At 44.1% G+C, this 48,454-nt stretch carries 43 protein-coding genes and 1 riboswitch; of the genes, 21 read left to right on the top strand and 22 right to left on the bottom strand.

The genetic code is table 11. The annotated features are described in order from the left end of the window. The first annotated feature begins 104 nt into the window (after positions 1-104). A complete protein-coding gene (locus FOR85_RS10105) occupies positions 105-953 on the top strand; it encodes an aldo/keto reductase (protein ID WP_144297832.1) in 849 nt (282 codons plus the stop codon). Between the two features lie 94 nt (positions 954-1,047). Here FOR85_RS10105 and ccmE read toward each other — a convergent pair whose 3' ends face one another. The 5 genes from ccmE to ccmA form a co-directional block, all read right to left on the bottom strand. Beyond that, positions 1,048-1,548, bottom strand: a complete 501-nt coding sequence (ccmE, locus tag FOR85_RS10100; protein WP_144297831.1) for a cytochrome c maturation protein CcmE — start codon at positions 1,546-1,548, stop codon at positions 1,048-1,050. 255 nt (positions 1,549-1,803) lie between these two features. Continuing rightward, positions 1,804-2,025, bottom strand: coding sequence for a heme exporter protein CcmD (gene ccmD, locus FOR85_RS10095; protein ID WP_144297830.1), 222 nt, complete (start codon positions 2,023-2,025; stop codon positions 1,804-1,806). A 48-nt stretch (positions 2,026-2,073) separates the two neighbouring features. Then, on the bottom strand, positions 2,074-2,862 hold the full coding sequence (gene ccmC / locus FOR85_RS10090) for a heme ABC transporter permease CcmC (protein WP_144297829.1): 789 nt from the start codon (positions 2,860-2,862) through the stop codon (positions 2,074-2,076). Between the two features lie 352 nt (positions 2,863-3,214). Beyond that, positions 3,215-3,871: a heme exporter protein CcmB gene (locus FOR85_RS10085; protein WP_190295544.1), complete on the bottom strand. Its 657-nt coding sequence runs from the start codon at positions 3,869-3,871 to the stop codon at positions 3,215-3,217. 184 nt (positions 3,872-4,055) lie between these two features. Next, positions 4,056-4,685, bottom strand: a complete 630-nt coding sequence (gene ccmA / locus FOR85_RS10080; RefSeq protein WP_144297827.1) for a heme ABC exporter ATP-binding protein CcmA — start codon at positions 4,683-4,685, stop codon at positions 4,056-4,058. A gap of 77 nt (positions 4,686-4,762) precedes the next feature. On the opposite strand from ccmA, the gene FOR85_RS10075 reads away from it, so the two are divergent. The 4 genes from FOR85_RS10075 to FOR85_RS10060 all read left to right on the top strand — a co-directional run bounded on the left by FOR85_RS10075 (position 4,763) and on the right by FOR85_RS10060 (position 8,267). After that, positions 4,763-5,872, top strand: a complete 1,110-nt coding sequence (locus tag FOR85_RS10075; RefSeq protein WP_223808603.1) for a hypothetical protein — start codon at positions 4,763-4,765, stop codon at positions 5,870-5,872. A gap of 68 nt (positions 5,873-5,940) precedes the next feature. Beyond that, positions 5,941-6,951, top strand: coding sequence for a YbjN domain-containing protein (locus FOR85_RS10070; RefSeq protein WP_144297826.1), 1,011 nt, complete (start codon positions 5,941-5,943; stop codon positions 6,949-6,951). 131 nt (positions 6,952-7,082) lie between these two features. Further along, a complete protein-coding gene (locus FOR85_RS10065; RefSeq protein ID WP_144297825.1) occupies positions 7,083-8,000 on the top strand; it encodes a histone deacetylase in 918 nt (305 codons plus the stop codon). A 72-nt stretch (positions 8,001-8,072) separates the two neighbouring features. Next, entirely contained in the window at positions 8,073-8,267 is a 195-nt protein-coding gene (locus FOR85_RS10060) for a DUF2905 domain-containing protein (RefSeq protein ID WP_144297824.1), read from the top strand. A gap of 2 nt (positions 8,268-8,269) precedes the next feature. Here FOR85_RS10060 and FOR85_RS10055 read toward each other — a convergent pair whose 3' ends face one another. Together FOR85_RS10055 and coaBC are read right to left on the bottom strand one after the other, a co-directional pair. Beyond that, positions 8,270-9,052 (bottom strand): sulfite exporter TauE/SafE family protein, encoded by a 783-nt coding sequence (locus tag FOR85_RS10055; RefSeq protein ID WP_144297833.1) that lies wholly within the window; start codon positions 9,050-9,052, stop codon positions 8,270-8,272. Positions 9,053-9,158: 106 nt separating this feature from the next. Next, positions 9,159-10,529, bottom strand: coding sequence for a bifunctional phosphopantothenoylcysteine decarboxylase/phosphopantothenate--cysteine ligase CoaBC (gene coaBC / locus FOR85_RS10050; protein WP_144297823.1), 1,371 nt, complete (start codon positions 10,527-10,529; stop codon positions 9,159-9,161). A 130-nt stretch (positions 10,530-10,659) separates the two neighbouring features. On the opposite strand from coaBC, the gene radC reads away from it, so the two are divergent. The 3 genes from radC (at position 10,660) to FOR85_RS10035 (ending at position 16,386) form a co-directional block, all read left to right on the top strand. Next, positions 10,660-11,343, top strand: coding sequence for a DNA repair protein RadC (gene radC / locus FOR85_RS10045; protein WP_144297822.1), 684 nt, complete (start codon positions 10,660-10,662; stop codon positions 11,341-11,343). Positions 11,344-11,684: 341 nt separating this feature from the next. Then, entirely contained in the window at positions 11,685-14,594 is a 2,910-nt protein-coding gene (locus FOR85_RS10040; protein ID WP_144297821.1) for an acyl-CoA dehydrogenase, read from the top strand. Positions 14,595-15,012: 418 nt separating this feature from the next. Continuing rightward, positions 15,013-16,386 carry a dicarboxylate/amino acid:cation symporter gene (locus FOR85_RS10035; RefSeq protein ID WP_144297820.1) on the top strand — a complete coding sequence of 458 codons (1,374 nt, stop codon included), beginning with the start codon at positions 15,013-15,015 and terminating at the stop codon, positions 16,384-16,386. A 208-nt stretch (positions 16,387-16,594) separates the two neighbouring features. Here the strand turns inward: FOR85_RS10035 and FOR85_RS10030 are convergent, their stop codons facing one another. Next, positions 16,595-17,350, bottom strand: a complete 756-nt coding sequence (locus tag FOR85_RS10030) for a TSUP family transporter (RefSeq protein ID WP_144297819.1) — start codon at positions 17,348-17,350, stop codon at positions 16,595-16,597. 415 nt (positions 17,351-17,765) lie between these two features. Here FOR85_RS10030 and nhaA point away from each other — a divergent pair, with 415 nt between their 5' ends. After that, on the top strand, positions 17,766-18,968 hold the full coding sequence (gene nhaA, locus FOR85_RS10025; RefSeq protein ID WP_144297818.1) for a Na+/H+ antiporter NhaA: 1,203 nt from the start codon (positions 17,766-17,768) through the stop codon (positions 18,966-18,968). Positions 18,969-19,071: 103 nt separating this feature from the next. Further along, the gene (locus tag FOR85_RS10020; RefSeq protein ID WP_144297817.1) at positions 19,072-20,493 is read left to right on the top strand and encodes an oxygenase MpaB family protein; all 1,422 of its coding nucleotides are present in this window, start codon (positions 19,072-19,074) and stop codon (positions 20,491-20,493) included. A 257-nt stretch (positions 20,494-20,750) separates the two neighbouring features. Here FOR85_RS10020 and FOR85_RS10015 read toward each other — a convergent pair whose 3' ends face one another. Then, a complete protein-coding gene (locus FOR85_RS10015; protein ID WP_144297816.1) occupies positions 20,751-21,488 on the bottom strand; it encodes a CoA pyrophosphatase in 738 nt (245 codons plus the stop codon). A 116-nt stretch (positions 21,489-21,604) separates the two neighbouring features. On the opposite strand from FOR85_RS10015, the gene FOR85_RS10010 reads away from it, so the two are divergent. Then, positions 21,605-22,126, top strand: a complete 522-nt coding sequence (locus FOR85_RS10010) for an HPP family protein (protein ID WP_102077729.1) — start codon at positions 21,605-21,607, stop codon at positions 22,124-22,126. Positions 22,127-22,478: 352 nt separating this feature from the next. Then, entirely contained in the window at positions 22,479-23,042 is a 564-nt protein-coding gene (locus FOR85_RS10005) for an NUDIX hydrolase (RefSeq protein WP_144297815.1), read from the top strand. 120 nt (positions 23,043-23,162) lie between these two features. On the opposite strand, the gene FOR85_RS10000 is transcribed toward FOR85_RS10005, so the two are convergent. Then, a complete protein-coding gene (locus FOR85_RS10000) occupies positions 23,163-26,228 on the bottom strand; it encodes an insulinase family protein (RefSeq protein WP_144297814.1) in 3,066 nt (1,021 codons plus the stop codon). 392 nt (positions 26,229-26,620) lie between these two features. Here FOR85_RS10000 and FOR85_RS09995 point away from each other — a divergent pair, with 392 nt between their 5' ends. Further along, on the top strand, positions 26,621-27,082 hold the full coding sequence (locus FOR85_RS09995) for a universal stress protein (RefSeq protein ID WP_068403584.1): 462 nt from the start codon (positions 26,621-26,623) through the stop codon (positions 27,080-27,082). Positions 27,083-27,221: 139 nt separating this feature from the next. Here FOR85_RS09995 and FOR85_RS09990 read toward each other — a convergent pair whose 3' ends face one another. After that, positions 27,222-28,154, bottom strand: a complete 933-nt coding sequence (locus FOR85_RS09990) for a LysR substrate-binding domain-containing protein (RefSeq protein ID WP_144297813.1) — start codon at positions 28,152-28,154, stop codon at positions 27,222-27,224. 201 nt (positions 28,155-28,355) lie between these two features. On the opposite strand from FOR85_RS09990, the gene FOR85_RS09985 reads away from it, so the two are divergent. Beyond that, positions 28,356-29,438: a YeiH family protein gene (locus tag FOR85_RS09985; protein WP_144297812.1), complete on the top strand. Its 1,083-nt coding sequence runs from the start codon at positions 28,356-28,358 to the stop codon at positions 29,436-29,438. Between the two features lie 184 nt (positions 29,439-29,622). Here FOR85_RS09985 and FOR85_RS09980 read toward each other — a convergent pair whose 3' ends face one another. Together FOR85_RS09980 and FOR85_RS09975 are read right to left on the bottom strand one after the other, a co-directional pair. Then, positions 29,623-29,832: a cold-shock protein gene (locus tag FOR85_RS09980; protein WP_068403593.1), complete on the bottom strand. Its 210-nt coding sequence runs from the start codon at positions 29,830-29,832 to the stop codon at positions 29,623-29,625. Between the two features lie 287 nt (positions 29,833-30,119). Beyond that, positions 30,120-30,539: a YbaN family protein gene (locus FOR85_RS09975; protein ID WP_144297811.1), complete on the bottom strand. Its 420-nt coding sequence runs from the start codon at positions 30,537-30,539 to the stop codon at positions 30,120-30,122. A 449-nt stretch (positions 30,540-30,988) separates the two neighbouring features. Beyond that, positions 30,989-31,106: riboswitch (TPP riboswitch) on the top strand. Positions 31,107-31,257: 151 nt separating this feature from the next. On the opposite strand from FOR85_RS09975, the gene FOR85_RS09970 reads away from it, so the two are divergent. Both FOR85_RS09970 and FOR85_RS09965 read left to right on the top strand, forming a co-directional pair. Continuing rightward, positions 31,258-31,659 carry an ABC transporter substrate-binding protein gene (locus tag FOR85_RS09970; RefSeq protein WP_144297810.1) on the top strand — a complete coding sequence of 134 codons (402 nt, stop codon included), beginning with the start codon at positions 31,258-31,260 and terminating at the stop codon, positions 31,657-31,659. Beyond that, positions 31,619-32,155 carry an ABC transporter substrate-binding protein gene (locus FOR85_RS09965; RefSeq protein ID WP_190295543.1) on the top strand — a complete coding sequence of 179 codons (537 nt, stop codon included), beginning with the start codon at positions 31,619-31,621 and terminating at the stop codon, positions 32,153-32,155. The genes FOR85_RS09970 and FOR85_RS09965 overlap by 41 nt, the downstream gene beginning before the upstream one ends. A gap of 415 nt (positions 32,156-32,570) precedes the next feature. On the opposite strand, the gene FOR85_RS09960 is transcribed toward FOR85_RS09965, so the two are convergent. From FOR85_RS09960 to FOR85_RS09950, 3 genes are all read right to left on the bottom strand, one after another. Beyond that, the gene (locus FOR85_RS09960) at positions 32,571-33,218 is read right to left on the bottom strand and encodes a hypothetical protein (protein ID WP_144297808.1); all 648 of its coding nucleotides are present in this window, start codon (positions 33,216-33,218) and stop codon (positions 32,571-32,573) included. Between the two features lie 4 nt (positions 33,219-33,222). Further along, a complete protein-coding gene (locus tag FOR85_RS09955) occupies positions 33,223-33,924 on the bottom strand; it encodes a caspase family protein (RefSeq protein ID WP_144297807.1) in 702 nt (233 codons plus the stop codon). A 243-nt stretch (positions 33,925-34,167) separates the two neighbouring features. Beyond that, positions 34,168-37,137, bottom strand: coding sequence for a valine--tRNA ligase (locus FOR85_RS09950; protein ID WP_144297806.1), 2,970 nt, complete (start codon positions 37,135-37,137; stop codon positions 34,168-34,170). A 320-nt stretch (positions 37,138-37,457) separates the two neighbouring features. On the opposite strand from FOR85_RS09950, the gene FOR85_RS09945 reads away from it, so the two are divergent. Then, positions 37,458-38,564: a formate/nitrite transporter family protein gene (locus tag FOR85_RS09945; protein ID WP_144297805.1), complete on the top strand. Its 1,107-nt coding sequence runs from the start codon at positions 37,458-37,460 to the stop codon at positions 38,562-38,564. Between the two features lie 266 nt (positions 38,565-38,830). On the opposite strand, the gene FOR85_RS09940 is transcribed toward FOR85_RS09945, so the two are convergent. The 6 genes from FOR85_RS09940 to FOR85_RS09915 all read right to left on the bottom strand — a co-directional run bounded on the left by FOR85_RS09940 (position 38,831) and on the right by FOR85_RS09915 (position 43,991). Next, positions 38,831-39,754, bottom strand: coding sequence for a bile acid:sodium symporter family protein (locus FOR85_RS09940; protein ID WP_144297804.1), 924 nt, complete (start codon positions 39,752-39,754; stop codon positions 38,831-38,833). A gap of 376 nt (positions 39,755-40,130) precedes the next feature. Next, the gene (locus FOR85_RS09935) at positions 40,131-40,619 is read right to left on the bottom strand and encodes a YbjQ family protein (RefSeq protein ID WP_102077720.1); all 489 of its coding nucleotides are present in this window, start codon (positions 40,617-40,619) and stop codon (positions 40,131-40,133) included. A gap of 48 nt (positions 40,620-40,667) precedes the next feature. After that, a complete protein-coding gene (locus tag FOR85_RS09930; RefSeq protein WP_144297803.1) occupies positions 40,668-41,138 on the bottom strand; it encodes a YbjQ family protein in 471 nt (156 codons plus the stop codon). 91 nt (positions 41,139-41,229) lie between these two features. Beyond that, positions 41,230-41,787: a UPF0149 family protein gene (locus FOR85_RS09925; protein ID WP_068403615.1), complete on the bottom strand. Its 558-nt coding sequence runs from the start codon at positions 41,785-41,787 to the stop codon at positions 41,230-41,232. Positions 41,788-42,038: 251 nt separating this feature from the next. After that, positions 42,039-42,275, bottom strand: coding sequence for a PA3496 family putative envelope integrity protein (locus FOR85_RS09920; protein WP_068403618.1), 237 nt, complete (start codon positions 42,273-42,275; stop codon positions 42,039-42,041). A gap of 189 nt (positions 42,276-42,464) precedes the next feature. Beyond that, complete coding sequence (locus FOR85_RS09915) at positions 42,465-43,991, bottom strand: hypothetical protein (RefSeq protein ID WP_144297802.1); 1,527 nt, start codon at positions 43,989-43,991, stop codon at positions 42,465-42,467. 511 nt (positions 43,992-44,502) lie between these two features. Here FOR85_RS09915 and serB point away from each other — a divergent pair. The 4 genes from serB to FOR85_RS09895 all read left to right on the top strand — a co-directional run bounded on the left by serB (position 44,503) and on the right by FOR85_RS09895 (position 48,186). Next, positions 44,503-45,690 (top strand): phosphoserine phosphatase SerB, encoded by a 1,188-nt coding sequence (gene serB, locus FOR85_RS09910; RefSeq protein ID WP_144297801.1) that lies wholly within the window; start codon positions 44,503-44,505, stop codon positions 45,688-45,690. 138 nt (positions 45,691-45,828) lie between these two features. Then, positions 45,829-46,839: a DUF368 domain-containing protein gene (locus FOR85_RS09905; protein WP_144297800.1), complete on the top strand. Its 1,011-nt coding sequence runs from the start codon at positions 45,829-45,831 to the stop codon at positions 46,837-46,839. 239 nt (positions 46,840-47,078) lie between these two features. Further along, positions 47,079-47,468, top strand: a complete 390-nt coding sequence (aciT, locus tag FOR85_RS09900; RefSeq protein WP_144297799.1) for an AciT family ciprofloxacin tolerance protein — start codon at positions 47,079-47,081, stop codon at positions 47,466-47,468. Positions 47,469-47,679: 211 nt separating this feature from the next. Continuing rightward, positions 47,680-48,186: an SCP2 sterol-binding domain-containing protein gene (locus tag FOR85_RS09895; RefSeq protein WP_068403625.1), complete on the top strand. Its 507-nt coding sequence runs from the start codon at positions 47,680-47,682 to the stop codon at positions 48,184-48,186. The last annotated feature ends 268 nt before the right edge of the window (positions 48,187-48,454 follow it).

Raw genomic sequence — 48,454 nt, 5'->3', positions numbered from 1 at the left:
GCAGAGTTATGAAAATACAGTCGCTCTTGCTTGTGCTTATATCTGGCTCAAATTATGAATGTTCAACACGCCCTAATAAATCACAAAAAAACAAGGATAATAATATGCGTGCTAAAACTTATAATATTCGCACCGCTGGACAAGCGAACATTCCGGTACTCGGACTGGGTACATGGCAATCAACGGGACAAGACTGTATCGATGTGGTCAGCCAGGGGCTACAAATGGGCTATGAGCATATTGATACTGCCCAAGCTTATGATAATGAAGTCGAGGTGGGAAAAGGCATTAAGCAATCAGGCGTCGCGCGTGATAAGTTCTTTTTAACGACGAAAATATTTCCTGATGACATGAAGTTTGAACCAGAAAAACTTATCGCTGCGGCCAAGCGCTCGCTAGAAAACTTAGATACTGATTATGTTGATTTACTGCTGCTGCATTGGCCTGATGATCGGGTGCCTTTGTCTGAAACGATGCCAACGCTTTGCGAGCTACAAAAACAAGGGCTGACTCGTAATATTGGGGTATCTAACTTTAATATCGCCAATATTATCGAGGCTAAAAAATATGCTGATGTGCCGATTGCGGTTAATCAGGTTGAGTTTCATCCCTTTATTAAGCAAAACACCCTGCAGACTTTTTTAAACAATCACCATATTTTATTAGAAGCTTACTCGCCGCTTGCTCGTGGTGATGTGTTTGATAATGAAATCATTAAAGACATTGCTGATAAGCACGGGATTACGCCAGCGCAAGTTTCACTAGCGTGGATTTTATCTGATAAGCAGCGTATTGCGATTCCAAAAACGTCCAATCCTGAACACTTACAAGGCAACTTAGATACTGTCAAGGTGACGCTCAGTGCGGATGAACTCGAGAAAATTGGTAGCTTAGCGCGTAGCGATGGCCGTAAAATCAAGCATCCAGATTATTCACCAGAATGGGATGATTAGTAAGCCATAGTAAAGTAAAAATGAGAGTAAGCACAAAAAAGCCAGTGATAAAGGTCACTGGCTTTCTTATATTGAATACTTTTTATAATAACCATTACTGCTGCAAAGTATCGGTCTTATGGATTTTTTCTGCAGGATTATATTGCTCAGAAGAAGGCACTGCGCCATTGCGATTGTTTTCTTTCATCGATTTAGCAACTTCTGGCGGCATATAGTTTTCATCATGCTTAGCCAATACTTCGGCTGCAACAAAGGTGTCGCCTTGCATTTTACCCGTTGCCACCACGCCTGAGTTTTCAGCGAACAAATCTGGCAATATACCTTGATAAGTCACCGGCACGGTTGATTCAAAGTCGGTGATCGCAAACTCCACGCTTAACGGGTCATCTGGCGCACGTTGGACACTACCGGCAACAACCATACCACCAGCGCGGATACGCTTATCCTGCGGCGCTTCACCTTGCGCAATGGCGGTGGCGTCAAAGTAGTAATCGGTCTGTTGCCCAATGGCGTAAATCACCAATACCACGGCAATCGCCGCCCCTGCAAGCGTAAACATAACCCACATCAGTTTTTTGCGACGAACTGCGTTCATACCACTACCTCATTGATGAGTCGCTGTTTTACAAACTACGCATTTGCAAAACAAAAAATATTAAAGAAATGCTTATTGGACTGACTTAATAATACGCCCGTCCAACCGTACTTTTCTAATACCTATATGGTAGCATTTTTTGCCCAAATCAATAAGCCCCCTAGCAACCGATGCGGTCATATATTTACCAGTAAGGCATTATTATTTGATAGGCTAAAAATTTGATATTAAAAAGAATTTTTTAAGGAGAATTGTTTAGGATGGTTGTTTGGTTTTAGGATTAGGGGTCTTGGCAGCGCGCTGTGCTTGACGCGCTTGCTGAATGGATAGCTGCTTGATAAGCGCTTGGCGTTGACGGCGACTATAAATAATAAAAATCAGTATCACGCCGACCGTAATTGCCCAGCATGACCAGACAAACACACCATGCTCACCCATGGCAATAAACTCAGAGACGCTATAAAAGTAAGGCTGCATTTTATTTCCCTAGCCGTTATTTGCTTGGTTTATGGTTGTATTTTAGGATTATTTATTTTGGCTACGAACGTATTCTTTGACCCATGCTTTGCCTTGGTCGCGATATAAAATCAGGGTATTGGTCCGATAAATGGCCAATGAGGCGACCAGTAAATAACTACCAATAATCATCAGTAGTAAAGGCAGCCACATATCTGCCGACATTTTTGGTGCCGCCGTCAGGGTAAAGGTTGAACCTTGGTGCAAAGTATTCCACCACTGCACCGAGTACTTAATAATAGGCAAGTTTACCGCGCCAACGATAGACAAAATAGCGGCCGCTTTACCGCGATTGGCGGTATGTTCAAAGGCGGCAAACAACGCCATGACGCCCGCATATAAAAACGCCAAAATGAGCATAGATGTCAAGCGTGCATCCCAAACCCAATACGTCCCCCACGTCGGTTTTGCCCAAATAGAACCGGTCAATAAACTAATCACACAAAGCAAAAACCCCATCGGAGCCAGTGCCTGAGCTACAAGGCTTGCGGTCTTAATTTTCCATACCAGATAAATAACACCCAGTACCGCTAAGGCAAAATAAATAGAGATAGCGAGACTAGCAGCGGGTACATGGATAAAAATAATGCGATAGCTATTACCTTGCAGATAATCCGGCGGCGCAAATGCCAAGCCCCAAACGCTACCGATGAGCAGACAGAGACCGGCTAATATCGCGAGCCACTTAACCCAAGGCGCAAAGATACGAAAAAACTGCTTGGTACCCACAGTGGTCAAAAAGACCTGCCAAATGCGTTGCCACAGGCTAGGAGATGAGACATTATTCAGGTTGGGCATGGGAATAAACCTATTGCGCAGCTGGTGATTATCGAGTAAAACGCATGATTCATACGCCTACCCGCTAACTTGCTGACGTTAAACGCTGGATAGAATCTACACGTGATTATTTATTGAATAGCCTATTATAGCAAAGTTGCCAGTTTTCATCATGCTGTTAAGATAAAGGGCTTTCATCAGAAAAGGTATATAGTCGATACTAAATGAAATGGATAGGCAATACTATGCCGCGTGACTGGTGCAAATTTTTCTTGCTTGCTGTGCCTACGCCGACAGAGGCGACGAAAAATTTATCCCAGCCCCGCTGCCTCTTTTTAATATTGACCTGAATATAACATGCCAGCATTGATTGTTAATTTAACCATGCCATTTTTAAGGTCAGGGCAATCACCCATGGCATCACCAGTACCGAAATAATGCTACCTGCTAATAATAACGCTAAAATCGGCAAGCCGTTGAGACCTGTGGCAAATAAATCAACCGCACCAGTCGCAAAAATCAATACCGGTAGTTGCATCGGTAAGGCAATCAAAGGTACCAGCACCGCGCCGTTTTTTAGTGATAACGTCAAACTACTGGCGACTGCTGACAACATAAGCAGCATCGGACTGCCAGTGATAATAGATGCCATCAATATCCACGCCTCAAACCAGCTCAACTGAAATAAAGGCACAGCAAGCAAACTTAATGCTGCCACGATACCGCTACTAAAAATCCAATGGATGACCAAGCGAATCAGCACCCATAACGGCAGCGACGCTTTGGCGACGACCAATTGTGCCAGCGTACCATTATCAAAGGCAGGCTTAAATAAACCATCGACACCCATTACCAATGACAATAGAGCGGCAATCCAAACTGCGGACACCCCAAGGCGCAGCAGTAAAGCAGGTTCGCTGCCAACCGCTAACGGAAACAAGGTGATAATCACTAAAAACAATACCAGAGGATATAACCACTGCACCGCGCCTTGCTGCTTCACCTGCCATTCGCGGCGCCAAAGCTGCATAAAACTGATACCGCGTGCAGCAGCTGTATTAGCATTTGAAGTGTTAGCATTCGAGCTTGTATTCACGGTTTTTACTGCACTGTCTGTGTCTATCATTTATTGGCTCTTCCACTCATGCTTGTCGCACTTATATTGACGTTTGTCGCAGTTAGATTGATGTTTATGGCAGTTATATTGATAGCATTTACACCATATAATCGGACAAATCGAGCACTTGATTGGCAACGCCGACGGCTTGGTGACTAGTCATTAGTATCGCACCGCCAGCCGTAGCAAATTCGCGCAACCTATCTTCCATGCGTGCTACCATATCGACGTCAAGCGCGGTAAATGGCTCATCGAGTAGCCATAAAGGCGTGACCTCAGGTGTTAATAAGTAAAGCCGTGCAAGGGTAATGCGCCGTGTTTGCCCCGCAGACAAATGGCTTGAGCTGATGGTCTCAAACCCTTGTAACCCTACCCACGTAAGGGCGTCATCGATATCAGCTGTACTTGGGCTAATGCCATATAAATTAAGCAAAAAAGTGAGGTTTTGGGCGACCGTCAAGTTTGGATGAATACCCAACTGGTGCGACACGTATAAAGGGTGCTCGGGCAAACTTATTGCTCCTTGATAAATAACTTCACCGCTCAGCACGGGCAATAATCCAGCCAATTGCATCAGTAGCGTCGTTTTGCCAGTACCATTAGCACCGACTAAATGACAAATGCTGCCCGTAGCAAGATTGAGCGTCACGCCTTCACATAAAGGGATCTCACCGCGCTGAACCGTTAGCTTATCAAGCGCAAGTAAAGCTGTATTCAGAGCCGTCATCCACACCTCTCATTTATTTATTAAGCAGCAGGCAATATTCATCACAAACACCGCTGACGTTCGTGGCATAATACCTTATGCTTACTTTAACCCCACAGTATAACAAATTGTCGATTACTATGACCTCAAAACCTACGCAGACTTCAAAAGATAGCCAAAATTTAGACACTCAAAGTGCTACGAGCACCAACCTAACGCTCGACAGCTTAATCGAGGCGCAAGTTGCCTTTATGCAGCAATGGCTGCATGCGCAAGCCCAGCCATTAACAACACAGGCTTGGCAGTGGTTTGGCGAGCAGCCATTAAGCAAATATATCAGCAGCGATGATTTACAACACCTTATTAATGGTTGGTTTCTTAAGCAGCCGCTAAGCGAGGTAGTACGACGCGATATTCGTGATATTTTGCATACTATTATTTATCATCCTGTTAATGATAATGTACCTTTATCAGAATTGGTTGATGACAGCCAAGTTGAGATTTTAGCCAGCTATGTCGGCAGTCATGAAGAGCAGCGTAATATCTTGGTACATACGTTGGTTGGCAATGAAACCTTTGCTGATTTATTGACGCAAACGCTGTATCACGCTATCAACGACTTTATGGAAACCACGCTAGATAAAGCGGGCCCTGCTGGTAAACTGATGAAACTTGGGCGCAGCTCGTTTGAAAAAGCGACCAATCGCAATCTTGATGAAAAATTGCAGTCCTACCTGCATCGCAATATTAAAGACTTAACACGCCGAGCAGAAGCCAACGCTCAAGCGCATTTATCCAACGAAGAGGTTGCGCGCTTATTGGTCTCCGGTTGGGGGCGCATCAAAGAAAAACCAATCAGCGAAATCCAAACTTATCTACGCGATGAGCCTAACGATAGCAGTATCGCCCATATTGAAAACAGCATCCAACAAAGCTATAACCGGCTGCGCCTATCGCCTTACTTGCACAGCCTTGTGGCAGCAAGCGTCGATACTTGGTATACCAACCATCAGGATGATAGTATCGCCACTATTGCGGCAAGTTTACACGTCGATGAGCAGGCAATAACGCAATTGAGTACTGCCCTGCTCCCTGTCATCACGGACGCTCTTGAAAGCTCATGGTTTACGGCGCATATAACAGAGATGCTGCAAGCGTTTTACGCCCAGCCGAGTATCAAAGCAGGACTGGTATTTGGCAGCAATTAATCTGATGTTGTAGCGTACGGTTTTCTTTAAACTTTTATTATTCACCTTTTATTAGTCAGCTATTATCTATGAGCCAATCTTCTAAACTCAGCTTATGGCAAAGAATCAAGCAGTTGCTTAGTATGGCAACTGAACAGGCTACTATTCACGACACGAAGATTGATAACGACTTGGACTTGAGTTCAGATTCAAGTCTGACAAAACAGGATAAAAACAACGCTTATCTTTTAGAAAATGAAGGTGATAGTAATAAAGATAATGGTATAGAAAGCTGTCTTAAAGACGCTAAAGGTAATAAAAACGATGATACGGATATTAGCGGCTCTAGCCCTGACTTAAACCATAATGTGAACCGTAGCGCAAACCACAGCGTTGATAACCACGTTGATAATCACTTCGATGAGGTTATTTATAGCAGCCTTAGTAGCAATCTTGATAGTCGCTTAGATAGCAGCACTGATACTGATACTGATACTGACGCTTATTTTGATTTTGATAATGACATCGACAGCATGACGCAGCAAAATGCGCTCAATGACACTCCCATTGTCAATTATCTTAAGCAGTATTTTGACGAGCAACAATGGCATTATAACCATTATCGACCCAAAAGCAGTGACAGCGACAATAATGACAGCCAGCAATCACACTATTTGTCTTTTAGAATGCGTAATAAAAAGCTTGATTGCGGCTATCTGTTTCGCGTGCAAGAACATAACAACCTATTGGCCGTCTATGGTATCTTGCCGTTCTTAATACCCGAAAGCCATCAAAGTGCTGCGATGTTACTGATTACCCAAATCAATTACGACATGCTGATTGGCAACCTCGAAATGGATATCAATGATGGCGAAATACGCTACAAAAACGCCATCGATGTCGAAGCGGTCGGTATGGATGAAAGTACCATTGAGCACTTATTACAAAGCGTCATCGCGATGACCACGGTGACTTATGAGATATTTAGTGAATTGGTCAACAATCAAAATCCTGCTACAGAGTTGCAAGAGCTATTGATGGCGCTATATCGACAAGAGGATGCGCGCACCTTTTTCTTACCCACGCAATTTGTTCAGTAATCCACTGCGCAAGCTATATATTTGTCGCTCTTACAATTACTCACCAACCCCCTACATTCAAAACGCTTAAATCTCTCTATTCTTTTACCTTCTGTTCTTAAATTACTTTTTAAAAGACATACGTTAATACTATGCTAAAAATTGCTTACTCGGACATTTTTCGTTATTCCGTACCCGAAAAACACCGCTTCCCCATGCAAAAATATACCATGATTCCTGAGCGCTTACTGGCCGAAGGAACCATCACTAGCGATAATTTCTTTGCCCCAAAACGTCTAAGCGAAGAGGAAATTTTAACCACGCATACTGCGGATTATTGGCAGCAGCTTAAAACCCAAACCTTACCACGTAAAGAAGCGCGCGCCATTGGTTTTGAGATGACGCCAGAGTTGGTAGAGCGTGGTCGTTATATTGCCCATGCCACCTATGAATGTGCGTTATATGCGCAGCAATATGGCGTGGCAATGAATGTTGCGGGCGGCACTCATCATGCCTTTGCCGATCATGGCGAAGGATTTTGCGTTTTTAATGATGTTTGTATCGCCAGCAATTTATTATTAAATCGTGGACAGGCACAACGAATTTTAATCGTGGATTTGGACGTGCATCAAGGTAATGGCAACGCCAGTATCATGGCGGATGAGCCGCGCGTTTTTGTTTTTAGCATGCATGGCGCAAAAAACTACCCTTTTCGCAAACAAGTATCAGACTTAGATATTGAGCTGGATAATGATACGGCTGATACAGAGTATTTACAGATATTAGAGGATACGCTGCCACGCTTAATCCATGAGTTTGCACCGGATATGATGTTCTATCAATCTGCGGTCGATGTATTGGCAACCGATAAATTGGGCAAACTTAGCCTGACGCTAGAGGGTTGTAAGGCACGTGATGCATTTGTCCTACAACAAGCTAAAGCGGCCAATATTCCCGTTGCTATCGTCATGGGCGGCGGCTATTCAGAAGATATTGAAGACGTGGTTGAGGCGCACTGTAATACGTTTCGTTTGGCGCAGCAGCTGTTTTTTGCAGAATTGATTGAGTAGTGGGTAGCGTTCAGCGCAAGGAAAGATAAGAAAAGTAACGCGACAAAAGTAGTAAAGGTAGTGAGGTTATAAATGGCAAAAATATTGATTGGTGTAGGAGTCTTGCTGGTTATTATCGGCGTTATTTGGCTGCTGTTTCCAAATGCCTTTTCATGGATAGGCAATATCAAACACACCTCAGGCAATACGCGAGTTTACTTTCCAGTGGTCACTATGATAATCATCAGTGTCGTCGCCACCATCTTGTTAAATTTGTTTAAGCGTTAAGTTTATAGCAACGCTGTTATGCCTTGCCAACCAACTCGAATACCGAGAACAGTAAGAATCAATAAGATAAGCTGACGAAAGCGGGCTTGCGGTAAATAGCGACGCAAGCGAATCCCAACCAACAACGCAGCGATAGATAATATACTCAGTAACGCAATCAGCTGCCACTCATTAGCACTTAGCGCCATGATAGGTTCACGCAGAACAATGATTTGGGCAATTTTACCCAAGAAATAGCACATGTTGCCGACTTTGGCGATGGTGTTTTTATCGTTACTGGCGGACAATAAATACATCATGAGTATGGTGGACATGGCATTGGTCGCACCGCCAATAATACCAGCGCTAAACCCGACGATAATCAACACAGGCTTGGTATTGGGCAGACGGATTTGCTTACCGAGCAAGTTACTGCTGACATAAAAGCCAATCACCGCAGCTAATACCAATAGAATATATGCGCTATCGACCCACAGCAGTAGCTTGGCACCAAGCATACTACCGAGCAGACTGGTCAATGCCAATAACCAATAGCGCCTACCGTAATGGATGAAGTTTTGCCAAATACTGCGCCCGCCACCTGCCAGCCAAGTCATGGCATTGAGCAATAACGACGGAAAAATTACCAAGACAATCGCATGGGGTAACGGATAAATACTGGCAAGCGCGGTGGTAGTTACTAACGTCACACCCAGTCCACTAATACCGTGCAGCAATGACGCTAAGGCAAAAATTGCCAGTAGCAATAACGTCTGGGTACTATCGCTATCCATCATATTCGTCATATGAGTCATAGAAACTTATAACCTAATAACGATAGTGATGATAGATATCGGCGACTGACATTGACAACAGCGCAATCAGCATTACTAGACCGTTTCTTATGATTAATTATGCTTGATGACGTTGCCAAATCGTCTCACCAATAATGGTTGCCAACTGCTCAGCAATCTCATCTTTACTTGCCTTTTCAAGAATCACATTATCGTGCTCATAACGCTCGGAGAAAAACACTTGCATGGCATTATCGTCACTGGCAAAACCAATATCGGCGCGCGAAACGTCATTACAAGCGATCAAATCTAAGTCTTTAGATAGCAGCTTGCCACGCGCATAGCGCTCGACATCTTGCGTTTCTGCTGCAAAACCCACGACAAACAGCTCAGGATGGGCAAGTGAAATCGTCGCTAAAATATCAGGGTTTTTAACCAAGTTTAGCGTCATAGCATCTTGGGTTTTTTTGATTTTTTGCGGTGCGGCCTCGAGGGTACGATAATCGGCGACGGCGGCAGTGGCGATAAAAATATCAGCAACCTTTATACCCGCACTCTCATTTTCAGCATGTTCATGTTGATGCTCTTCACCGCAATTACAGTCATCGTGATGATGAGAATGGTCATGGCTATGTTCATGAGGATGCTCATCAGCGTCTTCAGGCAAATACTGTAGCGCACTATGCGTGCCATCAACGCATTGCTGTGCGGCTTTCAACATATCTTGCGCTGATAACACATCGATGCGCGTGACATTAAGCGGTGTTGGCAAGGCAACTTTGCCACCAGCAATCAAAATCACGTCGGCGCCAGCGGCCACGCAAGCACGGGCTAAAGCAAAACCCATTTTGCCAGTAGAGTGATTGGACAAATAGCGCACCGGATCGATACCTTCTACGGTCGGCCCTGCGGTAATTACCACGCGTTTACCTGCCAATAACTGTGGCGTGGTTTGCATGGCCATAAATAATTGCACTTCCGCTAATAAATCTTCAGGCTCAGGCAAGCGCCCTGCTCCGACGTCACCACATGCCTGCTCGCCGCTGGCAGGTGCAATAATTTGATAATTCATATCGCGCAGAGTTTGCACATTGAGATTCACCGCTGGGTGCGCCCACATTTGCTGATTCATCGCTGGCGCAATGATAACCGGCGCAGTCGTTGCCAAGCAGACCGTAGTCAATAAATCATCTGCCATACCCATCGCCAGCCGCGCTAAGGTATTGGCAGAAGCAGGCGCAATGACAATCAAGTCTGCCCATTTAGCAAGCTCAATATGACCCATACCCGCTTCTGCTTGCTCATCAAGTAATGAAATATGCACCTCATTACCCGTCAAAGCCTGCAAGGTCAGCGGCGTGATAAAGGCTTGCGCGCCTGTGGTCATAATGACGCGCACATCAAAGCCCGCCTTGACTAAAAGACGGGCAAAAATAGCAGATTTATAGGCGGCGATACCGCCAGTGATAGCAAGCACAATATTTGACATAAGCATGGCATCGATAAAAAAATGAAAGATAAAAATTGCGCTTATAGTAACAATTATGCGATAAGTTAGGGGAAGTTTTGTAGATTTATCTCAGTTATCTGACACTTATCCCCATTATGAAGGAGTGACAATGGCAATTAAAGACTGGCATGAAGATGATAGACCGCGTGAAAAACTGCTGAAATTTGGTGCGGCTCATTTATCTGATGCCGAGATATTAGCGATATTTTTGCGCACAGGCACCCAGTCGCAATCGGCCATTGAGCTTGCCCGTCACTTGATAGAGCAGTTTGGCAGCTTAGCTGAGCTGTTGGCCGCGCCGCAAGAGACGGTACTTGCTTGTCACGGTATTGGTCCTGCAAAATACGCCCAGATACTGGCATCGCTTGAGATGGGTACGCGCTATTTGGACAGTCAGCTTAAGACAGGTCACGCCCTTGGGCGCTCGCAAATGGTCAAAGACTATATCAGCACCCAACTGCGCGGTGAGTCTCGTGAAGTTTTCGCCGTGCTGTGTTTGGATAATGCATTAAACCTCATCAATTTTGAGATACTGTTTACAGGCGGGATTTCCTCTTGTTCGGTTTGCATCAAACATGTGTTACGCCATGCGTTGAGCCACGCTGCCAGTCAGCTTATCGTTGCTCATAATCATCCACATACTGACGCTACCCCCTCAACAGCCGATAACCTACTCACTTATGAGCTAAAAAAAGCCTGCGACTTAATAGATTTATCATTGGTTGACCATATCATCGTCGGGCGCAATGAAACGCTCTCGTACGCTGAGAAAAGCCTAGCGCCCTTTGACTAGCGACTTCTGTCTGACGCTTGATACATATTATCGACACAGCGTAGCATTTTGGCTCTTGATAGTTATAAACAACTGTTTCATATTGGTAGTTAACTTTATTTTTGCTGTGGCAGTTCTTGATAGACCTACTATTGATAGATTTATTTAATAGTGGGTTTACCCTTATTAATTTTAAAAACTGCTAGAAAAGAAGTACAACACAGGCATTTATTTTGTCATATACATTAACTTAGCGCATAAAAAATCTGATGGAAAAATAAAATAACAATTAGAATTATTCCATCAGTTTTTATCCATTTAAATTTTACGCTTGTGCATTCAGCGTTATAAAGGAGACAGTCATGGCCATTGGCTTTTTTATTTTGGCAATCCTCATTCAGTTAGCCATGGTCTTGGCCATCTTTTTATTATCCTTATCGCGTGTCACCGGTAGTATCGTCGCCCTTGTTACCGTCCTCGTCACCGCCTTTATCAGTTCATGGTCGCTCATCTTAGGCATACCGTTAGCGCTACTATGCTTAGTATTGCTCATCGCGCCGCTGCGCCAATCATTGATTACCAAGCCCGTCTATAAAGCTTTGGGCGGCGCCATGCCAAGCATGAGTGATACCGAACGTGAAGCGCTCGATGCTGGTACCAGTTGGTGGGAAAAAGAGCTGTTTATGGGCGCGCCAAATTGGGATACCTTTGCTAAATACCCGTATCCTGAATTGTCAGAAGAAGAACAAAGCTTTATTGATAATGAAGTCGAAGTGCTGTGCGCGATGCTTGATGAGTGGAAAATCCACCACGAAGATAAAGAGTTGTCTCCAGAAGCGTGGCGCTTTATCAAAGACAATGGCTTTTTGGGCTTAATCATTCCAAAAGAATATGGCGGACTGGAGTTTAGCTCGTATGCGCAAAGCCGCGTGATGAGTAAGATTGCCTCGCGCTCACCGACCGCTGCTGTCAGCTGTATGGTGCCAAACTCACTTGGCCCTGGTGAGCTTTTGATGCATTATGGCACCGATGCGCAAAAGCAACGCTGGCTACCGGGTCTTGCCAAAGGTGATGAAATCCCCTGTTTTGGTTTGACCGGCCCTGAGGCGGGTTCTGACGCTGGCGCAATTCCTGATACGGGCGTGGTTTGCTATGGCATGCATGAAGGCGAGCAAGTACTCGGTCTGCGTATGAATTTTTCTAAGCGCTGGATTACCCTAGCGCCTATCGCTACCGTCGTTGGCTTAGCCTTTAAAATGTATGACCCAGAAGGTCTGCTTGGTGACCCTAAAAAGACCGATTACGGTATTACCTGTGCATTGGTGCCTGCCAGTCACGAAGGCGTCATCACCGGACCGCGACATAATCCAGTTGGCTCGCCATTTATGAATGGTACGGTAGATGGCACTGACGTCTTTATTCCGCTCGATTATATTATCGGCGGCGTCGAAAACGCTGGGCGCGGCTGGCGGATGCTGATGGAATGCTTGGGCGTTGGCCGCGGCATTTCCTTGCCAGCGCTGTCAACGTCGGCCAGTGAAGTTGCCTATTTGACCGTTGGGGCGTTTGCAAAAGTTCGCGAGCAATTCAAAATCTCGATTGGTAAATTTGAAGGCATTCAGGACGTGACCAGCAGCATGGCAAGTAACACTTACATGCTTGAAGCGTTTCGTCATCTGGTTACCTGTGGTCTAAACCAAGGTGGCACGCCATCGGTCATGACGGCAATGGCAAAATACTATGCGACTGAAACCATGCGTGACGTCATTAACGACGGCATGGATGTCGTCGGTGGTCGCGCCGTACAAATGGGCCCGCGCAACTTTCTAGCAATTCCCTATCAAGCCATCCCTGTTTCTATCACTGTTGAAGGCGCAAATATTTTAACGCGCTCGTTGATGATTTTTGGTCAAGGGGCGATGCGTTGCCACCCTTATCTATTTGATGAGCTACAACTGCTGCAAAGTGACGATAAAGAAGGCGCGCTTAAAGATTTTGATAATTTATTCTTTAAACATTTGGGCTATACCTTTAATCGCGGCGCCAAAGCTTTTGTCGCAGGTTATGTCGGTGGTAGCAGTCATGCGCCAAACTTTGCCGATAGCTTTACCCGCCCTTATTATAAAGACATCAATCGTTTGAGCGCAGGATTTGCCCTGACCGCTGATATGGCGTTAGGTCTACTCGCTGGTGATTTAAAACGTAAAGAGATGCTCTCTGGGCGCTTAGCAGATATTCACGCCCATCTATTTATCTGTACAGCTATTTTGCAATTTTACGAATACGGTTCTAAGTCAGAAGCCGAGCGCTTACATGCAGAAGTGGCGCTAAAAAATAGCCTTTATACTATTCAAGAAGCGTTCTTGTCTTTGTTTGCCAACTTCCCAAATCGCATGGCAGCAAGCTTGGTCAGCTTTGTCACCTTCCCAAGTGGGCGTATCTTTGCCCCAGTGAGTGATGAGCTCAAACGCCAATTGGGGGATAACTTTATGGATGACTTTGAAGCCAATCCATTCCGTGATTACCTTAAAACCATGGTGTATTACAACACCGAACCTGATGATGTCATGGGGCGTATGGAAAACGCCTATCAAACCTTGCTCGAAGTAGAGCCTTTATGGCAGAAATTTAAAAAGGCGGAGCATAAAGACCATTTCGAGGGTCTGACTTTTGAGGATCATGTGGTTTATGCCAGCCAAAATGGCGTTATTACCGAAGCAGAGGCGGAGCAGCTGATTCGCTATAATGCCATACGTTTTGATTCCTTATTAACCGATGTCTTTGATAAGCATTTAGCCGCAGCGCAACCCCGTGATAATCCGCACAGTTTGGATAATGCGGTACATAAACTCACCGACTATGCGCAGTTAAAAAGCCAAGCACAAGCAAGTAACGGCGTTGCGACAGATAATTCTGCGCAGACAGCTGATGCGGTCACAGCCGATAAGCAAGAATCAACGGGCGATGACAACCCTGACCACGGCTATGAAAGTGATGGTGATGTCAAAATGGTCAGTGAGCAAGATACAGTCGAAGAAGTGCAAGAACAAGCCGACTTTAAGGATGCAAATCCTGATGCAGAAGCGCTTGATCCGCGTCGCCGTGATGCAGAAACCCATCTGAGCGAGCGTATGAGCTATAACCATAGCCTGCATAAAACGGACTCGCATGCTGACACAACACAGAATGAGATAGAAAACGGCGTAGCAAAATCTGACAATCATGCTGAATGGCAAGATGGTCTACGTCGTGACGAAAATGACAAGATATAAAAAGGTGTGAAGTCATTGCAGTTTTAAACGGTCACGATATAAAACTGCTAAGACCAACTTTTGCTCATAATCGGTTCGCCCTTAAGCGAGATTATTCAATATGAATGGTCTTGCTTTTTTGTTTATACCCCAACTACTACCAATAAATTGACTCAAAAATTGCTTATGTTATTCAATTTAATCTAAAAATTTTTGATGATAAATAAAATTAAAATACCGTGCATTTATTCTCTCACGCTATTTTAATCATAAATATTTCTTGCAGTCACCCCAACAATTCTTTTATATTGTCCCCAAAATCTGACTTCAGAGACAGATAACAAACTTTTAGACGTAACGAAAATAGGCATAAAAACGATACTTATATACTAAGTAGCGTATTTATGGCTGCGCGTTACGGCAACCAAGGACAGTAGTTATGTGGAAGAATATGGGATTAACGGGCAAGATTATTGTTGCCATGGTGCTAGGTATCATACTGGGTTTATTTATCAACTACTCAGGATTAAATACCGAAGGCAGCTTTGTTAGTGACTATGTGACCAATGGCTTATTTGCCATTATCGGTAAGCTGTTTGTTAACTCGCTAAAAATGCTGGTTGTGCCTTTGGTACTGATTTCGCTTATTTGTGGGGTTTGCGGCATCGGTGATATTCGCTTGCTTGGTCGTATCGGTACCAAGACCTTTTTTATCTATATGATGACAACAGCGCTGGCTATTGCGACGGCGATTGGTCTTGGCGTGCTGTTTGGTATCGGTAAAGGCATGGATATCGAGACGGAAGCGGCATTTGAAGCGCAGTCAGCACCGCCTCTGCTCGATGTATTTTCTAACATTATCCCATCCAACCCCATCAGCGCGATGGCAAATGGCGATATGTTATCGATTATTTTCTTTGCTATCTTAATCGGTATCAGTATCTTGATGGTTGGTAAGCCTGCCAAAGGCTTGGTGCAAAGCTTGGAGCTTATTAACGAAGTCATCTTAAAAATGGTGACCATCATTATGAACCTCGCCCCTTATGGTGTGTTTGCGCTATTAGCAAAAGCCATGTCAGAGCTTGGCTTAGACCTTATCTGGTCGCTGCTTGGTTACGTTGCGGTATTGATTGGCTCGCTTGCTTTCCATTTCTTTGTGACCATGATGATTGTTCTGAAGCTGGCTTCAGGCCTCTCGGTGCGAACTTTTTTAACAAAAATGCGCGAAGTACAGATTTTTGCGTTTAGTACCTCAAGCTCAAATGCGACGATTCCGATTACCTTGCGTACCGTCACCAAACGCATGGGGGTCAATAACTCTGTTGCGTCGTTCACGGTACCATTTGGTGCGACCATCAACATGGATGGCACCGCCATCATGCAGGGAACAGCGACCATTTTTATTGCCAATATCTATGGCATTGATTTGGGCATCACCGAGTATTTGACCGTCATTTTGATGTCGGTACTTGCTTCTGTTGGTACGGCGGGCGTTCCAGGTGTTGGTTTAATTATGCTATCGATGGTATTTGCGCAAGTAGGCTTACCGATTGAAGGCATTGGTCTTATCTTAGGGGTTGACCGTATCCTTGATATGTTACGTACCGCCGTCAACGTCAGTGGCGATGCCGCTGTGACCGCTATCGTCGCAAAGTCAGAAGGTAAGATGGATTTGGCCATTTATAACGACCCTGATGCGGGTACAAAAGACGTATTCGATGGTCATATCGATGAAAACAGCGAGCGCGAATTCTCTGAAGTCTTTAGCGATGGCATTATGGGCAGTGAATACGACGATATTAAACGTGGCTAGGTCAAGCATGGCTGGCGGGTAATATCAATTAGTCACTTATAAAAATGCATAATAAAAACCTCAGCCAAATGTGGACTGAGGTTTTTTCTGTCTTGAGTAAGGGTTTGGAAATTGATATATAGATGAAATAACTTAAGACCGTGACGATACTGCTGGAATAAAGCTTTTTTAAATTATAAAGACTATCTTAACCTCCAAATAACTATCGTTAACCAAGCACATATTTGGTTAGCATTGCCAAACAAACCAACACAATCATTGGACGAATAAGTTTACTGCCGCCTTTAACGACCATATGCGAGCCAAAATAAGCGCCAATCGTCTGCCCAACCATCATTGCCAGTCCCACTTTCCACAGCACATTACTGCCCAAGATAAAGAAAATAAGCGAGCCAATATTGGTGGATAAATTCAGCACCTTTGCCGCGCCCGTTGCTTCAATAATTTGACGACCACGCAGCGCCACATTTCCTAAAGCAAAAAACATCCCCGTACCCGGTCCCATATAACCATCATAAAACCCAATTAAGGGCGCCACTACTTTTTGCCACGTGCCTTCTGAGATACGTGGTGCGGCCTCAACTTCACCTAGCCTTGGGGCAAATAAAGTATAAATACCAATCGCCGCAATCAAAAACGGAATCAGTTTTTCTAACAAATCAGGCGGCGACAACTGTACGGCAATCGTCCCAATAACCGAACCAAGAAAAGCGGCGATGATCGCAAATTTGATACTTTTAGGCTTGATAACACCTTTTTTAATCATGGTAATAGACGCCGCGAGCGCACCTGATGCCGCTTGTAACTTATTGGTGCCCAAGGTTAGCACGGGCGGGATATTGGCAAGTAGCATGGCAGGAATGGTCAATAAACCGCCACCGCCCGCGATAGCATCGATAAAACCTGCCAGTGCCGCAACCGCCGCCAGCATTAAAATAATCTCGATAGAGAGTGATATGTCCATGAAACTAACCTTGAAAATTTGGGGTATAAAAAAGCAAACGCAACGTTAAGATTTGTGTAAAGGCGCTCATTATAAAGATAAAACCGTAAAAAAAACCAAAAACCTAGCAAAGTCTGCTAGATTTGTTATATTCTCGGCTTTATCAGTACGCCTTTTGGTAGGCTTCGCCTGTTTAAAAAAACCGCATAAAACCGTTAACGTATTTAATTGTTTATATGAATAAGATTGTGAGAAACTAGAGCCATCGGTCTGCTGCGTCATTTTTAATGATAAGGGCAGCATGAATGATGAGGGTTTATGGCTCGGCGAAATGCACTTAAGGAAGCCAAAGCAGGAAAGTAAGCAAGCCAGAACAATTTAGAAATTTGAAGTTTTTGAATGATTTAGCACGTTTTATTGAGTCAATGAGGATAATATGGCAATACAAAGAATCAGAGCATTTTTCAACCTCGAAGCGTCAGGCGGCATTGTCTTAGCGCTGGCAGCTATCGCGGCAATGATTATTGCCAACACCTCTCTTAGCACTTGGTATGAGTCTTTTATTCACGCGCCCGTTGCCATTCAAATCGGTGGCTTTGAGATTGCAAAAGACGCCCATCATTGGATCAACGATGGTCTGATGGCAGTGTTCTTTTTTTTAGTCGGTCTTGAGCTCAAGCGCGAAGTGCTCATCGGCGAGCTCTCTAACGTCAAACAAATTATCTTACCAGCTGGCGCGGCATTGGGCGGCATGATTATGCCTGCTATCGTCTACCTGATTTTTAACTATAATGAGCCTGAATTTTGGAAAGGTTGGGCAATTCCGGCGGCGACCGACATTGCCTTTGCCCTTGGTATTTTAAGCCTACTTGGCAATCGTGTACCAAACTCACTCAAAGTCTTTTTGGTATCCATCGCTATTTTTGATGATATTGGTGCTATTTTAATCATCGCTTTATTTTATACCAGCGACTTATCACTTGGTTCATTGGCTATCGCTGCTTTATGTTTACCGTTCTTATATCTACTCAATCGCCGTAACGTCACCAGCATTACCCCTTACATATTAATCGGGGTGATTATGTGGATTGCCGTGCTCAAGTCTGGCGTTCACGCGACCTTAGCTGGGGTGGTACTCGCGTTATTCATTCCGTTATTTGACCGTACTGACCCTGAACACTCTCCACTTGAAGAGCTTGAGCACGACTTACAAAACACAGTATCTTACGGGATTCTGCCATTATTTGCCTTTGCCAACTCAGGTATATCGCTCAAGGGCGCAGGCTTTGCAGAGCTATTTCATTCCGTGCCGCTGGGTATTGCTGCCGGATTGTTTATCGGTAAGCAAGTAGGCATCATGCTGATGTGCTGGTTGATTTTCAAACTGGGTATTTCTACTATGCCAAAGGGCATGACCTTTAAGCAAATCTACGGCGCAGCGTTACTTTGCGGCGTTGGCTTTACCATGAGTTTGTTTATCGGTGGTCTGGCCTTTGGCGGCGCGACACCATTATTTGATGAGCGCCTAGGTATCATTATGGGTTCAATCGTATCTGGTATCGCAGGTTACTTGATGCTAAAAGCCACCTTAAAAGAAGAGGTCAGCAATACCTCGGTGGACTTAACCCATCATTCTTAAGCACTCATTAAGCGTGAGCGACTTATGGCTATCACGCTAAATAAGTCGCTTAATGCGCTTAAGATGAGTGGATAAAAGCAGACGATATAAAGTAGCTAATCATATGGGTCCCATCGATATCGCTAAAGAAAATGCCAAAGCCAATAGCGCCAGCGCTCGGCAAAAAGCTGACCCTAACCCGGCAATTCACGCTTACCAACGCCATGGACGCACGACGGCGATTGACGACCATAGCGACCTACAAGTCTTAAAGCGCATTAAGCGTTATTTATTGCCAAAAGACTTTGTTATCTCGCAAGAGTTATTGGAAGAAATGGTTGCCGGCTACGATATTGGCGATCCACTAGCCGATGCGTTGGCCGCTGACGGTATTCGTTTTACCAAGCCTTTACAGCAATTTATCTTAAGCGATAGTAATGGTGGCGATAGTAATGGTGGCGATAGTAATAGTAGCGATAGAAATGGCAGCAGCTTCGATGCTACCCTTCTAAGCAACCCTGCATTTAATACCTTAACCGAGCAATTTAGCAGCCATCCTGCTTGGTTTGACCCCAAGCTTGCACAAATCGGCGCAGTTGCTTATCGACGTTATCCGCTGATGCTCATTTGGCTATTGCGCAATGTCGCGCTAATGGCCGGCTATAGTATTCCCGCCCTCTCCCTGCCGCTCATTCAAACGGGCGCCTTAATGCACGACGCCCTACCGCGCTTGATGCGTACTTATGCCTATATTCTAGCCGTCTCTGAACACCCACAACTAAATTCTAGCTCTTATAATAACCGTCAACCGATTAAGCAGGTATTGGCAATTGGCTCAGAAGGCTGGCGGCAGTCTATCAAGGTGCGGCAAATTCACACGACGGTGCGGCAAAACTTGCTCAGAGGTAAAGGCAATGCCGCTAAAGGTGTCATACCCGATGCCGACCAACACCACAATGTAGATGGCAGCTGGAACACCGACTATTGGGGTATTCCTATCAATCAAACCGATATGATTGCTACCCATTTGCAGTTTTCATTATTGATTATGCGTGGGCTACGGCTGCTTGGTGCCCGTATCAGCGGCGAGGAAGCCGAAGGTATCTTACATCTATGGAATCTTGCCAGCTATTGGATGGGCGTTGATTTACAGCGCTTACCGAAGGATGAAGCCGCTTGTTGGGAATGGCTTTATACCTATTTATCAGTTCAGCAACTTGATTTTAAAATGGGTCAGCCACTGGCAAAAGCCCTGCACGATTTACCGCGTCAGCTGATGGGCGAAGACAATCGACGGGGGCGTTTTGTTGAGATGGTCAATGCCAGCGTGACTCGTACCTTGGTCGGTGATGATATCGGCGATGGGCTGGATTTGCCAAAATCGAAAATCCGTTTTGGCGTCTTATCGTCAGTGCCGATTCTCTTTGCGCTCGATACGGCACGCCAACACAATCAAAGTGTGGCTGAAAAATTAGAAGCCTTCCGTGCTAAACGCCAAGATAATATGAATTGGTGGTTAAAGAAAAATGACGATTATTATAAATAACTTGTGCTAATTACAGATACTCTAAGAAGAATAATCACTCAGTATTAGATAAAACCAATAACGAATAATATTATGCAAATCTATAACCATAACCAGAGGGCATAAGTCGAATATTATTAGTAGTAAATAGAATATATCAAGCCATTATCAACCGCCTCTACAATAACTATAATAAATCCGCAAAAGACGCGCTTGGTTTGATAAGAAAATGGTTTTACTGTAGACAATTCAATAAATCACCGCAAGCGACTGACGTATTAATTACGCGTATCTTGAATGCGGTAATACCACTCAAGCTGCCGATCAAACCCCGTCTCTAGCAAGCTGGCGATGACGCGTCCTGTCAGACCCCATATTGTTTCGCCATCTACTTGCCAGCTTGGCGTGAGGATGGTCGCGGTCTGATCTTGCATCGTATACTCTATCGCATACTCAACGGTAGGCTGCGTCAGCAAGGTTTCAAAATCTGCCCAAAAAATACGCGAGATTTCATCAAGCTCCGGCACTAACAATAAATCTGGCGCAATTAGCGCCACAATAGGACGCACACTCATGCCACTTTTAGAGGTTTGAATCGGTAATTGACCAAGTAGCTGCACTTTATTGGGTGGTAGCGCGGTCTCTTCGCAGGCTTCACGCAAGGCGGTGATGACATTGTTACCGTCACTGGCGTCATGTTTACCGCCTACGCAAGAGACTTCGCCAGCATGACTGTTCATATGCGCAGCGCGGCGCGTCAGTAGCAGCTTTGGATGGCGCTCATGAGTGATGGCAACCAATACCGAGGCATCAGCAATCGGTGTCTGATACAGACTCTCTAAAATACGCTCGCTAAGAGAAGTATGAGAGCTATGGTATAACGCAGGATTGGTGACCGCATTTAAGGTCTCATGCTGCACGCGTTCCGCCAACTTTCTAATAGTGGGATAGCGAATAAAGTCTGGCACAGCGACGGAAAATTCATCGAAATGGACAGACTGCGGGGGGAGTAACATTATTATTGCCCTATGTTTTTATCAGTATCAAGCATCAATGCCGTTAAACATAAATAACCATTAAATAAGATGCTGATTACGCAAGTAAGCACTTTAAGATTACATGTTTTTAGGAAATGTTTGTGGATAAGATTTTTTCATTAAATAAAATGCAGGGCAAAACCGATGATTGCCCGCAAAGATTGCCATTAATTATCATTGCCCTTGCTTGGGTTGGCGGTACTTTCGCCACCGCCATACTGGCGCTACTGGGCAGCTGGCAAAATGTCGCTATGATTTTGGGCTCATTTGGTGCCAGCTGTTTGCTTATTTTTGCCTATCCAGAGAGTCCATTTGCCCAGCCTAGAAACATCGTTGGCGGTCATCTTATCACCACTTTTACGGGGCTATCGTTCTTGACCTTGTTTGGTATCGAGTGGTGGAGCTTGTCGCTAGCGGTCGGTACAGCGATTGCGCTGATGCTATTGCTGCGCGTACCGCATCCACCCGCCGGCTCTAATCCCTTAATCGTCATGCTCGGCGGCGTCAACTGGCATTTTTTAGTCACCCCTACGCTAATCGGTGCGCTTGCCTTGGTCGCAGTGGCGCTGATTTATAACAATATCGGTCGCGGCCGCCATTATCCGCGTTATTGGTGAATCCACCCTTCAATATACAGCCATCATTTATTATTTAACATCAGTCTAGTCTAGACTAACGCAATCTAAAAGCGGCTGCATATACTTTATGTGACTGGACTGATGCGTAATCGCAGCGCTGACAATGACGCTTCAAAAGCCTTATTTCATAAACGTAAGCCTAGCTACCATCAGTTTAGCAAAAATGTGTGCTTTTTATTATCACGGCCAGTGCGATGGAAATTTGTGTTATCTTAGGCTTCATAGCTATGATGCCAGCTGACAAGCGAACGTCATAACATAAGAATTACAATTCTTACAACATCGATAACCTTTTTTCCATCTTTCGTTTATCTTATATAAGGCAGTTGATATGCGCTATTGTCTACAATGCGGCCATGAAGCAGAACGCAAAATACCAGCCACCGATAATATGCCGCGTTTGGTATGTCCAAACTGCAATTATATTCACTACGAAAATCCAAAAGTGATTTGTGGCTCACTGGTCGTGCACAAAAACAGAGTGCTGCTATGCCGCCGTGCAATTGAGCCGCAATATGGCTTATGGACGCTGCCTGCAGGCTTTATGGAAAACGGCGAAACCATGGCAGAAGGCGCGGCGCGTGAAAGCTTTGAAGAGGCGGAAGCAGTGGTTATCAACCCGCATTTATATTGCTTATATGATATCCCCGATATCGGGCAAATCTATAGCATTTATATCACCGAGTTAAAAGACGGCGCTTACGGTATTGGCTCTGAAAGTCTGGACTGCGCGTTATTTGCTGAAGAAGACATCCCGTGGGATAAGCTTGCCTTTGAAGCCGTGCGCCGTACCTTAAAAAGCTACTTTGCCGACCGCAAGGAGTTTGACGACCATAACGACTTCCCTATTCATCAAGATTTGATTGGCAAAGACCAAGCGATTAAGCGTTATTAATACAACTTTTTAAAATACTTACTGGCAATAAAAACCGCCGCTTTCAATACAAACACTGAGAGCGGCGGTTTTTTATACAGTCAATGATTTGCGATGACTGTTTTTGCGCTAAATTAACAACTAGCTTTTAATTTTACAAACGTTAAAACCTAACTCTTTTACGGCTTCTTCTTTATCATAGGGTGCTAATACGGCACGCACGTGTTTTTGTCCTTGCAGATATTGCTTAGCGACGCGCTGCAAGTCAGCAACCGTCACAGATAATATCGCCGCGCGCATTTTACGCTGCCAGTCGACGCCGCGATGATGCAGATTGGCAAAGCAGGCTTTTACCGCCTCCCCTGCTGGAGAGCCTGGTTTATCCATGCCTGAGATAATACCCAAGATAGCTTCTTCTAATTGCTCATCGGTTTGCGGCTCGTTTAATAGCCATTCGATACTGGCATCAAAATGGGCAAAAGTTTCAGCACACTGCGGATCGCGATAGCTAAAGAACTTAAAGGCACAAGCATTGGCATCGTAACCTGCACCGCCGCCATAAGCACCGCCGCGCTCACGAATGGCACTATGCAAGTAACCATTGCGCAGATACGGCGCTAACACCATTAATGCTGCCGTATCAGGATGGTCGGCGGCTGGTACAGTATAAGCGCTGGCATTATGATAAACGTTGGTCGGCACTAGCCACGCCAAATCGTCAGCAGTAACCTCTTCTAATTGAGCGCCATCATTCTTACCATTGAGCGCCGAGTCTAACTGTAAATCTGCAAACTCACTTGGAATGCTCGCTTCAATAGCCGTTTCAGTATTGCTTAATTTTTCCGCAATTTGTGACGCTTTACTGTTTTTCCAGCTCTCAACAATTAAATTACTTAAACGTTCAGTTTGCTCGGCTTCACAGATAATGACGGCGTGTTTCGGCAAACTTATTATACGCTGATGTAAATCCATCAAACTGCTTGCCAATTTATCCCACTGCCTATCGTCACTACTGGCGTGGGTTAAGAAGTCTTTTAGCGCGTTCAATGCTGGCAGCCCGCTACGCACATATTCTAACTGCGCTTGACGGCTCATGCCGCGACTGGCGGTTTGCATCGCATACGAATGCCCAGAACCGGCAAGGTTTGATTGCCAACCAGCTGCGCGCTGCTGCAAAATCTCTTTAATACGGTTATGCTCGCTAAAGACGCTGTGCTCCATGACTTCTTTAAGCAAATCAATCGCTTCAGGTTTACGATTTAGCGCGCGCGTTGCCACAACAAAGTAGCTGCTAATCGCTTGGCTGTCATCGATGTTGGTACGTTGACTGATACGCGCCGTCACTCCTGATGAATGCGCCGCTTGCTTGGCCTGCATTTCATGAGCGCTTAGCGAGTCCGTGCCCAGTTCTGACAATAAGCTTAAATAGATCGGCAATAGCGGATGATTGATGACTTTATTAACCGGTAGCTCGCTGGTGTCTTGATTACCAATCGCATCGGTCAACGGCACTATCACTTGGTAATAATACAAGCCATTGGTACCGGCTTCATATTCAAATAAGGTGCTGTCTTGCCCGCTTAAATTTACTTGTTTTTGCGTGCCTTGTTTAAAGCTGATATCGGTTGGCACGTCTTCTAGACCAACTTTTGGCAATAAGCTTAAATCATCAGGCGCAGCTTGGCGCGCTGCCAAATCAAGCGCTTGCTGTTTTAAGATAGCTTTATCATCAGCGGTCAAATCCATCGCAATGGTATCAAGACGGGTTTGCTCAGCGGCTGCCAAACGGGCAGTTTTTTCGCTATCAGGCGTCAACGTGACACGGACACGATGCTGATTATCGAGCAAATGGGTCTTGATTAAATTCGGTAACCACTGTTCGTCTTTGACTTGCTCACGCAGCCATTGCAAGTGCTCATCAACTTCCCACACATCGATAGGGTTGCCATCATGAATCGCCGTGCTAAAGCCTTCTAACATAAGGTTTAAACCATACGGCATGCTATCACCGCCGATATGGCGCTGATCAATCTCGATTTGGTGCAAAATGGTTTCGATGGTTTCATCATCAATCGGATTGCTCGCGACCTCTTTAAGTAAATCAAGAATGCCCTGCTCTACCGCTTCGGCATGCTCAGGGTTTGAACCGCGTAGACCGGTATAGAATACCATTTCATAATGACTGTCATCGAGACCCAATAGCGGACTCGGCGCTTTACCGAGTGGATGGCTGTCCAAATGCGCACGCAGGGGCGAACCAGCATGCTCAACCAACACGCCTTCTAATAGACGCAGTGCCAAACGCTGCTTGGGATCGGTAATCGATGGCAATAACCACGCCACCACATGATGCGTTTGGTCTGGACCGGCTTCGTCAGCGGTATAAGTATCAACCGCGCTAATCGGTGCAGACAGACGTTTTTCTGGACGCGAGACGTGTTTTTTGCCTGCTTCAAATTGAACCAAGGCATCTTCATGAATTTTTGCTTGCGTTTGGGCAACCGGAATATTACCAAAGCTCATGATCACGCTGTTTGACGGATGATAATGGCTCTGATGAAATTCAACCAGCTCATGATGGGTCAAATCAGGAATATCAGCAGGATCGCCGCCCGAATTATAATGATAGGTCGTCGTTGGGAACAAATGATGGGCGACCGTATGATACAACTGATCAATCTCGCCGCTCATTGCGCCTTTCATCTCATTGAACACAATGCCTTTAAACTGCGGCTTATCGTTTTCGTCTAACTCAACGCGGATGCCTTCTTGGGCAAAATCCAGCGGATGAATATTGGGGAAAAACGACGCATCAAGATAAACGGCCAGCAAATTAAAGTAGTCGTTTTTATTTTGGGTCGCGTACGGATAGGCGGTCCAATCGGCGGCGGTCATGGCATTCATAAAGGTGTTTAATGAACGTTTAATCATCGAAAAGAACGGGTCGCGGACAGGGAACTTTTCAGAGCCACACAAAGCCACGTGCTCTAAAATATGCGCCTCACCTTTTGAGTCCATCGGCTGAGTACGAAAGCCGACCAAAAAGGCATTCTCATCGCTTGGATGCGCCAAATGGTAATGCATGGCGCCTGTCTTGACGTGCTGGCTTATCAATACGTCCATCGACAGTGCATCGATATGACGGTGCTCAAGCAGCTCAAACGCTGGATGTAGGGTTAAATCAGCGGTAAATGGCGTGTCAGTCATAGTTGTCCTTATAGAGTAACCTGATAGCTTCTTCGTCAAGCGCTCATGTGGCCGTTAACTGATAAAGCAGCTCAGGATAAACAATCAAAAATGGAAAGGTTTATATTTATAAAATTGATTGGTCTAAAATTAATAGCGTTGTAAAAGTTATAAAAATAGCAGTGTTATAAAAATATAGGTAATCTTTCAATAGAATGGCAGTTATCAGCTAAAAAGGATTTGCCTAACGAAACTAGATGGGGCTTAAGGCTTGATAAGTCAAGATAGCGCTAGGAGAAAAATAATAACGCTTCAACAATACATCATAAAGATAGTGTGGATTTAACAAAGCATACTTAACAGCAGTCAGTAGTAGTGCTATAGTTGAAATCATCTGTCAAAAGGAGCAGCTCATGAGTTACGAACATATTTTATTGGTCACCGACTTGATGTCCGACGCTGATGTGGTCGCCCAAAAGGCCAAACGTATCGTCGAGAATCGTCCGAACGCCAAATTATCGGTATTACATATCGTCAAAGATACTATGGTCGGCTTTGGCTATGAGCTGGTGCCTGCCTCAAGTTTATACGATGAAATCGATGATGAACGCTGCCAAGAAGCACGCGCCAAATTAGCGCAATTTTTGGAGCGTAACGACTTGCACGCGGTCAACTCTGAAGTAACAACCGCCATCTCTAACAGTGAGGGTATCGTCAATTATTGCCATAAGCATGACGTTGATTTATTGGTCATCGGTCGGCATGAGCGCCACGGTATCTCGGCTTGGCTAAGTGGCGCGACGGCAGATAATATCTTGCCAAACGTCCCATGCGACAGCTTAGTGGTGCGACTCGATAAACCTGTTAATAAATAACGCTAAGAACAGACTTAACATAATTCCCAAGTTATTAAAAAAGCTCATTGAGAAAAGCGCACTGTGTGACAGTGCGCTGTTTTATTATCCATCAAAATAGTAGAGACTCTATCCAATACCTCTATGTTTACTACTAAAATCAATCTTCTGTCAAAATATCAATAAAACTCTGCCAAATGGGGCTTTGATGACGCGCTTTATGCCACACCAGCCACCACGTGCGCGCTAAATCAATACCTGCTACTTTCACCTGCACCAGCTCTGCTTTATCCAATTCTGCTTGAATGACATACTGCGATAAGCAGCCAAGCCCAATATCGGCGCTGACCATATGCTTAATGGCTTCTGACTGCTGAATTGCCATGGCAATCTCGGCATGCGGTAGATGCTGCAATAACTGCTCATCGATAATCTGCCGCGTCCCCGAACCCGCCTCTCGTACCAGTAATGGCAGCCTTGCCAATCGTTCAACGCTGAGCTCATAGCATTTTTCTTTATGGTTATAGTCCATGTTTGCCAGCCATTTACTATGAGATTTAGCAAATACCATCAAGGTATCGGTCCGCCAAGCGCGCTGCTCAATCACTTTCATATCTGTCGGGCGCGGCATACCTTCTACAAGCGCAATATCGATATTTAATTGCTCAACCTCGCCGACCACTTCTTGGGTATTGGCAATATACATATCGATATGGGCATCGGGTAGCGCTTCGTACAATTTGGCAAGCAGCGGCGGCAATACATAATTACCGATAGTCGTGCTAGCACCAATATGAATCTGCCCTGCTTGATGCTTATGATAATGCTCAAGCGTTAAAGCTTGTCCCAAAATCGCTTGTGCCTGTATATAGATAGGATGGGCGTTTGGATGCTGATTGAGCCTGCGCCCGACGCGCTCAAATAGCGGCATTTGTAACCGCGCCTCCAGCTCAGTGAGTGCACTGCTGACCGCTGATTGCGATAAATGCAGCTCTTCACTGGCACGGCTGGTGCTGCCAGTTTGATAAATACTGACAAACACCGATAGCTGCTTAAGGGTAATCCTCGGTAGCAGCTGCATAACTTTTTTCATGATTGGATCACCTCTTTCACCGGCCTTTTATCTTTAACTAATTAGGACATGACCTAGCCTACAACAACTTACTAACCTAAAAAATCGATAGCTTATATCTTATTAATCTGTTTTTATTATAAATCGGTTTGTCTTATACTGTCTATTCATAAGCTTATGCTTATTTCGATTATAGATGATAAAAAATAGGATGCGTACGATATGAACGCAGTGGCACAAACCATGAATAATTACTTCCCGCATAATCGTCATGCGATGGGACTTATTGTCGTGCTGATTGGGAGCTTGTTTTGTTTGTGGTTAAATGTCAGCCTAGACACATGGTCAAATGGACGCATTGTTGGTCTGTCATCGTTGACGCTAGCAATTTTACTTGGCATGGTACTTGGCAATACGATTTATCCAAATTTTTCTGATCAATTAAGTGCGGGTGTTGGTTTTGCTAAAGGTCAAATACTGCGCCTTGCCATTATATTTTATGGTTTTAAACTGACTTTAACCCAAGTCGCAAGCGTTGGTATGCCCGCCGTAATGACTGATGCATTGGTATTAACCTCAACGTTTTTACTTACCTATTGGCTCGGTACAAAGTGGCTTAAAGTCGATAAGCAAACGACCTTATTGATCGGCTCAGGGGCAAGTATTTGTGGCGCAGCAGCGGTGATTGCCGCAGAACCCGTGGTCAAAGCCGAAGCGCATAAAGTCACCATTGCCGTTGCCACCGTGGTGGTCTTTGGCACGATTGCCATGCTGCTCTATCCATTTTTATATCAACTTGGCTGGCTACAACCTTGGCTAAACGCTCAGCAATACGGCATATATACCGGTTCAACCATTCATGAAGTGGCACAAGTAGTGGTCGCTGGTAACGCCGTCAGCACCGAGGTTGGCAATACCGCGGTCGTCACAAAAATGATACGAGTGATGATGCTCGCGCCTTTCTTATTGATTTTATCGTTTGCCTTAACCAAAACCGGTAGTGATAATGGCGAAAAGCCGTCTTTCATAAATCGTGTGCAACAAGTGAAAGTCCCTTGGTTTGCCTTTATCTTTATTTTGGTGGTGGTATTGCATACGTGGATACCGATGACGGCAAGCTTTGAGCAGAGCATGGTCATGCTTGATGATGTCTTATTGACGATGGCAATGTTTGCCCTTGGTTTGACCACCCATATGAGTGCCATTAAACAAGCTGGCGTCAAACCATTGATACTTGGGGCGATTATGTTTACTTGGTTAATCGTTGGTGGCGGCTTGATCAATATTGGCATCGCTTCACTGTAAAAAAGCTATTTACGCACCAATAAAACTAAAAATGCCGACGATTATCACTATAATCGTCGGCATTGTTGTTCTAAGACTTTACTATTTATTTATCAAAAGCAATAAACATAAATAATAGGCGAAAAAAAACGAACCCTAAGGCTCGTTTTTTACTCATCTTGCTCTAATTGTCTAGAAAGACGGATTAGATAGCAACGATGTTATGTGCTTGTGGGCCTTTTTGGCCTTGAGTTACAGTGAACTCAACTTCTTGGCCTTCAGCCAAAGTTTTGAAACCTGAACCAGTGATTTCGCTGTAATGAGCAAAAACGTCTGCGCCGTTTTCTGGAGCGATGAAACCAAAGCCTTTAGCTTCGTTGAACCACTTAACTGTACCTTTTTGAACGTCTGACATAGTCATAACCCTGATATTTAATTTATTTTTGGCCTAATTGGCCGATAACGCTTGCAAATAGCTACTGAACGATAAATATTAAAACGAAGGATTATAACTAATACTACGAGGTAATGATTTGGTGCAGAACTGCTCTTAAGCTTGGAGGTATTATAGGTGGCCTAGCGCAGTATCGCAAGCCTTATCTTATCTTTAGTGTAACAAAGCGCAATTATTGGCTATTTTTTGACCTTATTTGCTTTATTTTTAGGTATTTGGCAAAGATTTTAAGCATTTACTCAATATATTTAGGCATTTGGCAAACGGAATAAATATATTGCGACGCTACTACATACCACTGTAACGAGCCATGCTACCCATAGCGTATCGGCTGGCAAGCGATAAAATAACATCGCCGTTGATAGTGTCATCATAATCGTTGCTAACCACTTCGCATATAGCGGTACGGCACGGCGCTCTTCCCAATCACGGACGTATTTACCAAAATATTTGTGATTAATCAGCCAAAAGTGAAAGCGTCGTGAGCTACGCGCCCAGCAACCTGCTGCCAGCAATATAAAAGGCGCGGTCGGTATCACCGGTAATAATGCACCGATAATTCCCAAGACAAAAAATATCCAGCCAAATATCAAAAATGCCCAACGCACCGCTGGGCTATTGTGTTGATTGGTCTTTGGGCGGTAGTAGAAGTGCTTTTTTTGGCTCATAAAGGATGTCGTTGGATAGTGGATATCGTTGGATAGTGTCAGATAATCAGGTTTTGGCCGGCAAATTTATGACAAAGACGGCGGCTTATAGAACTCACTAAGGATGCCGTATGAGGAGATATGCTACAAGACTATTTTTATGAGGGTTTTGCTATCAATCGGTATGTTTGGTTAGTGATTGGGTAAGTACCAATTACAGATAGTGCGCTCTTCTATTAACACGTCGATTGAAAGCGCCTATAAGATTGAAAGCGCTTATAAAAAGCCGTCACAAATGAGAACTGTTATAAAGGACGGTTAACGAGCGTCAGTCATCACCTTTCATTGTCATTCCTGATACGCTTGCATCACCGCTTACAAGTCGTCTATGATGATGCAGTAGCTATCGATAATAGTCATTAGCAGTACGGATTCATGAGCAATACTGATCAAAAATAATGCAGCACCACTCAATCTTGTCGGGGTGCTTTGCTTTTAACCTTGTAACGATTGTTAAAACCATCGCTGAGACACACCCGTGAACCTGAAGCAGTTAGCACTGACGTAGGAAACAAGCATGACAGACCCTAAGCAGTCTATAAATAAGAGAAATCTCTATCTGATTCGCTGATCTGATGGCGTATCTGACTTTGAGATTTTTCCTTTCTTGTTTTGCCTTTTTTGTTTTATTTAAACAGCATCAGTCTGATTGTTTTCTATCATTAAGAAGGAAACAACCATGCAGTCAACCACCAAACTTACTCTGACCCTCGAATGGTTTTTAAACCCTGATCACCTGCCCTTTATCGCGGGTGTGACCACAGGCGCGTATGAGCAAGCAGGGCTAGATATCACCATCATTGAGCCTGATGACCACTATGATGGCTTTGCTGAATTGCAAAATCAAAGCATCGATCTGCATGTGAATGAGCCAATTCATCTGTTTGAGCATTACGCGCCTAATTTGCGTGCGCTTGGCTGTTTTTTTGAGACCGATGGCGGCATATTGATGCAGCAATCCAGCATGGATAAGCTCAAGAACAATCAACCGATTCGCGTTTGTACCCCAGCGGCTGAAGAAAAAACCAATCGCATTGGCTTTGGAGATATTAGCCCGCTATGCCAAGAAAAACGGCTTTAGTATCAGCCGTGATAATGTGACCTTTGTACAAAAAGACTTCTACCATATAAAAAACCTGCAAGAAGACCCAAACCTCGATGGTGCATGGCTGTGCTTTTATAACTTTGAAGGCGTTGAAGCGACGCATGAAGGGTTGGACTTTACGTTTATGGATCAGCATCTGTCACCTTATCCGAACTTTTCGGCGTTAGAAATCCTCACGACTGAGGATATCTATAACGCGAAAAAAGACGCGATAGATACCTTTATCCAAGTGACCAACCAGATGACTGAGCTGTGTAAAAATGATCCAGAGACTGCCCACCATATGTATTACAACTATAGTAAAACTGAGGCGGACGCGCTGATGGATGCCATTATTGATAATACGCTGAGCAGATTGATCACACCAATCACACCTGATGCCAATAAATGGCAAGAACTGCGCGAGATGCTAGCCGAAATCGATATCGTGATGTTGACTGATGAGCAGTACCAGTCGCTGTGGGCGCTGTAGAAGTAAGCTATTTTTGTTACTTTAAATGAGAGCAAAGTTAAACTAATACTAATCAGCTGATGTCCATCTCTATCGGACTTTGGCGAGTGAATTTGAGCGTGATGGGTACGATATCGTCAATAGCAAGGTTGCTTAAAGGCGCGCGTTGTCCGACAGTGAGGTGGTTTATGGTGTTCCTTACGTTAGCGTGTTATTCCTTTAGAAATAATAGACTAATTACTGATGTTAAAAGACCACTGCAACATATTATGTGTACTGTAACTGTCTTTATACATCAGGCAAGCTAAAGAATAAGTTATAAAAATTAAAAGTCAGAAGTAGTTCATCTTCGACAGCTCTATTTGCAAATCGTCAACAAGTTCTAGCTAAAGTTTGTATTTATATGATAATAATTAATAGCAAACCTTTAATGCTATTAACTAAATTTTCTTTTAATATAGTCGTTTATATCGAAAAATTTATTGAATAAGAGTATTCTACTAAAATATCTGTTCATAAAAAATTTAACTATCTTTTCAGATTTAGTATTTTGAAAGTTCTCTAACCGATCTTTGTTCATCCAGTATTTAATAACGTTACAGAAATCTTTTGTATAACCATCTCCATAAAACTCCGAATAGAGCGACTTTTCCCACCAATCTCTATGAGCAACAACCCACCCTTCAAAATCTATCTCTTTATTTAATTTTTTTAGGTTTCCGTGCTTTTCATTAAACTCTGTATTAACAAAATTGAATACCATTTCACAGTACTGTTCATAAATAAGAAATCTTTCATATACCTTATTTTTTTTAATTCTAAAACTACTCTCTTTATCTACATAAAAAAAGCAAAACTCAGACCAGTATTTTGTAAAATTACAGTCCTCTACATATGGATTAGAGATTGATATTTTTTGTAAGTCTGATAATTTCTGTAGAACATTACTTCTTACAGTGGTATTTCTATTTAACCAAAAGGCATAAGCATTAAAAAATAAAGTAATGAGTAACACTCCATCTTTTAAGCCAAATTCATAAGATGGAATGCTTAAAATAAGTTCTTGGAACGAGTTATCTAACATAATATTATGCAACGCTAAAAGGTAATTTTTTACCACTTCTAGGTCTTATATTGTATGCTGGATTTTGTTCATTTTGACTACTTCTAACTACTTTTGGCTTTGCAAGCTCAAAAGCTTCGAGAATAGATAAGTCTTCATTAGAATGTATTGCAGAACTAATCAGAGCTTGGGTAAAATCTCCACCTTGCTCAGACTCTCCAGAAGACTCATCTTCAGAGCAAGCATATAAACTTACTTTTTGCGAAGGACATTGATTTATCCAAGCTAAATATTTATTTCGATGATATCCCATGCTATCGTAAGTTCTACTTTCTACACCAAACTCAAATTTTTCAGTAATACTACGTTCAAAATTAGCACAAGTATCAAAAATACAAATTTGTTTTTCTGAAAACACACCAATGTCCTGCTGAGTAAAGAAATCCTCGTCATCTACATAAAATTTGCGTCCTAGTAAATGACTGTATGAACCATGTCCAGCAAAATAGAACAAGACAAAGTCATTTTCCTCTGATCTTATTTCATTTATTAAATTTTCTATACGAGATTTGAACTTAGTTTCTAGCTTAACTATTTCATTAGATTTCCATTGCCCTCCTCTATCGCTTAGCAAATAGTCATACATTCCTTGAATGTCTTTACTGACGCCCGGTAAGTAGTCATCACCTTCCCCTGCACACCCAATTAATACAGCCTTTATTTTCATAAATTTTCCTTAAAAAACGATTAAAGCATAGTTTAATGACTTTTTATTATTCTTTCTGAAACACTGGCATAACAATATCTGCCTCAGTAGAGAAGACTATATACAACAAAATGTATAATAGCACACAAATATCTAGCTATATTGTAAAACTAAGGGCTATGTAAAGAACTAAGCAGTAGGCAATAAAAAACGCCATCACAATTGTGACAGCGTTCTTTATTACTATAGATATTTACGCTTTTTTTACAACGCTTTAAGCTCCTCCATCTGCCCCGCCATAGCCTTAATCTGACCTTCTAGCTCAGCCAGTTTCGCTTTCTCAGCATCGACCACTTCCGCAGGCGCTTTACTGACAAAGCCTTCATTACCAAGCTTGCGGGCGATACCTTCGGCTTGACCTTTCAGCTTATCATATGACTTGCCCAAACGTGCAAGCTCAGCCGTTGGATCAATCAGTCCTTTCATGGGTACAAGGACGCGCAGCTGACCAATCATACTCGATGATGATAATGGCACATCATCGCCTTCTTTGACGATTTCTAAGCTCTCGACTTTGGCAAGCGCTTTAAACTGATTTTTGATGCGTGATAGGCGCGCATCTTCATCAGCAGAGATATTTTGTAGCAGTACTGGCAAGCGTACCGCATTACCGAGTTTCATCTCACCACGGATATTACGCACGCTGGCGATAAGCTCTTGAAGCCACGCCATATCAGCCTCAGTTTGCTCACTGATTTGCGCAGTATCGGTTTGTGGATAGTCAGCAACGACGATGCTGTCGGTGTTTTTACGACCCAATAGCGGTGCCACCGTCTGCCAGATTTGCTCGGTCAAATACGGCATGATTGGATGGCTAAAGCGTAGCGCGGTCTCAAGCACATGCAGCAGCACATAGCGGATTTGCGCTTTACGCTCGCTTGATACCGAGTCATCATTGAGGCTGGCTTTGGCAAGCTCAACATACCAATCACAGTATTCATTCCAGATAAATTCATAAATATCATGGCTGACCATATCGAGGCGATACTGGGAAAAATGCTGATGGATATTACTAATCGTCGAGTTTAGACGACTCATGATCCATTTTTCTGGTAATTCCCAAACAGCCATGTTGGCCGCTTGGTCAATCGCTTGCGCATTACCCTCTTTATCGACACAATTCATCAGTACAAAGCGGCTGGCGTTCCAGATTTTATTACAGAAGTTACGATAGCCCTCGACACGTTTTAGATCAAAGTTGATATCGCGACCAGTACTGGCAAGGGAGGTAAAGGTAAAGCGCAGCGCATCGGTACCGTAAGCTGGGATACCTTCTGGGAACTCTTTTCGGGTTTGCTTCTCAATCTTTGCCGCGTCTTTTGGATTCATCATATTGCTGGTACGTTTTTCTACCAGCGCTTCCAGATCAATACCATCAATCAAGTCGATAGGATCTAAGACGTTACCTTTAGATTTGGACATTTTCTGACCGTTACCATCACGAACCAGACCATGCACATAAACAGTCTTAAACGGTACTTGCGGCGTGCCGTCTTCGTTTTTCACAAAATGCATAGTCATCATGATCATGCGTGCGACCCAAAAGAAGATAATGTCAAAGCCAGTCACCAACACGCTGGTTGGGTGAAAGGTTTTTAGTACGCGCGGATCAGCGTTCGGGTCTGCCCAGTCAAGCGTACTAAACGTCCACAAACCCGAGCTAAACCAGGTATCAAGCACATCATCGTCTTGGCGCAATTTAACATCGTCGCTTAGATTATATTTAGTGCGAACTTCCGCTTCATCACGGGCAACATAAATCTCGCCATTCGCGTCGTCATACCATGCAGGAATGCGGTGTCCCCACCATAGCTGACGGCTGATACACCAGTCCTGCAAGTCCGTCATCCACGCCATATACATATTTTTATATTGCGCAGGAACGAACTCAATTCGGCCATCTTCTACCGCATCAATCGCGGGTTTGGCAAGCTTACTCACTGCTACGTACCATTGATCGGTCAACCATGGCTCAACAATGGTGCCGCCACGCTCAGCACGTGGGGCTTTGAGTGCGTAGTCTTCGATATCCTCTAGCCAGCCCTGCTCGCCCGCTTGCTCAACAAGGAATTTACGCGCCGCGAAACGCTCAAGTCCTGCATATTCACTTGGCGTGGTTTCTAATGTTGGCTCACGTGTTTGTAGGTCAGGATAAACTTCCATCGCTGGCAAAATGTTAGCGCGCTCATCAAGGATATTAATCAATGGTAAATTATGACGACGACCCAATTCATAATCGTTAAAATCATGGGCTGGGGTAATTTTTACGCAGCCGGTACCAAATTCGATATCAACATAATCATCGGCAACGATAGGAACAATGCGACCAGTGATTGGCAAGGTAATGGTTTTGCCAATCAAATGCGCGTAACGCTCGTCCTTTGGATTGACGGCAACGGCAGTATCACCAAGCAAGGTTTCAGGGCGCGTGGTGGCGACGACCAGATAGTTTTTACCATCTTGGGTCGTTAAGTCTTTATCGGTGAAATGGTAGCGGAAATGCCACAAGCTGCCCTTTTCATCGACGTTTTCAACTTCTAAATCTGATAGCGCGGTTTGAAATTTTGGATCCCAGTTGACCAAACGCTTTCCACGATAAATAAGCCCATCATCATATAGACGAACGAACACTTCTTTGACCGCATTGGATAAACCATCGTCCATGGTAAAGCGCTCTCGCGACCAATCAACCGAGCTACCAAGGCGGCGAATCTGCGTGGTGATATTGCCGCCCGACTCTTCTTTCCACTCCCACACTTTATCGATGAAATCTTCGCGCGTCATATCACGGCGCTTCAAACCTTGCGCCTCCAAACGACGCTCAACGACCATTTGGGTGGCGATACCGGCGTGATCGGTGCCCGGTTGCCAAAGGGTATTATCACCATCCATGCGATGATAACGGGTCAGCGCATCCATGATGGCATTGTTAAAGCCATGACCCATATGCAGTGAACCGGTGACGTTTGGTGGCGGCAAGGCAATAGAAAATGACTCGTCTTTATCAAAACTTGGCTTAAAATAACCGCTATCTTCCCAGCCTTGATACATGCCTGCTTCGACATCGCTTGGATTGTAGGCGTTCTCTAATTGGCTTAAGGCGGCCTGAATCGATTGGGTCAGGTTGGTTTTGGTGTTGCTCTTGGGATAGTCAGGGGTATTAGGAGTACTCATAATAGAATGGTCTTTTATTAAAAATGAAGGTGGTCAAACAAAGTTATCGAAAAATAGGGAAAGTAATTAATAGAGTGATTTTAACGCAGATGGGCAGATTTTGTTAGATGCTAAGGTAATTAATCAGCCTTACAGCGCGTCATTGCGCCACTAACACCAGCAAATACCAATAAACAACCGCAATCAGCTGAACTTCCCACAAAATAAATCCTAGTCGTGTTATAAAATATGGGTCATGCGAGAACTTATATAGCTATCGTATAGCATGATAAATGGCGTCTTTATCCTAAAATAATAATCTGATAAATAGCGAGCCGACCGTGTCTAAAGATGGCGAGCACAACGATAACAATAATAGTAGCAATAGCAGCCACTTTAAAGCTGAAAAAAGAGAGGATGTACGCTCTATAGCTGCTGAAGAAAACAGCGTTGAAGATAAAGTAGAAGGCGATACTGAGGCGCAGAGCGACTCCGATACCGCAGAAAACTTAGAGGACGAAGATTTCTCTGAGGATATTAGCGAAGAAGACAAAGAGACCATCAAAAAAGTCGCCAACGATGATAATTTCAGCCAAGCAAAAAGCTATGCCAGTATCTTGGTTGAGCAGGTGATGGATGCCAGAGAAACCTTTGAGCGCTCGCTTGGCTCGTTATTTACCAGTGCTTTTACCGCAGGGCTTGAGATTGGTATCAGCTTCTTTATGATTTTATCTGCTTTTGCGCTTTTGAGTGGCGTGCTCCCCAGTCATTACGCGATCGTCCTCGCTTCCCTATTTTATCCGATTGGCTTTATTATTGTCGTCATCGGTCAATCACTTTTATTTACCGAACAAACCTCACTGCTGAGCCTGCCCGTTCTCAACAAAATCGAACCCTTACATAAGTTGCTACGCCTTTGGGGCATTGTCATCGCCGGTAACGTCATTGGTGGCTGTTTATTTGCCGCTTTGATGATCGGACTAGGTTTAAATATGCAGCTGTTTAGCGTCAGTGACATCGATGCCTATGCCGAGCATATCTTAGGGTTTAGATGGTGGGTGATATTTGGTAGCGCCATCTTGGCAGGCTGGATGATGGGCGTTACCGCCTGGCTTGTGACCTCGGCGCGCGATACCCTTAGTCGCATTGTTTTAGTGACCTTGATTACGGGCAGTATTGGCTTTTTAGGTTTGCATCATAGTATCGTCGGTAATATCGAGATATTTTCTGCTTTGCTTTATGGCAATACCGTCAGCTTAGCGCGCTATTTGCTATTTTTAGCGGTGATATTGGTTGGCAATACCGTTGGCGGGGTGGTATTTGTCGCGGTACTAAAAAACCGTACCTTCTTGTTTGATATTGCTAAAGTCAAAGAAGAAACTGCCACAGATAAAGCAGATGAAGAAAATAATATAAACAGCCGTATAAATACCCGCCGACCTTATTAACAATAATTAGCAGTAAAATCCTTAAGCTAATTTCCCATGACAGATTTTAAGCATTTAAACCTGTTATGGGATTTTATGAACGAGTGATATATAGTAAATTCCATTTAGAAATGTTATAGGACTGCTAGAATAAATTTTTCGAAGCCTCTGGAGTGCGAAGCACACAGCAAGCGAGGAAAATTTATTCCAGCAGAGCGCTATTTTAAATGAACCACTTTTATATTGAATTGGCTATAGATGCTTAACGTCTGTCTAAATCATTAGCGTTAAAGCATGCGCGCGGCTAATACACTGCTTTCTATTTCAGATTTTCTCAGTTTATTGTGTCGCGCGCTAAATATGCGTACCAAAATCCCTGCCGTTAAGAACATTACCAAGGTATAGATGGCTGGCATCATCGACATATCGTAGTTTGATAATAGTGTCAACGCCATAAATATCGATAAAGTACTGTTTTGGAGCCCGACTTCTAACGTGACCGACGTTCTTTGCGCCAAGTTTAGACCAAACCATTTGCTACTATAATAGCCAAGCGCCATGGTTAAAAGGTTCAATATTATCGACACAGGGCCGGTAGCGATAAAGGCATCGACGATGATATCGCGTTGCACATAGCTCAAAAATAGCACTAAAAATGTTAAAAACAGCACGCCAAAGCGAGACACATAGACTTGTGAGCGATCGGCAACTCTTGGCGCGTAACGCTTAATCAGCATGCCGATACTAATAGGCACAATCGTTAGCAGCACCAAAGTAAGCACCGTTTTTAATACGGGCAATTCAAACGCACTACCGCTGCCCATAAAATAAATCAACGAAAAGCTCAGTACAATTGGAATGGTAAATACCGTGATAACGCTGGCAATTGCGGTCATCGTCACCGACAGCGCCACATCACCTTTGGCCAAATAAGTAAATAAGTTTGAGGTAGTGCCGCCCGGACACAGCACAAGCAGCATAACGCCAACGGCATACTCTGGGCGTAATGGCATGATATTGGCTAAGGCAAAGCCGATGATTGGCAGTAGTATCAGCTGATTGGTCAAGCCTATACCCACAGCCTTGGGGTATTTTAGCACCCGTTTAAAATCATTGGTGACGAGGGTCAAGCCCATGCCCATCATGATTAAAAACAAGCAAATAGGAATAATAACTGAGTTTACTAAAGTAACTAGCGCCAAACTTTCCATAATGACATCCCTGTAAATGTGACCTATTCCTAGATCAACTGCTAATGATTAAGTGATACCTGCTTAGCATTCCTTGCTAAGGCTGGTTAATAGCAGCTAACGCTTAACATCAACGGCCATCACTCATTGTTATACTGAATTGCTGATATATCGATATTACTTTTCACTCACTATAGCTTTCATGAGAGTGCTTATAGCATAAAAGTCAGCAAAACATATAGCGAGTATATAGCGCAAATGTCATACATATTTGCTTTATTCAGCGACTCATCAGTCAAGTGTAAAATGTGGGAATAGAGTAGAAATAGAAAGGGTTTTAGTCAGAGTAAATAAGAGGACTTGCCAGAATGTTTAATATGGTTAGGGTTAAATGACTTTAAAGGATCGAGGCTTTATCAGAATTCTCACAACTATGGACGGCGGTACCATAGGCAATGGCTTCGACCATACTGCCCAACTGATTGACATTACTGACTTCAAAACGCAGGCCATAAATATGATTATAGCCTTTCGCCTGCGCTTGGCTACGCATACGTACGGCGGCTTCACGGCGCGCGCGATCAAGCAAAGTTTCATAAGTGGTAAGATTTTTACCAAAGATACTTAAAACGCGAGCAATGACCATTTTAAAATAATCTTGCGCAATCACCACGCTGCCAAGTACCAATTCACCCTCAGTATGAGCATCCAATTTGGGTACATAAAAGCGCTCGGTCGAGACGACAATATGACCAAGCTCTTTTTCAGCGATTTTTAATTGTGCCAAGTGCTGACGCTCATGCCGTGAGCCAAAAAACCAGCCGACCACAAACAGTACCAGAAGCGGCGCGTAGTTGATGAGCATTTGGGTGAGAGAATTATTCATGGACCGTCTCGAGCGTCAAAAAGCATTGCTGCTTTTTTTACTGGTTAATTAACCAAAAGGATTGAAACGTGGCAAATCATCAGCGGCGACGTTGGGGTTTTGCGGCGCTGCTTGGTCGTGATTTTGCAAACCTGTAGGACCAGAAGGATTGCTGGGCGGTTGATGAGATGACGGCGAAGAGACGGACTGCTGCGGCATGGGCACGGCTTTAACCGCGGTACCATAGACAAACAGCTCAGAAGCGCCTTGGGCAATGCTAGAGGTCGAAAACCGCAGACCTACCACAGCATCAGCACCCAAGGCCTCTGCTTTGATGACCATACGATCGATCGCTTCTTGGCGTGACTCTTCTAACAGCTCGGTATAGGCCGTCAGCTCACCACCAACGATATTTTTTAGCCCAGCAAATAAGTCTTTGCCCACGTGCTTTGAGCGCACAGTACTACCGTAAACAACGTCCAAGCGCTCGGTAATCTGGTAGTTGGGTAAGTGCTCAAGGTTGGAAAGTTGCACAGTCATGCTACAGCCTTATCAGTGACTTATATGGGTTCAATGAATATGTATGGTTTCACTGAATAATAAACAATCAATATTGTTGAAACAAACCATCCTAGTCATTGGTATGAAACAATAAAAACAGCTCGGTTAAATTGCCTTCGATGCTATTGGCCATTTGCGCCATTTTATCTTCATCAGCGCGCATTTCGGCAAGCTCAGGATCTTCATCATCGATACCGCTTAGCACAATCATCGGTAAGGTTAAGACCGCCACATCTTCTGCCGTTTCTTCATCTTCAAACCAGTCACTGGCTTCATCGCCATACATCGCATCGACAAAACCAATCGACCAAGCAACAATATCAGACTCTTCTGAAAAATCGACCGCCACTTCTTCATCACCCGCATCTTCACCAAAGGGTAGCTCGATCGGCGTCTCGTTTTTTAGCTCAGCCATAATCGAGTCGCGCCAGCGCTGAATACCGTCAATCACATTTGCAGGAATGTCACTGACGTGACCTTCAAATAGCGCATCTAGCCAATTTGGCAACGGACGACCAATAACTGTCGCGGTCAAAAAACCATGGGTGGCAACACTATCAAGCACGAACTGGCTCTCATCATTGTCCAAATAGTCTAATAATTCATCGAAACTGAGTGGGTTATTCATAGCAGGGAGTCCTTGGCGGCTAGATTACGGCGTACGCCATACATGAGTATGGCAACATAAAAAGAGCTGATTGCAGCATCATTTTTAACAATTTAATATTATTAAAAACCTCTGACAATCAGCTTAGCACAATATACTTAACATGATGATTGCTTATCTGTGTAACCAGTTAACAACTTTCGGCTAACACATAGCCATTATCTCTACTTTTCCTGATTATCAAGCGGCAAACTTAAAACAGAAATAACGGGTTAAATATCGTCATCATCCCAGTCATCGCCATCTTCATCAAAATTATCGATGTCATCAAGATCGTCTTTGAGCTCTTTTTCTAGACGTTTTTCTTCTAGTAGGTTATCAATCAAACGGCGTTTCTCAAGGCTGCTTAAGCGCGTACGCACACTGGTTTCGGCCTCTTCCACCATCTTGGCGTCGTCATCATCGACAAAATCGTCATCAAAATCGTCATCAATATCAGCGTCACTCATGACAAACTCCTATCGTTTTTCGGCAAAGGTATTAAAAATACATAAATATATATATGCCTTATAAAGTCTCTCCCAAGCGTTGTCAATCCTTTTTATCACTATGACAACGTTATGCTCAAAGCTAATAAGCGCACAAGCATTTATCTTACAGGCAATTGTATAGATTCACTGACGTCTAAAGTGACAAATTTACCCCTGCTCTTCTGTCTCTTCAATCATCAATACCGCATTACGTACATCAGCCAGCCGCTGAATCATGGCATCATTACCGCCATCGAATATCGCACATTCGCGCTCATAAACGGTCGTTGGGCGCATGACGCTTTGGAGCTGCACATGATGATTGATTTGTTTAATGCCCGCATTTGGTAGCAAAATAAGCATCTGCTCTTTTTTACCGACGCTCTCTAATAAATGACTCATCGCCTCAACTTGCGCATTGTCACTGACACCCGCTTTCGCTGGTAAGGCAAATCTAGATAGCTCGATATGCTTATCGTGGATAATTTTATTGAGCATGAGATACAGCTTAGCGAGCATCACCCCTGCCAATGCTACTTTGGCATGGCTATTATCTGCCTTTAGCATCACATAAGCGCCGCTTTCATCAAAGTGTGGCTCATTAATCGCGCTCACCCCAAGCAATAATGGCTGCTTCAGTAATTCGGTCACCGCTTGATTTAATAACTGCGTACATAATGCCAAATAAGGCAGGCGCTGCGACGGCGCTAAGCGCTCGAGCATATTGAACTCATCATGAAAGACTATCTGGACGCTGACACTATCAAATGGCCGGTTGGCAGACAGCCGAGCCATACCATTAGAGCCATTAGAGCCATTAGAGCCATTAGGCTTATGGCTGTCATGATTGTTATCTTTGCCAGCAGTCACTTGGTCTTTTAGATTGTCCGCCCCATCGTTACTCATAGCATGTGCAGTGGTGTCATGCGTCGCATCAAGCTCAAGATTTTGACCTTGCTGCCCTCTAACGTATTGATTGACCGCACTATGAATATCGAGTTTACGCGGTAGGTCTGATTTATCAGCATTTGGATTGTGGCTGGTAGCCGCGGCATTGGCGGCTGCACTAGCGGATTCTGTTGACACACCTTCTGTTTCATCGCCACGCTCAAGGTTGCGCTCATAACCGCGCGCAAATTCGCGCTGATCAATCTGTCTGTACTGCTCGCGATGCAAATCTTGAATAGCGCGGCTTAGCGCATTGATTTGCTCTTTGGTTGGGCGCGCAATATAACCATAAATCAGCCATAGCAATAAATGCAGCAGCATCGAGCCAATCACAAACGGCCACTGCATGGCAATAATCTCACCCTTGCTAATGTCTTTGAGCGTCAAGGCCACGCTACCGATGACTGCATCGCCTTTGGTGGCAATTTGGCTAATGGTATCGCCTTGCTGCATCGGTGCATTACCGACTGGCACCAAGACATCACCATTATTGTCTTTAATCAAAATGCGCGTGACGTCCTGCTCGCTGGTATAACGATTGGCTATGACGCTAAGGCTGACGCGGTCTTTATTTTCTAAAGATAAGCGCGCTTCATCGATGAGCTGAGCGACCATTTGCTCGCCCTTTTGGGCACGGCTATTGCTCAGCTGCTGATCGGTACTGATGACCAATAATAGGGTCTGCAAACAAAAACTAACCAGAAGAATAATGGCAAACAACCCTTGCCGCGGCGCTAAATACGTCATGATATGGTAAACTTTTTTGGATAAATGGAAGTAAAAAAACGAGGCTAAGGCTCATTTTCTAGAAGTGTATGCCGCTCTTAATTTGTCTATTTGTTTTTTGCTTAATTTACTAGCGCCGCCACTCAATCAATCAATAGTATTGCAGTATTTAAACGCATAGCACTTAAACAAATAGCACCTAAACAGATGACACTGAAACCAATGCTATTGATAAGACCTTGCCATCGTACAGCAGTTTTGTTGTGCAATTATGTTTGGTTCATACATTTACCGACAAATCGAGCGCTTATTTTCTCTACTATATCATCATAGTAAGGGTTATGGCGTTAGCGAATCGCATAAATTTATTGTAAGAATTTTCTTCTATGCGGCGGCGCTTTTTAGGCCTGTTAATTGGGTATGCTAAGCGTTTTTATCAGACTGTGAGACTTTGTACCTCATCTATAGGCGCTGCCTACTAAAGCTGCTATTATTCCCAATCTTATATCAGCATACAAGGGACAATTGAGCGATGCAAAAAAATACATCTTACTCGTTACCAAAAGACAGCAAAGCTTGGCAACAAGCGGTCGATTCTGTAGCCTCATTATTGCCTGAAGGCACAAATCTACATGATTTTGATGCGCTACAATCCTTGCCCGTGTTTGCCTTGATTGTGGTATTGCCGACGCATGTATCTTCGCTCGATATTCATCAATATGTGCAGTCTTGGGTCGATGAGCAGCCAAACTGGCACTTGGTCACTGTCGCAGAAGACGCCGACGCCAATTTTGTCGATATTGAGATTGCTGATATAGATACCACGCAGCCATTTGCCAAGCGCTCGTTTATTGATGTGCAAGTGTTCCGCTATCTGCTGGTGCCCGTCACCGATACTCTCATGCACCCTGCTAAAAAGACAGCAGCGGCGCACATTATCGATGACCAATTGACCACCCGTCTGCGCCACGAATTAATTGAAGACTATAAAAACTCGCAAACTGCCATAGGTAGCGAGCATTTAGATGTGGTCGACTGTCATATCTTGTCGGTCGGTCATATGCTACGTACCCATAAGCTGGCCTGTTTTGATATGGATTCGACCTTGATTGAGCAAGAAGTCATCGTTGAGCTGGCAAAAACTGCAGGGATTGGCGAGCAAGTTGCAGCCATTACCGAAGCGGCGATGCGCGGTGAGATGGATTTTGATGAATCCTTTGCACAGCGCGTGGCCTTATTAAAAGGCATATCGACCGATGTGCTCGATGATATTTGTAGCCGTTTAACCTTATCAACAGGCGCGCTGACCACTATCAGCGCCCTTAAAGCTCTGGGTTATCATACGGTCTTGGTCTCAGGCGGCTTTACCTATTTTGCCCGTTATATCGCTGAGCAACTAGGCATCGATGAAGTGCACGCCAATGCGCTAGATATCGAAGACGGCGAAGTGACCGGTCATGTGCAACTGCCGATTATTAATGGCGCCAAAAAAGCGGCGATTGCTGAACATACCGCCGAGCGCTTGGGTATTGATATGTCGCAAGTGGTTTGCGTCGGCGATGGTGCCAATGACTTACCGATGATGGCGCTAGCGGATTTGGGCGTGGCGTTTAATGCCAAACCCATCGTTCAAGCGCGTGCGGACGCTGCCGTCAATGTCACAGGGCTTGAAGGCGTGCTTTATGCGCTTGGCTATCCAGCCTTTGCCCGTACTAAATAACGCTTAACCATTCTAAAAAATTAGCTAGGTTAAGGATTTGTCTTTAGCCTAGCTTTTATGGTTGAAGCTTTTTTATATCTACATCTCTTTTACCCTATTCATCTTACTTTCATCTTGTTAAATAAAAAAGGACTGTCCATGACGGCATCACAATCACCGCGGCCAGATGCGCCGTCATCCTCTCATCATCTAGATAATGCGCCTTTAACTCAAGAAAGCACCCCTATTTATAATGACAGTCCAAAGCAGCTATTTGGCGTCTATGCCAAAGGCATTGCGATGGGTGCAGCAGACATTGTACCCGGTGTTTCTGGCGGTACGATTGCTCTAATTGCAGGGATTTACGAGCGCTTGATTAATGCTTTGAGTAGCGTCGGTCCTCATCTTTGGCAAATATTTCGTCAACAAGGCGGGCTTAAAGGCTTGGTCGCCGTATGGAAGCAAGTCGATGCCACTTTTTTGGTGTGCTTGCTACTTGGTATCGCCACCAGTTTTGCTACGTTAGCTGGATTTATTAAGCATTTACTCGACCATCAGCCTTTACTGATTTGGTCGTTCTTTTTTGGTTTGGTGGTGGCAACAGTCTTTATCTTATTGACTGAGATTACCCGCTGGAATATAGGACGGGTGGTATTGTTTTTGCTAGGGGCTGGTAGCGCGGTTGTCATCAGTAGCTTGCCGTTATTGACCACCGCGCCAAGCTTACCTTATTTGTTCCTTGCAGGTGCGATTGCCATCTGTGCGATGATATTACCCGGTATCTCAGGCTCATTTATATTATTGTTGATGGGCGCTTATGACACCGTACTCGAAGCGGTGCATACGCTAAACTTTAGTATTATTTTTACCGTCATAGCTGGCATGGCAACGGGATTATTATTATTTACGCGTATGCTCAAATGGTTGCTATCACGCTATTATCAAGCAACCCTTGCTTTGCTGACAGGCTTTATCGCCGGCTCGCTGGTGAAAGTATGGCCATGGAAAACCGATGCGCTCGGTACGTTAAATAGCGATGCCATCAACAATGTCATGCCATGGCAGTATCCTACTGGTGCTCATTGGCTAACTACGTTAGGCTTGATGCTGTTAGGAGCCGTGTTGGTAACCGCTCTATCATGGTGGGGGCGCCGCGGCGTTCGTCCTTAAAGTTAAATGGACCTCAAAAAACACTTTGATTCCAAAAAAGCGCCCATGATTGTGGCGCTTTTTTTGCTGGTAATTTTCTTGGCAATAATGGCAGAATTTGCACAGTATTTCCTTAATATCGTTTAAAAAAATCAAACGTCAGCTGTTGTCGCAAAGTCGTCGCTAGCCTCTTTAGCTTTAGCTCGCAAACTTCCATAATGACCCTGTTGGAATTCACCTGATAAAGAGCGAGATGAACAATGTTATTAACCATATTTTCTACTTTTGCCAGTGAGACATGGGGCGCAGGTGCCATATTGGGTACTGGACTGCTAATGGGCTTGGTCCTTGCGCTGGCTTTATCAGCGCAGCGTTGGTTACTGTGGTATCTGTTTGGTGGCATGGCGTATTGGTTGGCGGTTGAAGCCATTTATAGCTTATTAAGTTATTGGTCGGTACTATCAGAATGGCACAATTATGTGGTCGCGATGGGTATTAGCTGGTTGCCTTTGATAGGTTGGGTACTCTATAGAGCTTTGCGTTACGAAGACGTCAGCCGCACTGTACATCAGCAGCGCGAGCTACAAGCCGCCCGCTATATTGAACACACGCCCGTTTATGATGATGACTATCAACCGCGCTTTTACTAATTCAGTCATTTACTAAGCTTGTCCCTATCATACGGCTGTCATCGAATGTTACAAGATACTTAAGGCACTCTACGTAAACCCTAAAGAATGGAAACTTATTATCTGTTCAATCGTTTATAATCTAATTATATATTTGTCATAAAAATTGTTATAAAGTACGCATTATTTTGCGTTTCATTTCTCATTCTTTAGGTTGTTTAGGAGTTCGATTATGTTTACTGTTCCTGTATTAGATATTAAGTCTGACCCATTAGATGTGTTATTAGCGGTGATTGGTTATCGTTTATCGATGCTCGCTGATAGCGAAGATGAAGACGTTAAAGCGCTGTTTGCTGATCGCAAAGTCACTATCGAGCTTGCCAGCACTGACGCTGATATTGCGCGTTACTATAGCTTTGATAATGGTCAATTTAGTCAACATAGCGGTCATGCCAAAGACGCTGATTTGACGATTAATTTTAAAGACTCGATGACTGGCGTTAAGCTATTGACCAAAGGCAGCCTGCCCGCTTTTATGACTGCCGTGCAAGAAGGCAATTTGAGCATCGAGGGCGACTATAGCCTCATGATGTGGTTCAATAAGCTTGCCAAACATATCGTGCCAGCGGTGCCAGAACAGTACAAACCTTATATTCAACAAGCCAAGCCTTACGCCTATAAAGCGCAGCAGTTTGCCAATCATTGGATCGGCGTTGCTAAGCACAAGTTGGGTAAATAATTGCGTCACCTAATTAAGTAGCTGACTAACCTTTAACGAGCTACTTAGCACTATTCTGATTTTCTAAAAAGGTTGCGGTATACTATACGGCAACCTTTTTTTATTGCCTAAATTATTTTGTCTACACTTTAACAAAGGCATAAACCCAAGGTTACTCAATTTTTCTTAATTTAACTAATCGCTATTAATTTCTTAGATTAACAAATGAAGTGCAATACCAAATGTGAGGTGAAAAAAAGACCTAGATGCGCTAGCATCAAAGTTTTTA

It is taken from the genome of Psychrobacter sp. YGAH215 (assembly GCF_007280595.1).
In the GTDB taxonomy this organism is placed as follows: Bacteria; Pseudomonadota; Gammaproteobacteria; order Pseudomonadales; family Moraxellaceae; genus Psychrobacter; species Psychrobacter faecalis.
This window is presented reverse-complemented; position numbering and strand designations above follow the sequence as displayed.

What these genes read in the sequence shown, in the direction of transcription:
- FOR85_RS09990 (WP_144297813.1), bottom strand. Translation starts at nt 28,154, where the DNA reads ATGAAAAAAGTTATGCAGCTGCTACCGAGGATTACCCTTAAGCAGCTA.
- FOR85_RS10010 (WP_102077729.1), top strand. Translation starts at nt 21,605, where the DNA reads ATGTTTGTGGATAAGATTTTTTCATTAAATAAAATGCAGGGCAAAACC.
- FOR85_RS10005 (WP_144297815.1), top strand. Translation starts at nt 22,479, where the DNA reads ATGCGCTATTGTCTACAATGCGGCCATGAAGCAGAACGCAAAATACCA.
- FOR85_RS09955 (WP_144297807.1), bottom strand. Translation starts at nt 33,924, where the DNA reads ATGAAAATAAAGGCTGTATTAATTGGGTGTGCAGGGGAAGGTGATGAC.
- coaBC (WP_144297823.1), bottom strand. Translation starts at nt 10,529, where the DNA reads ATGTCAAATATTGTGCTTGCTATCACTGGCGGTATCGCCGCCTATAAA.
- FOR85_RS10055 (WP_144297833.1), bottom strand. Translation starts at nt 9,052, where the DNA reads ATGACGAATATGATGGATAGCGATAGTACCCAGACGTTATTGCTACTG.
- FOR85_RS09995 (WP_068403584.1), top strand. Translation starts at nt 26,621, where the DNA reads ATGAGTTACGAACATATTTTATTGGTCACCGACTTGATGTCCGACGCT.
- FOR85_RS10000 (WP_144297814.1), bottom strand. Translation starts at nt 26,228, where the DNA reads ATGACTGACACGCCATTTACCGCTGATTTAACCCTACATCCAGCGTTT.
- ccmD (WP_144297830.1), bottom strand. Translation starts at nt 2,025, where the DNA reads ATGCAGCCTTACTTTTATAGCGTCTCTGAGTTTATTGCCATGGGTGAG.
- ccmC (WP_144297829.1), bottom strand. Translation starts at nt 2,862, where the DNA reads ATGCCCAACCTGAATAATGTCTCATCTCCTAGCCTGTGGCAACGCATT.
- FOR85_RS10030 (WP_144297819.1), bottom strand. Translation starts at nt 17,350, where the DNA reads ATGGACATATCACTCTCTATCGAGATTATTTTAATGCTGGCGGCGGTT.
- FOR85_RS10085 (WP_190295544.1), bottom strand. Translation starts at nt 3,871, where the DNA reads ATGCAGCTTTGGCGCCGCGAATGGCAGGTGAAGCAGCAAGGCGCGGTG.
- FOR85_RS09895 (WP_068403625.1), top strand. Translation starts at nt 47,680, where the DNA reads ATGTTTACTGTTCCTGTATTAGATATTAAGTCTGACCCATTAGATGTG.
- ccmE (WP_144297831.1), bottom strand. Translation starts at nt 1,548, where the DNA reads ATGAACGCAGTTCGTCGCAAAAAACTGATGTGGGTTATGTTTACGCTT.
- FOR85_RS10040 (WP_144297821.1), top strand. Translation starts at nt 11,685, where the DNA reads ATGGCCATTGGCTTTTTTATTTTGGCAATCCTCATTCAGTTAGCCATG.
- radC (WP_144297822.1), top strand. Translation starts at nt 10,660, where the DNA reads ATGGCAATTAAAGACTGGCATGAAGATGATAGACCGCGTGAAAAACTG.
- FOR85_RS09905 (WP_144297800.1), top strand. Translation starts at nt 45,829, where the DNA reads ATGACGGCATCACAATCACCGCGGCCAGATGCGCCGTCATCCTCTCAT.
- serB (WP_144297801.1), top strand. Translation starts at nt 44,503, where the DNA reads ATGCAAAAAAATACATCTTACTCGTTACCAAAAGACAGCAAAGCTTGG.
- FOR85_RS10015 (WP_144297816.1), bottom strand. Translation starts at nt 21,488, where the DNA reads ATGTTACTCCCCCCGCAGTCTGTCCATTTCGATGAATTTTCCGTCGCT.
- FOR85_RS10065 (WP_144297825.1), top strand. Translation starts at nt 7,083, where the DNA reads ATGCTAAAAATTGCTTACTCGGACATTTTTCGTTATTCCGTACCCGAA.
- FOR85_RS10105 (WP_144297832.1), top strand. Translation starts at nt 105, where the DNA reads ATGCGTGCTAAAACTTATAATATTCGCACCGCTGGACAAGCGAACATT.
- FOR85_RS10035 (WP_144297820.1), top strand. Translation starts at nt 15,013, where the DNA reads ATGTGGAAGAATATGGGATTAACGGGCAAGATTATTGTTGCCATGGTG.
- ccmA (WP_144297827.1), bottom strand. Translation starts at nt 4,685, where the DNA reads ATGACGGCTCTGAATACAGCTTTACTTGCGCTTGATAAGCTAACGGTT.
- aciT (WP_144297799.1), top strand. Translation starts at nt 47,079, where the DNA reads ATGTTATTAACCATATTTTCTACTTTTGCCAGTGAGACATGGGGCGCA.
- FOR85_RS09930 (WP_144297803.1), bottom strand. Translation starts at nt 41,138, where the DNA reads ATGACTGTGCAACTTTCCAACCTTGAGCACTTACCCAACTACCAGATT.
- FOR85_RS09985 (WP_144297812.1), top strand. Translation starts at nt 28,356, where the DNA reads ATGAACGCAGTGGCACAAACCATGAATAATTACTTCCCGCATAATCGT.
- FOR85_RS10060 (WP_144297824.1), top strand. Translation starts at nt 8,073, where the DNA reads ATGGCAAAAATATTGATTGGTGTAGGAGTCTTGCTGGTTATTATCGGC.
- FOR85_RS09970 (WP_144297810.1), top strand. Translation starts at nt 31,258, where the DNA reads ATGCAGTCAACCACCAAACTTACTCTGACCCTCGAATGGTTTTTAAAC.
- FOR85_RS09980 (WP_068403593.1), bottom strand. Translation starts at nt 29,832, where the DNA reads ATGTCAGACGTTCAAAAAGGTACAGTTAAGTGGTTCAACGAAGCTAAA.
- FOR85_RS09925 (WP_068403615.1), bottom strand. Translation starts at nt 41,787, where the DNA reads ATGAATAACCCACTCAGTTTCGATGAATTATTAGACTATTTGGACAAT.
- FOR85_RS10020 (WP_144297817.1), top strand. Translation starts at nt 19,072, where the DNA reads ATGGGTCCCATCGATATCGCTAAAGAAAATGCCAAAGCCAATAGCGCC.
- FOR85_RS09950 (WP_144297806.1), bottom strand. Translation starts at nt 37,137, where the DNA reads ATGAGTACTCCTAATACCCCTGACTATCCCAAGAGCAACACCAAAACC.
- FOR85_RS10075 (WP_223808603.1), top strand. Translation starts at nt 4,763, where the DNA reads ATGCTTACTTTAACCCCACAGTATAACAAATTGTCGATTACTATGACC.
- FOR85_RS10070 (WP_144297826.1), top strand. Translation starts at nt 5,941, where the DNA reads ATGAGCCAATCTTCTAAACTCAGCTTATGGCAAAGAATCAAGCAGTTG.
- FOR85_RS09975 (WP_144297811.1), bottom strand. Translation starts at nt 30,539, where the DNA reads ATGAGCCAAAAAAAGCACTTCTACTACCGCCCAAAGACCAATCAACAC.
- FOR85_RS09920 (WP_068403618.1), bottom strand. Translation starts at nt 42,275, where the DNA reads ATGAGTGACGCTGATATTGATGACGATTTTGATGACGATTTTGTCGAT.
- nhaA (WP_144297818.1), top strand. Translation starts at nt 17,766, where the DNA reads ATGGCAATACAAAGAATCAGAGCATTTTTCAACCTCGAAGCGTCAGGC.
- FOR85_RS09915 (WP_144297802.1), bottom strand. Translation starts at nt 43,991, where the DNA reads ATGACGTATTTAGCGCCGCGGCAAGGGTTGTTTGCCATTATTCTTCTG.
- FOR85_RS09935 (WP_102077720.1), bottom strand. Translation starts at nt 40,619, where the DNA reads ATGAATAATTCTCTCACCCAAATGCTCATCAACTACGCGCCGCTTCTG.
- FOR85_RS09940 (WP_144297804.1), bottom strand. Translation starts at nt 39,754, where the DNA reads ATGGAAAGTTTGGCGCTAGTTACTTTAGTAAACTCAGTTATTATTCCT.
- FOR85_RS09960 (WP_144297808.1), bottom strand. Translation starts at nt 33,218, where the DNA reads ATGTTAGATAACTCGTTCCAAGAACTTATTTTAAGCATTCCATCTTAT.